The organism is Bradyrhizobium zhengyangense (genome assembly GCF_022012435.1).
GTDB classification, from domain to species: Bacteria; Pseudomonadota; Alphaproteobacteria; order Rhizobiales; family Xanthobacteraceae; genus Bradyrhizobium; species Bradyrhizobium zhengyangense.
Genome location: NZ_JAKLUA010000007.1, coordinates 389,266 through 443,563 on the forward strand (window position 1 = coordinate 389,266; position 54,298 = coordinate 443,563).

Genomic DNA, 54,298 nt, shown 5'->3' on the forward strand with positions numbered 1-54,298 from the left:
ACCAGAGCGATGCGCTGTCAATCTCGCGCCTGTTAGAGCCCGAGCGGAACGCGACTGTTCCCCTGACCAGCGACCAGCTGTTCGCGTCGCTGCCGCAGCTCAAGGAGATTCTCCCCGCAATCGATACGGAGTTCGATCGCTACATCGCGCAGCACAAGCAGTCGGTGCCGAGCGAGACCATCGGCGTCGGCGACGGTTTCGACGTCCAGCTGTTCGATCGTTTCAGTCTGAAATCCGCCAGCACGCGCTTCGTGCTGGCCGGCATCGTTAACCGCATGGACCGCGCCTACGTGTCTGAGGAGTCCTGCGGCGAGATTCGGCTGATCTATCGTCTGGCGCGGTTCGGTCCCGGGCCGGATGGCGGCAGCACCGCGACGCGCCTGCCGATGACGTTCAACCTGGTGATGAAGGCGCGCGATGCGCGCCAGGCCGACGCGAGCGGCAAGGCCATCACCTGCGCCGAGGTGGCGCGGCGCTGGCTCGACAATGGCGACTGGCAAGGACTGATCGGCAGCCGCACTGGGCCTTACGATGCGATGGTCGACCGCATCGAGACCAATATCCAGATCTCGATCGCGCCGAAATCAGCGCTGCACGATTTCCGCTCCGACTATCTGCTCAAGGTGTTCAAATACGACGCCGCCACGAAGACCTTCGTGGAATCGACACTGGAGAACCAGATCGACCGCGACCGCATCCTGGCTGATGACGCGCTCCGGCGCGACTTCAAGGCGTGGCTGCTCGAGCCCGCGAATCTGCGCGAGTTCGATCGCGGCACGGTGCTGATTCCGGAGAAATATCTCGCCAAGGCGGCCGTGGCACTGACACCTGCGGGGCTCGATGCCTCGACGTTGCAGCCTGAGTTCGGCTTGGTTGAAGGCGAGGGCAACAGCGACCCTGTATTCACCGACAACGACGTCGTCGGCGCGCTGAAGCAGGCGGCCGCGCGCGGCATCGCGATGGAGAACATCCGCTCGGTCGCGGGCTTCCAGCGCCGCCTCAACGATGTCACCTGCTCCGGCTGCCACCAGACTCGCGGCATCGGCGGCTTCCATTTTCCCGGCGTGGATTGGCTGACGGAGGGGGCATCGAACGCCACCATCGTGCCGGCCTCGCCGCATTTCTTTGGTGACCAGCTCCGCCGCCGTGACATCCTGACCGCCTTTGCTAGCGGCAAACGTCCTGATTTTTCACGCGGATTTGCCAGCCGGCCGCAGACACGCGGCAGCGCGGAGCTTGCCGGCACCGAATATCAGGACGGCTGGGGCGCGCATTGTTCCCTGCAAAACGAGGGATCGGGAACGGCCGACAAGAGTTTTACGTCATGGACCTGTGCTAAAGGTCTCACCTGTCAGGCTGCGGCGGCTTCGAGCCGCATTGGCATGTGCTTCATCAAGACGCGTTAGCGCATGATCCCGAGGTCATGCGTCAGCCAACAAGCGATTTGGATGATTCATGACGGATACCAGCGACGCCAACAAGGAGCGCAATCGCGAGATCGCGCAGAATGAGGAAGCCAAGCAAGTCGCCGGCAGCATCCGCGTCAGCACCACGGCGGTCGCGGTGGTCGTCATCATCGGCGGCATCCTGTTCACGCTCGGCTGGCTGGCGCTGAGATAAGCGGCGCCCTCACTTCGCGTAATTCGTCATCCGTTTGCCGGGCAAGAGCTCATACGCCGGCTTCCAGCCGGGCAGCGTGGCCATTCGCCCGAGCCAGGCGTGGATGGCGGGATGGCTCGCGGCGAAATCGAAGCCGTGCTCGTCGCTGGGATAGTGCAGATAGGCCATCATCGAGATGTCGGCGACGGTTGGCTTGGTGCCGATCGCAAACGCGTTGTGTTGCAGATGACCGTCGAGAATGCCGAGGAAGTCGTCGAGCCGCCGGCGAAAATGCTTCAGCACGTGCGGATCGTTCTTTTCGGTGAAGGCCCGCATGAAGCGGTAGGTTGCCATGTAGCCGGTGAGCTTGTGGTTGTCCCAGAACAGCCAACGCAGCAGCTCGAATTTTTCGGCTTCGGTCTCGGCACCGAAACGCCCATACTGTTCGGCAAGCTTGAGCAGGAGAGGGGCGGTCTGCGTCATCTTCACGCCGTCGACCTCGAGCACGGGAATTTCGCCCATCTCGTTGACGGTCTTGCGCCAATCCGCCGTGCGCGTGACGCCGCCGCCGAAATCGGTCCAGACCGGCTCGAACGTCTCGCCGCAAAGCGTCAGCATCAGCGCCAGCTTGTAGCTATTGCCGGATTCAGGGAAGTGGTGCAGGCGATAAGTGGGCATGGGACCTCGCGCGCGAATGTGGTCGTGAGATTATATCGAGATCGTCGGATCGTTACCCCACAGCCCCGTTCGCCCGCAGCTCTTTGATCGCGGCTTCGTCGTATCCCGCGCCACGCAAAATCTCGTCACTGTGCTCGCCGACGCCGGGCGGCTTGCGCGGCTGCACCTTTTTGGTGCCGTCGATCCAGATCGGAGAGTTGATGGTGAGCATGGTATCGTTCTCGAACGGCACCAGCACCTCGTTGTCGAGCATCTGCTTGTCGTTCGGGATGTCGTCCAAAATGCCGACGATGCCGAACACCAGTCCGTTGCCATCGAGGATCTTGCGCCATTCGGCGAGGTCCCTGGTGGCGAAGGTTTCGTCAAAAATCTTGATGAGCTCGACCGAGCGGGCGTGACGGTCGGGCTTGGTGGCGAAGCGCGGATCGTTGATCAGGTCCTCGCGTCCGAGGCATTTGGCCAGCGTCGGCCACTGCTTCTCCTCGCTGAGCAGCGACAGGATCAGCCAGCGGCCGTCCTTGCACTGATAATGGTTGGCGACCGCATTGAGCGCACGCTCGCGCGGGCGCCGCTCGCCGAACTTGGCGCCGCAGAGTTTTGCCTGCGCCAGCACGCTCGCGGCCCACACGCCATTGGCCATCAGATTGGAGGCGACATGCGAGCCCTTGCCGGTCTTCTCGCGCTGATAGAGCGCGGTGACGATCGCGCTGTACAGCGCCATGGCGCAGGGATGGTCGCCCATGCCGGCGACCGAACGGGCCGGCGTCGTGTCGGTGTCGGCGCGGACAAGATCCATCAGGCCGGAGCGCGCCCAATAGGCGTTGCTGTCGAAACCGGGCTTGTTGGCCTCCTCGCCCTTCTCGCCATAGCCGGTGAAGGAGGCATAGATCAGCCGGTCGTTGAGATGGGCGAGATGGTCATAGGTGATGCCGAGCTTGGTCCGTACCGGCGGCGGCATGTTGGTGATGAAGACGTCGGCCTCTTCAACCAGCTTGTAAAGCACGGCCTGCGCCTCGGGCTTGGAGAGGTCGAGCGCCAGGCTCTTCTTGTTGCGGGCCTCGAGCAGCCAGGCGAAATTGTGCTCGCCGGTGGGATAGCCGGGCAGGTTGGGCAGATTGCGGTAGGGATCGCCGGCGCCGGGCGGCTCTATCTTGATGACATCGGCGCCGAAATCGGACAGCACGGTGGCCGCCGCGGGCGCTGCGATGAAGCTCGCGCAGTCCAGAACCTTGAGCCCTGCAAAAATGCCTTTTTCCATCGCGGCGTTGCTCCCTCGCTCTTGTTGTTTCCCGCCGGCTGGAATTGGCGCGGGCAAGTCTGGGAGCCATTAGACCGATGTCTTGCCCGGATGCAACGGCGCCCGGTGCAAGGCCTTACTCCTCTCCCGCAAGCAACGCGGCGTTGCCGCCGGCCGCGGCCGTGTTGATCGTCACGGTCTGCTCGGTGGCGAAGCGCGTCAGATAATGCGGACCCCCGGCCTTGGGGCCGGTTCCGGACAGGCCGTTGCCGCCAAAGGGCTGCACGCCGACCACGGCGCCGATCATGTTGCGGTTGACGTAGATGTTGCCGACCTGAACGCGGTCGATGATGGCCTCGACCGTGTCGTCGATGCGGGAGTGGATGCCGAGCGTCAGCCCGAAGCCGGTGCGCGCGATCGCCTGCAGCACGCGTTCGAGGGTTTCGGCCCGGTAGCGCACCACATGCAGGATCGGGCCGAACACCTCCTCAGTGAGCTGGCTGGCATCCCGGAGCTCAAAGATGTGCGGCGCGACGAAGCAGCCCTCTGGCGCTGTGCCTGCAAAATGCGGCCGCGCCTCCGTCTTCATCCGTGCGATGTGGGTGTCGAGGCGTTGCTTGGCTTCGGCATCGATGACAGGACCGACATGAGTCGCGATATCTGCGGGATCGCCGATCCTAAGTTCGCGCGCCGCGCCCGCGATCATCTCGATCATGCGGTCGGCGACGTCCTCCTGTACGAACATCAGCCGCAGCGCCGAGCAACGCTGGCCGGCTGAGCGGAACGCCGAGGTGACGACATCGTCGGCGACCTGCTCGGGCAGCGCAGTCGCATCCGCAATCATGGCATTGATGCCGCCGGTCTCCGCGATCAGCGGCACGATCGGCCCGTCCTTGGCGGCGAGCGTCCGGTTGATGTGACGTGCGACTTCGGTCGAGCCGGTGAAGACGACGCCGGCAATATCAGCGTGCGCGGTCAGCGCTGCGCCGATGCGGCCGTCGCCGGTGACGAGATGCAGTGCGTTTGCGGGGATGCCAGCCTCGTGCAGCAAGGCGACGGCCTCGCGCGCGATACGTGGCGTCTGCTCGGCGGGCTTTGCCACGACGCTGTTGCCGGCCATCAAGGCCGCGGTGACCTGGCCAAGGAAGACCGCCAGCGGAAAATTCCACGGCGAGATCGCGACGAACACGCCACGGCCGCGCATGGCCAGCGCGTTGCTCTCGCCGGTCGGTCCCGGCATCGCCGTCTCGCAGCCGAACAGTTTTCGGCCCTGCGCGGCGTAGTAGCGGCAGAAATCGGCGGCCTCGCGCAGCTCGGAGAGCGCGTCATCGAGCGTCTTGCCGCCTTCCGCTTGCAGCAGCGCGATAAAATGCGCACCGCGGCTCTCCAGCAGATGGGCAGCCTGCTCCAGCGCCGCCGCGCGTGTCGCCGCCGGCGTCCGGCTCCATCCGGCAAAGCCCGTGCTGGCAGTGGCGATTGCGGCGCCCGCCTGCTCGGGCGTTGCGTCAGCGACAGGCTTGAGATCAGGCGTCACGTCCTTGACGTCCGCGACCAGCCGATCGAGCGCCGCGCGCTCGCCGAATTCGATGCCCCTTGAATTACGCCGCTCCGGCGCAAACAGGTCGCCCGGCAGCGGGATTTTAGCATGGCGGGCGTGATCGGGCCGCATGATGAGATCGACCGGACGCTTCAACAGCGCCGGGACTGGCACGCGATAGTCGGCGGCCTGCGCCACGAAGGACGAGTTGGCGCCGTTCTCCAAAAGACGCCGCACCAGATAGGCGAGCAAATCGCGATGGCTGCCGACCGGCGCATAGGTGCGGTAGGCGATCTCGGGGTGATCCTTGGCGAGCTGCTCGTAGAGCGCTTCGCCCATGCCGTGCAGGCGCTGGAATTCGAAGCCGGAGCTAGCGCCGGCGAGCTCCAGCACGGTCGCGACGGTGAGGGCGTTATGGGTCGCAAATTGCGGGAAGATGCGTGGCCGCAAGGCAAGAAGCTTTGCTGCACAGGCGACGTAGTTCAGATCCGTCATCGCCTTGCGTGTGAATACCGGATAGCCGTCGAGCCCGCGCTCCTGCGCGCGCTTGATCTCGGTGTCCCAATAGGCGCCCTTGACCAGCCGCACCATCAGCATGCGGTCATGGGCGCGCGCGAGCTCGTGGATGTAGTCGATCATCGCGCTGGCGCGCTTCTGGTAGGCCTGGATCGCGAGCCCGAAGCCGTCCCAGCCAGCCAGCGACGGATCGGCGAGCGTGGCCGCGGTTACGTCGAGCGACAGCTCCAGCCGGTCGGCCTCCTCGGCATCGACGGTGAAGTTGAGGTCATACGCCTTGGCGCGCCGGGCCAGATCCAGCAGTTGCGGCACCAGTTCGCGCATCACACGGTCGCGGCTGATCGCCTCGAAGCGCGGATGCAGCGCCGAGAGCTTGACGGAGATGCCGGGCCGGTCGGGCAGAGGATGGTTGCCTGCCGCCTTGCCGATGGTCTCGATGGCGCTCGCATAGGCGTCGAAATAGCGCTTGGCGTCTTCAGCCGTGCGTGCCCCTTCGCCGAGCATGTCGAATGAATAGCGGGGCTTCTGGCCGGAGCGCGGCTTGCCGCGTTCAAGCGCCTGCTCGATGGTCTCGCCCAGTACAAAGTGATTGCCCATCAGTCGCATCGCCTGGCGCGTCGCGGTGCGCACCGCAGGCGCACCGAGCCGCTTCACGAGGCGGCCGATGGTGCCGTCGGGCGTCTCGCCAGGCTGGATCACGCGCGCCGACAGGCCGAGCGCCCAGGCCGAGGCGTTGACCAGGAACGCCGTGGACTTGGTCTCGTGGTGGATGAAGTCGCCCTCGCCGAGCTTGTCCTCGATGAACTGGTCGGCGGTGCGGGCATCCGGCACGCGCAGCAACGCCTCGGCCAGCACCATCAGCGCGAGACCTTCCTTGGTCGAGAGCGCGAACTCCCGCAGCATGTCCTCGACGCCGCCGATCCGGTCGTCGCGCTTGCGGATCGCCTCGATCAGCCTTGTCGCCGTGCGGTCGACCCGCGCTTCCTGCGGCGGGGCGAGATGCGCCGATGGAAACAGCCGCGCGGCGATGTCGGCATCATCAGGGGCGTAGGGCGCGGAAAAGGGCGGCGGGATATTCGGCATGGCGTGTCCTGTGGCTGAAGTTCAGGATAAGGCCCACATGACCGTAGTTCGATAGACAAGATAGCCATTTTGCCTTAGGAAATGAAGAGTATGGATATGTTGGCCGTATAAAATATGGAACTTGATCGGATCGACCGGAAAATCCTCTCAATTTTGCAGGAGGATGGACGAATCGCCAATGTCGAGCTCGCCGAGCGCATCGGCCTGTCGCCGACCTCGGTCGGCGAACGGCTGAAGCGTCTGCAGCGCGAGGGGTTTGTCGAGGGCTATGGGGCGCGGCTCAATCCGCACCGGCTTGGGCTGGGCTTGCTCGTGTTCGTCGAGGTGCTGCTCGACAAGACCACGCCCGACAATTTCGAGCGCTTTGCGCGCGCGGTCAAACTCGCGCCCGAAGTGCTGGAGTGTCACATGGTTGCAGGCGGCTTCGACTATCTGGTGAAAGCGCGGCTCGCGGACATGACCGCGTATCGGCGTTTCCTCGGCGAGACCTTGCTGTCGATGCCGGGCGTGCGCGAGACGCGCACCTATGCGGTGATGGAAGAGATCAAGCGCGACGCACCGTTGCCGGTGGGCTGACCACATGCGGTCGCGATTGTCATTGCTGCGGCGTCGATCAGCGATCTCTCAAGGCAAATAGCCTATCGTGTGCAGTCGCAACGCCTGTCGTCGAATGCACTGATCGTCTTCTGAAATTTTCTTGGCCTCACTCCCGGACAAATCCGGGAGGCAGCAAAAGCTGGCGGCTTATACTTTGAGGTTCTCTGCGGAGGTCTTGCCCCGGTTTGCGATCTCTTCGTATTCCACCGTCTGTCCTTCATTGAGCGAGGACAGGCCGGCTTTCTGCACTGCCGAGATATGCACGAACACATCCTTGCCGCCCGACGCAGGCTGGATAAATCCATAACCCTTGGTCGGGTTGAACCACTTGACCGTACCTTTAGCCATCACGACTTCTCCGCGGGTCTTCCTCCGAGATCACGAACCGCCAGTCCCCGCCAACCGGCCGGTTCGGTCCTACAGGATACGCGGAATGTGGCGGGCTTGGTAGATCAAACCACATCCGCATTTCGCCGAAATTCGCTCAACTTCGCAGCGTTTTTGCCGGTTTTGCCCGTTTCGCGGTCAATTGCGCCTGAGGCCGTCAATAAGTCGCGGCCAGATAGTCGACGATCTTGCCCACGTCGGCATCGTCAATCGGTGCGCCATAGACCTTGATCATCTTGGTCACCTCGGCCTGCCAGAAGCCTTTCTTGTCCTTCATCGGCGGCTGCGTGGCGATGTAGTCGGACGAGTGGCAGGCGGCGCAATTGCCCTGAACCACCTCGAGATTGGGCCCCGGCTTGAAGGCCGCCACCTCGTCCGGCGTCTTGTAACTGACCGGCGCGGCAAGCGCCGAACCCGCCACAGTGATAACGGCAAGCGTGGCGGCGAGGAGAACGGTGCGCTGCATGATCATGCTCCTCAGGCCACGGTGACGCGGGTGGTTTCGACGACGTTGCGCAAATAACCCGCCGGGTTCCAGCGCGGCGTGTCCGGCTGCGTCTCGCCGGAATTGCTGGTGGCGCGCACCTTGAGCTCGACTTGCCCGGCCGCGAGCTTCACGGGCAGCTTCCATTCGCGGAACGAGTAATTGCCCAAATCCTTGCCGAGCTTGGCGGAGGTCCAGGTCTTGCCGCCATCGGTGGAGACTTGGACGTCCTTGATGCCCTTGCCGCTGTCGAAGGCGATGCCGCGCAGCGTCGTGCGTCCCGCCTTCAGCTTGGCGCCATCGGTCACGCTGGTGATGAAGGAGCGGATGGTGAAGCGGTTGATCGGGATCGTCGCCTTCGGCGTCGTGCCAGGCTCGATCGAATTGTCAGGCGTATCGGGAATGCGATAGGCGCCCTTCATCCAGAAACCGTCGAAGACGTTGTCGATGACGGTGATCTCGTTGAGGTGCTTGACCCAGTAGGTGCCGTAATAGCCGGGCACCACCAGGCGCAGCGGGAAGCCGTTGAGGAACGGCAGATCGTCGCCGTTCATGCCGTAGGCCAGCATCACCTCGCCATTGGTGGCATGATCGAGGTCGAGCGCCTTGGCGAAGTCGGGCGTCTTGTCGCTGACCGGTCCGTCCATGCCGGCGAACACGACCTGCTTGGCGCCGGCCTGCACGCCCGCCATCTCGAGCACGGTCTTCAGCGGCACGCCGCGCCAGCGCGCATTGCCCATCGCGCCATTGGCGAGCTGGCCGCCGGCGACGCGCGGCTCCGAGAAGCCGCGGCTGTTGCCGGAGCACTGGTTGACGGCGACGATCTCCGTCGCCTTCATTTTGCGGATGTCCTTCAGCGACAGCTTGAGCGGCTTGTCGACCTTGCCCTTGACCTCGAGCGTGAACTTGTCAGGGTCGAGATCGTAGGGCAGGCCGGCGAGGTGGTAGCGTACGAAGAACGCGTTATTCGGCGTGATCGGGCCGTCGTTGAATATGGCGAACGGCGTCTCGAGCTGCGGCGGCCGGCTGGTCAAGCCGATCATTGGCCGCTTCTGCGGATACTTCACCAGCGGCCGCTCGCCATTGGCGAAGGGCAGGGTAACGGTGTCGAGGGCCAGCGCCTTGGTGGAATTCAGTGTGGCCGCCATGGCGGCAAGGCCCGCTCCTTTGAGCAGGTCGCGTCGGTCGAACATTCAGGTCTCCTCCCGGAGCTTTTCGTTGGTTCGCGGTCATCACCGCAACACCTGCGCTCATCTGTCTCAACCGCCAGGTTGAAGTCAATTCGTGCTTTCGCAGCAAGCCCATGCCGTTGCGCTGCAACAGGGCGGTGTTACACGTTGATGAGAAGCCGCGCTGTGGCGGCGTCGGACGGTGTGCTCCCTCGCCCTGCATGCGGGAGAGGTGAAGAATCAGGCGGCGGCGCGCTCGCCGCCGGCAATGATCGCGGACAATGTCCTGGTGTCGGCAACCACCCGCACCACCATCGGCTCGTCGCGACCGCGGATCGCGACCTCCTGCTTCGGCAGCGTATCCTCGTGAAGACCAGCGGTGCGGCGGACCTCGTCCGAGACGATGGCCTCGCACTGAAGCGTCTTCGTCATGTCCTGGAGCCGGGCGGCGACGTTCACGGCATCGCCGAGCGCGGTGAACACGATGTGGTCGCGATAGCCGATGTCGCCGATGATGACCTCGCCGCCATGGACGCCGATGCCGAAGCGAATCGGCTGGCGCAGATCGTGGCTCAGGAGCTCGTTCAGCTCGTCCACATGGGTCGCAATGCCGGCAACGGCCTTGAGCGCCTGGCGGGAGGCGGTTTGCGGATCGCTGGTCAGGCCGAACAGCGCCAGCATGCCGTCGCCGACGAACTGGTTCGGCTGGCCGCCATTCTCGATCACGGCCTGCGATACCGCACCTAAGAAGCGGTTGACGATGAACACGGTGTCGAACGGCAGCCGCTTCTCGGCAAGCTGCGTCGAGCCGCGCATGTCGACGAAGAGGCTGACGAGATAGCGCTCCTGGCCGATTCGCGCGGGCGAGGACGCCTGGGCGTTGGCCGCCAGCATTTGCGGCATGAACAGCTGGAAGAAGGAGAGATCGCAGTTCGGCCGCAGCTGGCAGGCAAGCCGGATCGAGGGATCGGCGGTCCCGACGCGGGCCAGCACGAAGGCCTCGCGCTGCGAGGGCTCGGGCAGGGCGCCGTGGTCGCCGATGATGCGGATGCGGCAGGTCGAGCAGCGGGCGCGGCCGCCGCAGACGCTGGCATGCGGCACATTGTGGCGCAGGCTCGCTTCCAGGACGGAGAGACCCTTGGGCACGCGCACCGTCTTGCCGTTGCCGTAGGACAGCGCGATCGTGCCGCCGCGCCGCTCGCGCCAGCCGCGCACCCCGCGTGACAGCATCACCAGCCCGAGCAGGCCGAAGTAACCGATCGTCAGTCCGCCGGTGATGCGGTCGAGCGTATCGGCCTGTGCGAACGTGCCGACCTCGCGCTGCGTGTAATTTTGCCGGCGCCAATCGCTGTCCTCGCTGTCCGCGGCGACACTGCGGCCACCCTGGTAGATGCCGAGCAGCGCCAGCGTCGGGATCAGCACGGCGGCTGCGAGCAAATAGGGTGCCGCGCGCGTGAAGAATGGCTTCAGCCGCAGCCAGAAATAGATGCCGATGCAACCGTGGACCCAGGCAACGATCAGCAGGATCGTCATCGTCCAGAGCCGGCCGGGGGCCACGACAAAGAACAGATAGAGCTCCTGCGGATAGAGCTTCTCGTGATCGTACAGCACCTGGCCCAGCCGGATGCCGATCACATGCGCCATCACCAGCGCGGGGATGCTCAGGCCCAGCACCAGCTGGAGCGGCTCGATCGTCCGCCAGCGGAACTGGCGGCGCTGGTACAGCGCATAGACGCCAAGACCCATATGGGTGAACGCCGCGCCATAGAACACGATCGTAACAGGGAGGAACTGCCAGAACGCGGTGTGGTAATAGACCCCGACCTGCATGGCATCGACCGAGATGTTGCCGAGCGCATGGTTGAGGAAATGGCTGACCACGTAAGCGAACAGGATGACGCCGCAGACCAGCCGCACCTGCCGCGCGCTGGTCGAGCGGACGAGTTCGGGCAATCGTGAAAGCGCGGTCGTGGCCATGATTCGGTTGTACCAGTTCACTGAGGAGAACAGCCAGCGGAGAGTTAAATTCCGCGGGCAGACGGCTTACAGGATCACATAACCGACAAGGTTACGTAACGGTAAGTCTCGTAGGCTTGGCAAAGTCCCGTAGGATGCGCAAAGGCGCTCTTGCGCCGTGCCCACGTCTTTCCATCAAATAGGCAAGACGTGGGCACGCTTCGCTTTGCCCACCCTACGAGACCGTCCGCACATTGACTCCCCCTCCCAAGTCAGGGAAAAGCGCGGCCGTGACGCTGGCTCTCGACATCACCGCAAAGCCCAATGGCGCATCGCGCCGGCCGCTCGTCGCGGCCGCGCTGGTGATCGCCGCGATGACCGTGCTCCGCCTTGTCTATGCCTCTGTTATCGAGCTGCGCACCGACGAGGCCTATTATTGGACCTGGTCGAAGGAGGGGGCGCTCAGCTTCCTCGATCATCCGCCCGGCATCGCCTGGCTCATCCGCTTCGGCACCCTCATTTTCGGTGACAGCGCACTGGGCGTCCGCTTCGGTGGCATCGTCGCGATGCTGGTGACGCAGTGTCTGCTCGCCGACATCGTTCGCCGCCTCACCCACGACGCGCGCGCCATCGCGATTGCAGTGCTGATGCCGGAAGCCGCGCTCTATTATGGTCTGTTGATGGCCAAGGTCGCCCCCGACGTCGCCATGATTCCGTTCGCGGTGGCGATGATGTGGTCGCTGGTGCTGATAGCACAAAGTGGCGACGGCCGCTGGTGGCTCGCGGCCGGCTTGTTCGCCGGCCTGTCGCTGCTGTCGAAATTCACCGTCATCATGTTCGCGCCTGCGGTCGCCGCCTTTCTTCTGGTGCCGGACTGGCGCTGGCGCTGGCTGCGCAGCCCGTATCCTTACCTTGCGCTGCTGATCGCAATCGTCGTGTTCTCGCCGGTCCTGATCTGGAACGCGCAGCACGACTGGGCCTCGTTCCGTTTCCAGGGCGTGCGCGCCACCGCCAATTACGGGATCTCGCTGCGCACCCTCGGCGACTACATCGGCTTGCAATTCGGCCTCGTCGGTTTCGTGATGCTGCCGGTGGTGTTGTCCGGTCTGGTGATGACGGCGTGGCGTGGCTATCGCTCCCGCGAGTCGGTTGCGATCCTGCTGTCGACGGCAGTGCTGGTGCCGTTCGTCTATTTCTTCTTCAAGTCGCTGACACTCAGGGTCGGCGATACCTGGCCGATGTTCATGTGGCCTGTTGGCTTCGCGGCTGCTGCAGTGAATCTTGTGCTGATACGGAGAGAAGGCTGGTCGGCGCGGGCGCTCCGCTCGGGCCTCTTCTGGGTCAACACGGCGCTGGTGTCGGGGATCGCCTTCGTCGTGATCGTGTTCCTCTATTATGTCGCCGCGCCCTGGAATTTCCTCGGCAGGATGGATCCGATCGGCGCCGAGGCCGGCTTTGAGCAGGTCGCCGCGCGCGCGCAGGCCGTGCTGGATGAGACCGGCGCGACCTGGATCGCGACCACGGATTACCGCACCTACGCGATGATGCGCTGGCTGTTCCGCGGCCGGGTGCCCGTGGTCGAAATCAACGAACGTGGCCGCTTCCAGGATTTTCGCGATCCCGGCATGGACAGGATCAAGGGCCATGCGGGACTCTATATTGGTCGTCAGCCCGATGATCGTTTACCGCTGTGGCAGACGATCCCCGCCAAGCGTGAGCAACTTGGCCAGGTTGAGCGCCGCTGGCGTGGCGTCCTGATCGACACTTACACGCTCGACAAGCTCACCGGATGGACCCCGGAGCTCACCCCGCCAAAGGACTCGCCGCTGTTCCAGTGGCGGGTGCTGGCTCTAAGAGCTACTCCTCCTCTTTCCGCCGCAGCAGATCCGTCGCGAGATCCGACAGTTTCGGCGGCGGCAGCGCGGCGAACGGCAGCGGCCTCGTGACGTCGATCGCCGCCAAGCCAAGCCGCGCCGTCAGCAGGCCGTTGAGCATGCCTTCACCAAGCCGCTGCGACAGCTTTGCCGCAATCCCGTGCCCGAGCACCTGCTGCATCAGGCTGTCGCTGGCCGCGAGGCCGCCGGTGATGGCCAGATGGGCGATGACGTGGCGGAGCAAACGGATCATGCCGAGCGTGCCGGGCCGGCCGCCATAAAGGCGGGCAAGCTGGCGGATCAGGCGCAACGAGGCCACGAACACGAACAGCACGTCGAACAGCGCGCGCGGCGACACCGCCGTGACGATCGACACCCGCTGCGCCGCCGACGACACCAGCCGCCGCGCCTCCGCATCCAGCGGCGACATCAATTCGCGCTCGGCGAGCCGGATCATGTCTGCGCCGTCGATGATCTCGCCTGTGTGGCTTTCGAGTGCGGCACGGGCGCGTGCGAGCTGCGGGTTCTGGTGCGCGATCGCGATCAGGTCCTGCACGATGGCGCGGCTCTCCCCGCGATCGTCGCTGGCCAGCACCTCGGCGGCGCGCCGATGCAGTTTTTCGATCGTTGCAAGCCGGGCGAGGCCAAATGCCTCGCGTCCGATCACCACAGCGAGCGCCAGCGTGGTGACGAAGGCCAGCGCAACCCCGACGAAGCCGAGGCTTTCGCTGCGTGCAAACAGATCCTCGATCAGACGGACCACGCCAAGCCCGGTGCCGAGCAGCGTGAGGCCGGCGACGCCGGACCAGAACAGCACGCCCCAGCGAAAGCCACGCCGCGCCGGAAGCGCTGTCTCGATCGGCACCGGCAAGGTCGACGGATCGTGCTCCGGCGTGATCTGGACGGTGGTGCGGCCGAGCCGGCTGGTTTCGTCGGCTTCGGTGACGACGACATCGGGATCGTCGAGCCGGAACGTCGCCGGCCGCCGTGGCTTCGATCGGTCGTTCATACGAGCTTGTCTCCGATCAGGAACTGCAAGGCACGGTCGAGGCGGATGTGAGGCAGCGTCGGCTCTTCCGTCCCCTCGCGTTCGAGCTTGGGCGGGCGGAAGCGCAGGAAGCGGAAATCGCTCTTCTCGGCGGCTTCGGTGGAGAGGCCGCGGAACGCATCGGTGCCGTTGAACATTGGTTCGGGATCCAGCGGTAGGTCGCCCGGAAAGGTCGCGACCTCGGTGTTGCCGTCGAAGAACTCGCCATTCGCGCTCTCGCCCGCGGCCGGCGTGCCCAGGATCGAGGGCAATTTGTCGCGGCCATGCGCAACCTGCGCCTCGCGCGTGGCGCGGACGGCGGAGAGTGCCACGACATCGATCGCAGCGCCGGTGTCTTCGGCGCGTGCCGCAGCGCGAGTGACCGCGCGGCGCAGCACGGCCTCGAGGCGGTCGTGGCTGGAATGATGCAGATGGTCCGCCTTCGTTGCCGCGAACAGGATGCGATCGATGCGCGGCCTGAACATGCTGGAGAGGAAGGTGCTGCGGCCGATGTTGAAGCAATCGAGAATGCCAGATAGCGCCGCTTCGAGATCGTGCAGCGCCTCCGGTCCTGCATTGAATGCGGCGAGCGCATCGGCCAGCACGATCTGGCGGTCGAGCCGGGCGAAATGATCGCGAAAGAACGGCCGCACCACGATGTCCTTGTAGGCTTCAAAGCGGCGCACCATCATCGCCCACAGCGATCCCTCCGGTGCTTGTCCGCCTGAGGGCACTTCGAGCGGGGCGAAGGTCAGCGCCGGCGTATCGGCGAGACTGCCGGGCATCAAAAAGCGGCCGGGCGGCAGCAGGCTCATGGCAAAGCGCTCGTCGCGGCAGGCGCGCAGATATTGGGTGAAGAGCTTTGCAGCGGTGAGCGTCGCCTGCTCGTCCTCGCGCGCCTCGGGTTTCAGCGTCGCCAGATGCGCGTGCCAATCGGCGGCAAGATGCGCGCGCGGCGTCTCGCGCGACAGCGCCAGGCTCTCGGCGGACCATTGCTCGTAGCTTTTCTGAAGCAGCGGCAGATCGAGCAGCCATTCGCCTGGATAATCGACGATGTCGAGCGTCAGCGTGCGGTCGGCGCCGTTCTGGCGCTGGTAGTCGATCACGAGACGGAGCTCGCTGATGTCGACGGTCGAGCTCGGCCAGCGCCGCTCCTCGATCAGCGCGCGCAGATGGCTCTCGTAGGAAAAGCGCGGCACGGCATCATCAGGCTGCGGCGCCAGATGCGCCCGCGCGATCCGGCCCGATGAATAGGCCTCGAATACCGGAAACCGGCCGCCGCGCGTCAGCCCGTGGATCAGCGCGGTGATGAATACGGTCTTACCGGCGCGCGACAGGCCGGTGACACCAAGCCGCACCGTCGGGTTGAAGAAGTGCTCGCCATAGTCGATCAGCGCCCGGGCCGACAGGCGCGCCTCTTCGACCATATCCTGGAAACTGAATGCCATATGAACGTGATTAATCTCGGGCGGGCGGAACAGTGAAGCCGTTCACAAAAGTGGCAATTGCGTGAGGAAAATCAAGCTTCATACTTCCACCGCCTTTGTCGGCAAATCAGCCGATTGAACGACGCGCCGATCCCGAAAGACCCATACAAAAACGGCATTATCTCAGCCTTTGCGGATTGCCATGACCGTCTTCCAATTGAAACAACTTGCATCCACCTCCGTCCACGCCGCAGCCGACGCGATCCGCTGGAATTACGATCGCGCCGAGCTGATCGCCGACGGCATCATCCATGGGATCGGCGTGCTTGCCGGCATCATCGCTGCGACCGTGCTGATGGTGCTGGCAGCGGTCTATGCCGATGGCACCGACATTGTCGGCGTCTCGATCTATGTCGCGGGGCTGCTCTCGATGCTGGTGCTGTCCGCGACCTATAATCTCTGGCCAGTCTCGCCCGCCAAATGGCTGCTGCGCCGCTTCGACCATTCCGCGATTTATCTTTTGATCGCCGCGACCTACACGCCTTTCATTCTGGAGGTGAGGGACAGCGCGTTCGCGCTGGTGCTGCTCGCGGGCGTCTGGTGTGCCGCGATATCAGGCATCGTGCTGAAACTTTTTTATCCCGGCCGGTTTGATCGTGTCTCGGTCGGCATCTATCTCGTCATGGGCTGGAGTGGTGTGATGCTCTACGGACCCGTGGTCCAGGCGCTGCCCGCGCTCGCGCTCGGCTTCATCCTTGCGGGCGGCCTGCTCTACAGTTTTGGCGTGATCTTCCACGCCTGGCGGCGGTTGCGTTTCCAGAACGCGATCTGGCATGGCTTTGTCTTGGCCGGCGCGGCATGCCATTATACCGCGGTGCTCGACCTCGTGCTGAACTGAGCACGTCCCGCGACGCGGGATGAGACCACACAAGGCGAGATCGTACAAGAAAAGAGGAGACGTCGCATGCAGGTGACCGGCAAAGTCGTGGTCGTCACGGGCGGCGCCAATGGCATCGGCAAGGCGCTGTGCGAAGCCTTTCACAAGGCGGGGGCCGCCAAGGTTGTCGTTGCGGACATGGATGCCGCCAACGCGCGGGCCGTCGCCGCCACGGTGGACGGCGCGGCGTTCAGATGCGACGTCGCGCAGGAAAAGGAGGTCGCGCACGTCATCGAGGAGACCGAGCGGCAGTTTGGCCCTATTGGTCTCTTTTGCTCGAACGCCGGCATCGGTGGCGGCTTCGATCCGATGTCGCTGAATGCCGGCGGCGCCTCCGACGAGCCGTGGCAACGCAGCTGGGCGATCCACGTCATGGCGCATGTCTATGCGGCGCGGCATCTGATCCCCCGCATGAAGGCACGCGGCGGCGGCTATTTCCTCAACACCATCTCGGCCGCGGGCCTGCTGTCGCAGGTCGGCAGCCCAGCCTATTCTACCACCAAGCATGCCGCAGTGGGCTTTGCCGAGAACCTCGCGATCTCGCACAAGGCGCACAATATCAAGGTCTCGATCCTCTGCCCGCAGGGTGTCGACACCAACATGCTGCGCTCGATCCCGAAGGGCCCGCAATCCGGCGACGGCGACCTCACGCCCGAGCAGGTGGCGAAGGATGTGCTCGCCGGTCTCGAGCAGGAGACCTTCCTGATCCTGCCGCACCCCCAGGTGCTCGGCTACATGCGCAAGAAGACCGAGAACTACGACCGCTGGATCGGCGGCATGGCCAAGATCCAGGCCAAGATGCGGGAAGAGTTCGGGAAGTAATCTTCTGTAGCCCGGATTGCGCTTCGCTCCATCCGGGCTACGCGCTCCCCTAATGCTTCTGCCCGTACAGCACCGGCACCGCCGAATCCACGACCACCTCCACCAGGCTCGTGCCCTCAAACGCCATGCCGCGCTTCAGCGCCTCGCCGAGCTCCGCCGCCTTGCTCACGCGCACCGCATGGCAGCCCATGCCTTCGGCGAGACGGACGAAGTCGATCCCTGGCAGCTCCAGCCCCGGCACGTTGCGCACCTGCATCACCTGGCTGAACGAGCGCATCGCGCCGTAACCGGAATTATTGATGACGACGATGGTCAGCGGCAGCTTGCGCTGAGCGGCGGTCCACAGCGCCTGGATCGAGTACATCGCCGAGCCGTCGCCGATCAGGCACACGGTGCGCTGCTTCGGCTTGCCCAGTGCCATGCCGACTGCAGCGGGGAGAGAGTAGCCGAGGCCGCCGCTCGACATCGTGTAAAAACTATCCTGGCCGCGCATCGGCAGGAATTTCTGCATCGCGGGCCGATGTGAGGGCACTTCCTCGACCAGTGACGCGCCATCCGGCATCGCCTGCGACAGCGAGTGCAGCAGGAACTCGACCGGCAGCGGATCGGCGGCCTGCGGCGCCGGCGGCAGTGTGCGGCCTCTTGGCGCGGCGCGTTTGCTCTCGGGCAGCAGGTCGAGCAGCGCGCTCAGCGCTGGCTTCATCGTCGCGATGATGCTGGTGCCTGAAGGCGTCACCGCGGCTGCATCCGCATCATCCGTGATCTGGAAGATGGTGGCGCCGCCATCGAAGATCGCGGCATGGCCCTCGACATGGAAGGTGAAGACAGGCGCGCCGATCACGACGACCAGGTCGTGCTCGCGCAGCGCGTCGGACAGCTGCGCGGGCGAAGCGTGCAGGAAGCCGGCAAATTGCGGATGGCGCTCGGGGAACGAGCAGCGCGCCGAGAACGGGCTGACCCAGACGCTCGCCTTCGCCTTCTCGGCGACGCGCACCATCAAATCGACCGCGCCGGCGCGGTCGACGCCGGGGCCGACGACGAGGGCAGGGTGCTTTGCCGAACCGAGTGCGGCGACCAGCGCCTTCATCGCCTCGGGCTCAGGGCCGATCTCGCGGCTGACCTTGCGCGCATCGACCGGCGCGGTCGCGTGCGTCCAGTCGTCGATCGGGATCGACACGAAGGTCGGCCCGCAGGGCGGCTGCATCGCGGTGTAATAGGCCCGCGCGATTGCGGCGGGCACGTCTTCGGGCCGCGCCGGCTCGACGCTGTATTTCACATAGGGCCGCGGAAACTCCGAGGCGCGCTCGGCATAGAGGAACGCCTGCAGCGGCAGGATCGAGCGCGCCTGCTGGCCCGCGGTGATGACCAGCGGCGTCTGGTTGCGATGCGCGGTGTAGATGTTGCCGAGCGCGTTGCCGACGCCGGCGGCCGAATGCAGATTGACGAAGCCCGCATTGCGCGTCGCCTGCGCATAACCGTCGGCCATGCCGACGGCGGAGGCTTCCTGCAGTGCCAGAACATAGTCGATGTCGTCAGGCCAGTCGGAAAGGAACGGCAGCTCGGTCGAGCCAGGGTTGCCGAACACGCGTCTGATGCCGAAGGCGCGCAGCAGGTCGAGCGTCGCCTGCTTGACGGTGACGGACTTGCTGCCGGTCTTGCCGTTCTTGGACATTGGTTTCCGTCCCTATCAACTCTTCGGGGTGAACATCTAACAGATCACCACACCGCCGTCCCCTTCATCGTCGGCTGCCCCTCCGCATTCGCGGTCCACAGCTCCATGCCGTCGGCCGTCTCGTTGGCGTTGACGGAGAACTCCGTGCCCTCGAACAACGGCTGCACCCCGCGATAGGTGAACTTCTTCGGCGCCTTGCCGCTGCGAAGTTTCGCCGCCATCTCGATGATGAGCGCCGCCTGCAACGGGCCGTGGAAGATCAGGCCCGGATAGCCCTCCACTTTGGTGACATAGTCACGGTCGTAATGAATGCGGTGGCCGTTGAAGGTCAGCGCCGAGTAGCGAAACAGCAGCACGGGATCGGACACATGTGTCTCGCGGTGCTGCGCCTTCGGCGGCGGAGGCGGAGATTTCGCGGCTGCGGGCGCGCTGCTCGTCACCTCGCGATAGACGATGTCCTGCCGCTCGCGGATGGCGATGCCGCGCGGCGAGGAGACGCTATGTTCGACCGAGACGAAGCACAGTGTGCCGGTCGAACCCGTCTTCACCTGCACGTCGGCAATGCGCGAGGTCCGGGTCGATTCGTCGCCGACGCGCAGCGGCTGCAGGAATTCGATCTCGCCGCCGGCCCACATCCGGCGCGGCAGCGGCACCGGCGGCAGGAAGCCGCCGCGGGTCGGATGGCCGTCGGGCCCGAGCATCGACATCGGAAATACCGGCTGAGCCAGGCACCAATGCACCGTGAACGGCGCGGCATCGCCCGCCTTGGGTGCACCGACGTCCTGGAACAGCGTCGCGCGCAGGCCCATGACGAGCTGCGCAGTGACGATGTCGCTGGCCTCGGTGCTGCGGCCGATCCATTGCCTGAGGTGATCGATGTCGAGCTTCTCGGTCATGATGCCTCGCTCTTGTTACGTCTTGGGCTTTTCGCCGATGGCGGGCACGGCGCCGTAGGTGCGCGTCTCGCCGACGATGATCGGCGCCGGCGCGGGATAGCTGACGCGGCCGTTCGGCGTATCCACCTCGATGCGGCGTAGATGCGGATGGTTGGTGAGGTCGGCCATCGTGTTGACCTCGGCGAAGGCGATGTCGGCATCGGACAGCCGCTTCAAGAGCTCATCGCGCGTCATCCTGCCGAAGATATCTGCCACCGTCTGGTCGGTGAAGTCGCGGTTGCGCACGCGCTCCACCATGTTGGCGACGCGGGGGTCCTTGGGCAGATCCGGCCGGTCCAGCACCTCGGCGCAGAGCGTCTTCCATTCGCGCTCGCTCTGGATCGAGATCAGGATATCCTTGCCGTCTTTCGACGTGAACACGCCGTAGGGCGCGATCGAGGGATGGCGCAGCCCCATGCGCTTCGGCGGATTGCCGGCCTCGGCGTTGAGCAGCGGCACGGTGCACCAGTCGGCCATCACGTCGAACATGGAGATGCGGATGTCACAGCCCTTGCCGGTGCGCCCGCGCGCGATCAGCGCTTCCAAAATCGCCGCATGCGCAGTCGCGCCGGTCGCGACGTCGACGATCGACATGCCGACGCGCGAAGCGCCGTCAGGATTGCCGGTGATCGAGGCCAGCCCGCTCTCGGCCTGGATCAGCAAATCATAGGCCTTGCGGTGCGCGTAGGGGCCCTCGTCGCCATAACCGGTAATCGTGCAGGAGATCAGCCTGGGATAATCCTTCAGCAGGCGCTCGCGCGAAAAACCGAGCTTGTCCATCGAGCCGGGCTTGAGGTTCTGCACCAGCACGTCAGCGCTCGCGATCAGCTTTTCCAACTCGGCGCGCCCCTCCTTGGTGGCGAGGTCGACCACGGCCGATTGCTTGCCGCGATTGAGCCAGACGAAATAGCTGCTCTGGCCCTTCGCCGCCGCGTCATAGCCGCGGGCGAAATCGCCTTCCGGCCGCTCGATCTTGATGACCTCCGCCCCGGCATCCGCCAGCCGCGACGAGCAGAACGGCGCCGCCACGGCCTGCTCAACCGCAATCACCCTTATCCCGTCAAGAGCTCCCATGGTGCGACCTCAGTACGAGCGGGGCATGCCGAGCACATGCTCGGCGATGAAGGACAGCACGAGATTGGTCGAGATCGGCGCGACCTGATAGAGCCGCGTCTCGCGGAATTTGCGCTCGACGTCGTATTCCTCGGCAAAGCCAAAACCGCCATGGGTCTGGATGCAGGCATTCGCCGCTTCCCATGACGCATCGGCTGCCAGCATCTTGGCCATGTTGGCCTCCGCGCCGCAATCGAGCCCGGCCTCGTACTTGCGCGTCGCTTCCTTCACCATCAGCTCGGCCGCACGCATCGAGGCATAGGCCTTGGCGATGGGAAACTGGATGCCCTGGTTCTGGCCTATGGGACGGCCGAACACCGCGCGCTCCTTGGCGTAATTCGTCGCCTTGGCGATGAACCACTTCGCATCGCCGATGCATTCGGCCGCGATCAAGATGCGCTCGGCGTTCATGCCGGAGAGGATGTAGCGGAAGCCCTTGCCTTCCTCGCCGATCAGATTCTCCGCCGGCACCTTCATGTCGGTAAAGAACACTTCGGTCGTGGCGTGGTTCATCATGGTGCGGATCGGGCGGATCTCGAGCCCATTGTTCTTGGCCTCGCGCATGTCGACGATGAACACGGAGAGCCCGTCGGTGCGCTTCTTGACCTGCTCCTTCGGCGTGGTGCGCGCCAGCAGCACCATCAAATCGGAATGCTCGGCGCGGCTGGTCCAGATCTTCTGGCCGTTGACGATGTAGCTGTCGTTGCCTTCCTTGCGCGCGAAAGTCTTCAGCGAGGACGTATCAGTGCCGCTGGTCGGCTCGGTGACGCCGAACGCCTGCAGGCGCAACTCGCCGCTGGCGATCTTCGGCAGATATTTGGCCTTCTGTTCGGCATTGCCGTGCCGCAGCACCGTGCCCATCGTGTACATCTGCGCATGGCAGCCGCCGCCGTTGCAGCCCGCGCGCTGGATCTCCTCCAGGATCGCCGCCGCCGCGGACAGCTTCAGACCCGCGCCACCATATTCCTCCGGGATCAGCACCGAGAGATAGCCGGCCTCCGTCAGCGCGTCGACGAAGGCCTTGGGATAGGCCATCTCGCGATCCAGCTTGCGCCAGTATTCGCCGGGAAACTGCGCGCACAGCTTTGCGACGGCATCGCGGATATCGGCGTAATCTTCGCTGTGGTGTTGTTCGCTCATGGCGTTTCCTGTTTGGTGCGGCAGTCAAGATAACGCCGGCCGATCCTCTGGCGTTGTGAAAACATCGCCAGCCCCCTATGCTCATTTGCTATAGCGTATGGAGTAGCCTTCCAGGATTGGCAAGTATGGATTTCCGGCAGCTCAGGACCTTCAGTTGCGTGGCGGAGCTCGGCAGCCTGAGCAAGGCCTCCGACACGCTGCGTGTGGCGCAGCCTGCGCTCTCCCGGCAGATCAAGCTGCTGGAGCACGAGCTGCGCACGGAACTGTTCACCCGCAACGGTCGCGGCATGGTGCTGACGGAAGCGGGTCGGCTGCTGCTGGCGCGCACCTCCGGCATCGTCCGGCAGATCGACCAGATCCGCGATGACATCCAGTCGGCCAAGGGGCCGCCGTCCGGACAGGTCGTGCTCGGCCTGGTTCCGACCGTGAGCTGCGTGCTGTCGGCGCGCTTTGCGCGGCGCTGCGTCGAAAAATTTCCCGGCATCTCGCTGCGCATCGTCGAGAGCTACAGCGGCCATATCGTCGAATGGCTGCATCGCGGCGAGATGGATCTCGCCATCCTCTACGGCCGTTCCGCCGATCTGCATCTCAATGTGCAGAGCCTGGGGCGCGACAACATCGTCGCGGTCGGCCCGCGCGGCTGCGGCCTCGCGCGCAAGAAGAGCGTCGATATCGGCTGGCTGCTGCGGCAGCGGCTGGTGCTCCCAAGTCATTCCCACGGCCTCCGCGCGCTGATCGAGCACGCCGCCGCCCAGCGCAAAATCAAGCTCAACGTCCAGCTCGAGGCGGATTCGTTCCGCGTGCTGACGAGCCTCGTCGAGGAAGGGCTCGGCTTTGCGCTGCTGCCGCCATCGTCGGTCCACGCCGAGGTCGCCGACGGCAGGCTGGAAACGGCAATGGTGTCCAAGCCGATGACGCGCGAGCTCATTTTCGCTTCTCCGATCGACCGCCCGGCCTCGACGGCCTCGCTCGCCGTGACTGCACTGCTGCGCGAGGAAGTCGCCGCCTGCCGCAAGGAAGGCGTGTGGGATATCAAGCTGAGTTAGATGTGCTGGTGTCGTAGACCAGCCGGGCGCTGCGTTGTCTTCGCATCTGGCGCGACCTGTCATGCCGAAATTTTATAGCTGGGGGCTCCGCACTCCGCTGTCATTGCCCGCGAAAGCGGGCAATCCAGTATTCCAGAGACGGCGCGGCGAGAGCCGAGAAGCCGCGGCCTACTGGATGCCCCGCTTTCGCGGAGCATGACGGCGGAGATTGAGGATGCGGATTGCCTTAACGGCGAAGCTCCGGAGGATCGAGCTCAGCCCGGAATCCTCACCGGCAGCGTCTCGTATCCCTTGATGAAGCTGGAATAGATCCGTTTCGGTTCGCCGACCACCTCGATCCGGTCGAACCGCTTCAGCATCTCTTCCCAGACGATGCGCAGCTGCAGCTCGGCGAGCCGCATGCCGACGCAGCGGTGAATGCCGAAGCCGAAGGAGAGGTGCGTGCGCGGCCGGGCGCGGTCGATGATGAAGTCGTTCGGCCGCTCGATCATCTCCTCGTCGCGGTTGCCCGAGACGTACCACATCACGACGCGGTCGCCCTTCTTGATGTGCTTGCCGTTGATCTCGGTATCCTGGAGCGCGGTGCGGCGCATATGCGCCAGCGGCGTCTGCCAGCGGATCACCTCGGGCACCATGGTGTCGATCAGGCCAGGGTTGGCGCGCAGCTTGTCGTATTGTTCAGGGTTTTCATTCAGCGCCAGGACCGAGCCGGTCATGGTGTTGCGCGTGGTGTCGTTGCCGCCGACGATGAGCAGGATGATGTTGCCCATCAGATTGTCGGGGTCCATGAAGCGCGTGGCGTCGTTATGAGCCATCAGCGACAGCAAGTCGTTGCGCGGCGCGGAGTTGACGCGCTCGTTCCACAGCTTCGACATGTAGGCGTAGCATTCGTCCATCTCGCGGCGGCGCTCTTCGGCCGAAGCGACGATGCCGCTCTTGGGCAGCGCGGTCGAGACGTCGGACCAGCGCGTCAGTTTGCGCCGCTCCTCCCAGGGGAAGTCGAACAGCGTTGCCAGCATCTGCGTCGTCAGCTCGATCGAGACGCGCTCGACGAAATTGAAGGTCTCGTTGCGCGGCAGATTGTCCAGCACGGTCTGCGAGCGCTGTCGGATCAGTTTTGCGAGCTCGTCAAGATGCGTCGGCGTGAACATCGGCGACACGGTCTTGCGCTGCGACGAGTGTTTGGGCTGGTCCATCGCAATGAAGCTCGGCCAGTCGTAGCCCTCAGGCACGTCGCGGATCGAGATGCCGCCGAGCGTCGAGTCCGACGAGAAGATGCCGTGGTTGGTGTCGACATGCATGATGTCGTTGTATTTCACCACCGACCAATACGGCTCGATCGGCGCATTGGTGCAGTAATGCACCGGCTCCTCCTTGCGCAACCGCTCGAACCACGGCCACAGCGTGTCGTCCTGGAACAGCCTGGGCGCGCCCGGATGAAAATTCTTCAGCGGCGTTGCATAGGCTTCCTCGCGCGCGCGCCGCATGCGTTCGGCCTTGTCGGCCTTGACCGGGGTCTGAATGTTCATGGGCAGTCGCTCCAGTAGGTTCGTTCACGCCGTCGCAGTGGCGCGTCGTCGCAAGTGCCAATGTTATACACTATAATTCGGAGGTCACGCCGCAATCTTGACCGGCAACGTTTCCAAACCCTTCACGAAGCTCGAATACACCCGCTTCGGCTCGCCGACCACGTCGATGTGGTCGAAACGCTTCAGGATCTCCTCCCAGATAATCTTCAGCTGGAGTTCGGCAAGTCGCAATCCAACGCAACGGTGGATGCCGAAGCCGAAGGAGAGATGCGTACGCGGGCGGGCGCGGTCAATGATGAAGTCGTAGGGCTTCTCGATCGCCTCTTCGTCGCGGTTGCCCGAGACGTACCACATCACGACCTTGTCACCTTTCTTGATCTGCTTGCCGCGGAACTCGAAATCGGACAGCGCGGTGCGGCGCATATGCGCCAGCGGCGTCTGCCAGCGGATCACCTCGGGCACGAAGCTGTCGAGCAGATCAGGGTTTTCGCGCAGCTTGCGATATTGGTCCGGATACTGGCTCAGCGCGTAAATCGAGCCCGACATGGTGTTCCGCGTGGTGTCGTTGCCGCCGACGATCAAAAGGATGAGATTGCCGAGAAAGTTCTTGGCATCCATGTCGCGCGTCGCCGCGCCGTGAACCATCATCGAGAGCAGGTCGCTCTTCGGCGGCTGCTCGGCGCGTTCCTTCCAGAGGCGCGAGAAATAGGCCGCGCATTCGCCAAGCTCGGCCATCCGTTCCTCGTCGGTGGCGACGAGTCCATCGGGGCCGGGAATGGTGGTGGCGATGTCAGACCAGCGCGTCAGCTTGCGGCGGTCCTCCCAGGGGAAGTCGAACAGCACCGCGAGCATCTGGGTGGTCAGCTCGATCGAGACCTGGTCGACCCAGTCGAACACCTCGCCCACCGGCAGATTGTCCAGGCACTCGGCCGAGCGCTTGCGGATGTTGAGCGCGAGATTGTCCAGATGCGTCGGCGTGAACATCGGCGCCACGGTCTTGCGCTGCGCGGCATGACGCGGCGGGTCCATGGAGATGAAGCTCTCGCGGCGCAGATCGGGATCGACGTCGCGGATGGTGATGCCGCCGAGCGAGGATGCCGAAGAGAACACCGAATGATTGGTCTCGATCTCCATGATGTCGTTGTAGCGCGTCACCGACCAATACGGCCCGAACATCGAGTCCTTGCAATAGTGCACGGGATCTTCGCGCCGCAGCCGGTCGAAATACGGCCAGAACGTATCGGTCCGGAACAGCTCGGGGTCACCGGGGTCGAACTGCGCCAGCGGAAGCGATGACGCGCGCTCGCGCAATGCGTCGAGATTTGCCGCGCTTTCCATGGTCCCATGCATGACCGTTCTCCCTGACATGACCGCTCGATTTTTGTGAATTCTGCGTCGCGGTATTTGAGCTACAATTACAACGCGTTACGTGCTTGGGAGCAAGCGGCAGTTTTGTCGCAACAGAGGTGTCATCACGAACGTGACCTGCCGCACGCCGTTCGTCATGAAATCCTGTCAGAAATCGCTCCAAACCGAGGCAAATCGAACCCGCTCATGTTGGGGATCGACTAACCTCTGATCTATAGTTTGAGAGAAAACGATCCGCATCCCGAGGTTGTTGCCGTGAACGATATGCAATGGACCCCCATGGGCCCCTCTGAACCGGTCCCGCCGCCGTTGCCGCCCACGCGGGTCGATTTCACCGGCAATCGGACCGAGTTCCGCAAGATGGTCACCAAGGGTGCCATGCTGGAGCTCGTCACCTTCGGCTTCTATCGGTTCTGGCTCGTCACTGACATCCGCCGCCATCTGTGGTCGAACACGTCCATCGACGGCGACGCCGCCGAATACACCGGCCGCGGCAAAGAACTCTTGATCGGCTTCCTGTTCGCGCTCGCGATACTGGTGCCGATCTATCTCGCCTATTTCCTCGTCGGCATCGAATTCGAGCGCTGGCAGGGCTTTGCCTCGACGCCGCTGTTCATCTCCTTTTATGCCTTCGGCCAGTTCGCGATCTTTCGCGCCCGTCGGTATCGTTTGACGCGCACGGTCTGGCGCGGCGTACGCTTCTGGATGGACGGCTCCGGCTGGGCCTATTCCTTCCGCGCGATGCTGTGGGGTCTCCTGGTGTTCCTGACGCTCGGCCTGGCGCTGCCATGGCGCGAGGCCTCGCTCGAGCGCTACAAGATGCAGCACACGCATTTCGGCGATCTGCAGGGCGACTTCGAAGGCAACGGATGGGAGTTCTTCAAGCGCGGCTGGTGGCTGTGGTTGCTCAGCCCGATCGCGGTATTGATCTTCCCGCTTGCGCCGTTCCTCTATGCCGAGTTCAAGGCGCGCGAATGGCGCTGGTGGCTGAACGGCATCCGCGTCGGCGGCGTCGGCCTGTCCTCGGACCTGCCGCATAATGCTTTTTACGGCCTCTACTGGAAGATGGTCGGCTGGTGGCTGCTGCTCTCGACCCTGTTCGGCTTCTATCTTGGCGGTGCCACCATGCTCGCCGTCAAGCTGAGCGGTGTGCCGGCCGAGCAGCTGTTCGGGCCGGGCCATGCGGCCAAGAGCATTCCGATGCTGGTGATGATGGTGATCGGTTACTTCGCGCTGGCCCTCGCCATGAACATCATCATGCGCGTCTATCTCCAGCGCGATCTCTGGGCCATGGTGCTGGAGACCGTCGCGGTGCATGATATCGGAGCTGCAGCCGACGTCCGCGCCAGCGGCGAGCTCGCCAGCGCGCTCGGCGAAGGGTTTGCCGATGGTCTCGATGTCGCAGGATTTTGAACCGTGAGTGATGTGACTGCCGAGCCCGGCGCCGAACCGAAGCCCGGACAGACGGCGATCTTCTTCGACGGCCTGTCGAGCCGCCGTCGGCAAGTCACGCTGACTCTGGGAAATGCGCTTGAGATCGCTGAGCTCAGCGACGTCCAGGCGAGCTCGGCCGTTACGCATTGGGCGTATGACGACATCCGTCGCGCCGACAGTCCGGCCGGCATCCTGCGCCTGACCTCGACGTCTGCGCCGGCGCTGGCGCGGCTCGAGATTCGCGATGCCGCTTTCGGCGCTGGTCTGATCGCACGCTGTCCTCGCATCGACGAGCACCAGACCACCGGTCGCGGTGTCGCAAAGATCGTGGGCTGGTCGGTCGCGGCCGCCGTCTCCATCGTCTGCGTCGTGCTGTTCGGCGTGCCGCTGGCCGCGGACCGCCTCGCGCCGCTGGTGCCGAAGCCGATCGAGCGGCGCATCGGCGATGCGTCCGAGGTGCAGGTGAAAACGATCTTCCGCGGTCAGGCTTGCGATGACACGGCCGGTCAGGCGGCGTTCCGCAAGCTCGTCAACAGCCTGCGCGACGCCGCCGGCCTCGACGACGATTCCATGACGGCAGGCGTGCTGCGAACCTCAGTGCCGAATGCGTTTGCGCTGCCGGGCGGCAAGGTCTATGTGCTCAGTGCCTTGCTCGACAAGGCCGAAAATCCCGACGAGCTTGCCGGCATCCTTGCCCACGAGCTTGGGCATCTGAAGCATCACGACAACATGCGCGGCCTGATCTACAACGGCGGCACCTCGTTCCTGATCGGTCTGTTGTTCGGCGACGTCACCGGCTCCTCCGCCGTGATCTTCGCCTCGCGCAGCGTGGTCGAAGCCTCCTATTCGCGCGAGGCCGAGACGGGCGCCGATACGTTCGCGATCGAGATCATGCACAAGCTCGGCCGCTCGCCGAAGCCCGCGGCCGAGTTGATGTTCCGCATCACCGGCAAGGAGGGCGGCTCGGGCTTGTCGACAATCCTGGCGAGCCATCCGCTCACCGAGGACCGCCTCGCGCGCATGACCAGGGAGGACCGCCCCGCCAGCGGCCCGCCGCTGCTGACCGACAAGGAATGGCAGGCGCTGAAGGGCATCTGCGGCAGCGGGAGGATCTAGTTCGCGACTATCGCGTCCCGTAGGCGCGGTCGCCGGCATCGCCGAGGCCCGGCAGGATAAAGCCGTTCTCGTCGAGGCCTTCATCCACTGCCGCCGTCCAGATGTGCACGTCGGGATGCAAGCCGCGCAGGCGCTCGAGGCCTTCGGGTGCTGCGATCAGGCAGGCGAGGCGAATGTCCTTGGCGCCGCGCTCCTTCAGCCGGTCGACTGCGGCCACGGCCGTGTTGGCGGTGGCGACGACAGGCGTCACCACGATGGCGAGGCGCTCGCTGAGATCCGACGGCGATTTGAAGAAATACTCGACTGCGGCAAAGCTCTCGGGTTCGCGATAGAGCCCGATATGGGCGACGCGCGCGGTCGGCACCAGGTCCATCATGCCGTCGACGAAGGTGGTGCCGGCGCGCAGCATCGGCACGAACACCAGCTTCTTGCCGGCGATCTTGGCCGAGTGCATCGTCGCCAGCGGCGTCTCGATCATGGTGTCGGTGAGCGGCAAGTCGCGCGTCACCTCGTAGCAGAGCAGCATGCCGATCTCCTTGATCAGCTCGCGGAACGACTTTGTCGAGATCGATTTGTCCCGCACCAGGGTCAGCTTGTGCTGCACCAGCGGATGATCGACGATCGTGACGCCTTCCATGATCGGATGCTCCTGAAATTCATCAAGTCAGTTCGGCAGGGCAACTATGGTGGTTTAAAACACAGTGCCGTCGCTGATCACCTTGAGCGGCGGGGAGCCATCGGGACGGCGCGCAAAGGCGATGGCCCGGCCGGCGGCCCAGGTGCCGCCTTCCAGGATGCTGGCGAGCGGCAGCGACTGCGGCGTGCGGCCGAGCTTGGCGCGAACGAGATCTGCAGCGCGGTCGAGCAGCGCGACGGTGAGCGCGCGCCACTCGACGACGAGCAGCGAATCCACCGCATGTGGACGCTCGGCGTCCGCGGTATTGCGCAGGCGCAGCACCCCGTGATCGACGAACAGGCCGCCATTGCGATATTCGGCAAGGCCGGTGAGGCCATCGATATCGGTGACATCGAAGCCTGCGCGCTGTAGCGGCTCGATCAGCGAATAGCTCAGCCATTGCGACAGCTTGTGCAGCGGCACGAGGCCGGCGGTCGCATCGTCGGCCCTGATCGCCGGATGTCGCCAGCAATCGCCGAGCGGGACGCCGGCGAGTTCGAGCCGCGACGGCCAGATCGGTCCAAGCTGGTTCAGCACCGCGGACAGGATCGCAGGCGCGGGGATGGTGCCATCCACAGCCCGCGCGGCGATGTGGTCGAACAACCCGCCCGGCCGCGGCGTGTCGTGCATGCCAAAAATCTCGGCGCGTGCGGCCACCAGCCGGCCCAGACGTTGCAGCAGGTCGGTGCGTCCCTCCAGGCCGAGCAGCGGATTGGCATCGCTTGCCTGGAAGGCCGACGTCAGTGCCGGGAGCGGTAGCTTTGCCAGGACATCGGCATCGACCCTGAACGGCGCGCGCGCATCGCGCGAAAACAGCCCGCCCGCAAACATGTCGAGGCTTGCGAGTGCCAGCCCCTCGGAGCGACCGATACCTTGTCCCGTCACCGCATCACGGTATCGCCACGTTGCGCCAGCGCCGGCATCGAGCAGCACGCTGACGATGGCAAGGTCGAACTCCGCGCGCGCCCGCGCGGCGCGATCAGGCCACACGGCTGCGTCGGCCAATTGCGCCCAGCGGTCGACACCGCCGAACACAAAATGCCGCCAGCGCGCGTGGAAGGGAATGTCGAGCGTCGGGTAGGTCTTTCGCGTCACCGCCAGCACGGCCTCCGCAACGCCATCCATCCGATCGAGGTCGACGGTGAAATGCCTGAGCCCGCCCCGCAGGCCAATGTCGAGCATTTGGACGGCACGCGCGCGAACCGCCTTTGCGGACAGCAAGGCGCGTGCTTCTTGTTCTGAGGCCTCCGCCATCACGAGATCAGTATTTTTCCAGCGAACGTCCGACCACGCCATCGACGTCCTTCTCCGGCGCGATGTCGGTCGAGTAATAGCCGGCGGCCTTCTTGGCGGCGATCTCGACATAGGCGTCGGCCGGGATCAGCTCCGGCGGGATCGGCACGCGCTCGACGATGTCGATGCCTTGCGAGGTCAGCGCGTCGTATTTCATGTCGCTCATCGACAGGAAGCGGTCGATGCGCTTGAGGCCGAGCCAGTGGATCGTATCCGGCATCAATTGCTGGAAGCGCGCGTCCTGGACACCGGCGACGCATTCGGTGCGTTCGAAATAGGCGGCGGCTGCGTCGCCATCCTCCTGGCGCTTGCGCGCATTGTAGACCAGGAATTTGGTGACTTCGCCGAGCGCGCGGCCTTCCTTGCGGTTGTAGACGACGAGCCCGAGCCCGCCCTCCTGCGCGCCGCGCGCGGATTCCTCGATGCCGTGGATGAGATAAGGCCGGCAGGTGCAGATGTCGGAGCCGAACACGTCGGAGCCGTTGCACTCGTCATGCACGCGGCAGGTGATCTTGGTGCGATGATCCGGCAGCTTGGTCACATCGCCGAACATGTACACCGTGGTGCCGCCGATCGGCGGCAGGAACACTTTCAGGTCCGGGCGCGTCACCAGCTCGGGGAACATGCCGGCGGTCTGCTCGAACAGCGTGCGGCGCAGCTCGGTCTCGTTGGTCTTGAAACGCTCGGCAAGGCCGGGCAGGTACCAGACCGGATCGATCGCGATCTTCACCACCGAGACGCTGCCATTGGCATGCACGACCTCGCCATCGGCGCGCAGGCGCTTGGCGGCCAACGCCTCGCGAATCTCGGGCAGGTCGAGCCGTGCGCGCGTCACTGCGATGCTGGGGCGGATGTCGACACCCTCGGCAATGTCCTTGCCGAAGTTCTCGGCGACCAGATGGCCCCAGGGATCGAGCGCGACGATCTTTGCGGGATCGCGCCATTGCTCGAACGGTCCGATGGTCGCGGCGGGGAACGTGTTGGTGAGATCGGGGCGCCTGATCGGATCGAGCGCGCCGGCGGAGACCGCGAGCGCACGGTACATGGCATAGGAGCCACCGTGGCTGCCGATCACGTTGCGATCCCCGGCGCGCGACACCGTGCCGATGATCGGCCCGCGGGCGCGCGCATCGCCTGCGCCCCAGTGAATCGGGTACGCGGCTTTCTTGCCCGGCTCCGGATGAGAGGTGAGGCGGATATGCTCAGTACGATTCGCGCGGCTCATGGCCAAACTCCCAAAAAGCCAACGGCCCGCCGCTCGGACGGGCCTGGCTTATCAGCGCTGCCGGAGCAGAGCCCGGCGACGCAATCCATCATATTGTAGCGGCCCTTGGCGACAGACAAGTTAATCGTGCGGAGCGGCTGGTCGCGCCGCCGGTCCGTACCGGCGGAGGGCGTCAGAACACGCCCTATATCTATGTAATTGTTCAAATTTTTGAAGGGGCGCGTCCGGCGACTGGATAAAACCTGCATATTCGGACATATCGACCGGATCGGCTCTGCCCCCCGGAGAACACCATGTCCGCCGCCAGCTACATCGATCCCCGCAATGGAAAGCTCTATCCGCTTCTCGAGCCGCGCTGGTGCTCCGACGAGCAAACGCCGCTGCTGGTGACACCGGGGGCAGGGATCTCGCGCGCCGACATCGACAGCGGCACGCGCTCGCTGTGGCGCTACCGGGCGGCGTTGCCGGTGGAGATCAAGGATCCGATTTCGCTCGGCACCGGCTGCACGCCGCTGGTGCAGCAGGGCTGGGGCGATTTGCGGCCTCTCTTCAAGCTCGAATGGTTCAACCCGACCGGCAGCTTCAAGGACCGCGGCTCGGCGGTGATGCTGTCCTTCCTCCGGCAGATCGGCATCAATGCCATTCTGGAGGATTCCTCCGGCAATGGCGGTTCGTCGATGGCGGGGCTTGGCGCCGCCGGCGGCATGCGCGTGAAGATCCTGGCGCCGGCTTCGACCTCGCCGGCCAAGATCGCGCAGGTGCGCGCTTATGGCGCCGAGGTGCAGCTGGTCGAGGGTCCGCGCGAGGAGTCGGAGGCCGAAGCCATCAGGCAATCGCGCCAGACCTTTTACGCCAGCCACAATTGGCAGCCGTTCTTTCTCGAAGGCACGAAATCGCTCGCCTATGAGATCTGGGAAGATCTCGGCTTTCGTGCGCCCGACAATGTCATCGTTCCCGTCGGTGCGGGCAGCAGCCTGCTTGGCTGTGCTTTCGGCTTCCGCGAGCTCTTGAAGGCGGGGCAGATCGCAAAGCTGCCGCGCCTGTTCGCGGCCCAGCCGCTCAACTGCTCGCCGATCGATGCCAGCTTCAAGGCCGGCGTCGATACATCAGTTGCGCGCGAGGTGAGCAAGACCATCGCCGAGGGCACGGCGATCAAGCATCCGTTGCGGTTGCGCGAAATCATCGCCGCCTTGCGCGAGAGCGGCGGCGGCACGGTGGCGCTCACCGAGGACGAGATCGTCGCCGCCCTGCGCCGCCTCGCGCGGCAGGGCCTGTTCGCCGAACCCACCAGCGCCAGCGCGGCCGCGGCACTGGAGAAACTCGCCGCCACCGGCGCCATCAAGGCGAATGAGACAACGGTTGCGGTCCTCACCGGCACCGGGCTGAAGGCCGCGACCACAGTGGCCGATCTGGTGCAGTAGGACGCTGCAACTTGCTCCGTCATTGCGAGCGGGCTCACCTCACTCCTTCAGATCATTCACCTGCTTCACCCAGGCCCGCACGTCCGCGAGCACCTCGGGCAGCGCCGCTCTCACCTCCGGCACGGTCATGCCGGCCTTGATGCGGGGATCGTAGAGCACATTGAGGATGTACTGGTCGTAGACGTCGAAATAGCCCATCGACACATTGTCGTTGAACATGGTCCACGGCACGCTCGCAGTGTCGTTGATGGGACCGAGCGATTGCAGCACCTCCTCATAGGCGCAGTCGAGGAAGGTGAAGTCGCTGACGTCGACGGTGAGGATGACGTCGGAATGCTCGATCTCGAATTGCTCGTTCTTGCGGAAGCCGGACAGGCATTGCGGATCGAGCGAGGTGCGGATCTCGCGCGCCTTCTCCGCGCCGTAGAAGCTCGTAATGGTGCGGTAGAGGTCGCGGTCGCGCACCAGCTTTACCCGCACATTGGCCGCCTCGCTGGTATCGGTCATGGCGATGTCGAGATGCTGCACGCGCTTGCCGATGTCGGCCACGACCTTTGCGAGCTGCGCCTTGCGGTCGGCGCGATCGGTCTCGGCGAATACGCGCACTGGCCCGTCGAACTTGCGGATACGATCGACGCGGCCGGCGAGGTGATATTCGGCGCCGAACGCGGTCTTGAAAAAGCCGTCGACGATTTCGGCGTCGGTAAAGCTCTTCTTCTCGCTGCGCTGGCGTGAGGCGATCGCCGGCAATTCGCCGGCCGCCGCCTTGGGGACGATGTCGGGCACACATGCGAGCGCTGCGAGCGTCAGCAGGGCGAAGCGTAGGGCAGGCGCGGGCAGGACCAATGCGCTCATCGTCGCGCAACGCTGCCGTATTCGCGTCGTGCGCACAAGTCCGCAAATTCACGCGGCCGGGCAGGTTCCGGTCGCTTTCAGCCACGGTGCCGTAGGGTGGGCAAGCGAAGCGTGCCCCACGCATTTTCGCGATCGAGGGTGATGGTGGGCACGGCGCAAGTGCGCCTTTGCCCGCCCTACGAGAGCTACGGGAGCCCGCCTGGGCGCTAGTTGTTCAGCACAACCACGGTGGTGCCGACGCCAACGCGGCCGTAGAGGTCGGTGACGTCGTCATTGGTCATGCGGAAGCAGCCCGAGGACACCGCCTGACCGATCGTCTCCGGCTCGTTGGAGCCGTGGATGCGGTAGAGGGTCGATCCCAGATACATCGCGCGCGCGCCGAGCGGGTTCTCGATGCCACCCTTCATGTGGCGCGGCAGGTCCGGCCGGCGGGCGATCATCTGCGACGGGGGCGTCCACTCCGGCCATTCCTTCTTGGCGGTGATCTTGTGCACCCCGCCCCAGCGGAAGCCGTCGCGGCCGACGCCGATGCCATAGCGCAGGGCCTGGCCGTTCTCGAGGACGAGATACAACCGGCGCTCGGCGGTGTTCACCACGATCGTGCCGGGGGCATAATTGCCGTTATACATGACGGTGGCGCGGGGGATCGGGCTCGCGCCGCCACCGAGATAGCCGGTGGAGCTGGTGCCCGTGAAGTCCACCATCCCCGCGGCGGATGCGCTGCTCGCTCCGATCGTCACGGCCACCATGGTGGCGACAGTTGCGGCAAGAAACCGGATCATTCATTCCCCCAGCAAAAAAATCGATTCAATGACGAACACAGGCCATATTTGCCGGCATTTCGCAAGCCACGGCCGCGTGAGGCCCGGTGGTTGCCGTTAGCAAATCGGAAACCGCCTCAAAACACTATTAGCCAAACCCGCACATCGCGGCGCGGGACAGGGCCGCAATGGCCGCTATTGCTTTGACGGGCCGAGCGAACAATGATGATCCGACGGAACGTCGGAAATGGCCTGCGGGAGTGTTGGGATGAACGGTGCGGAAAGCCTGGTGCGGACGATGGTCAAGGGCGGGGTGGACGTCTGCTTCACCAACCCGGGCACCTCCGAGATGCATTTTGTCGCGGCGCTCGACCGCGTGCCCGGCATGCGTTGCGTGCTCGGCCTGTTCGAAGGCGTGGTGACGGGTGCCGCCGACGGTTATTTCCGCATGAAGGGCACGCCGGCCTCGACCCTGCTGCATCTCGGCCCCGGCCTCGCCAACGGCCTTGCCAATCTGCACAACGCCAAGAAGGCGAATTCCGGCATCGTCAACATCGTCGGCCAGCATGCCGTCTACCACATCGACTACAACGCGCCGCTGACCTCCGACATCGAGGGCCTGGCCCGGCCGATGTCGTCCTGGGTCCGGACCTCGCCGAATTCCAAAGCGGTCGCCGCCGACGGCGCCGCCGCGATTGCCGCCGCCAAAAGCGCCCCGCCGCAGATCGCGACTTTGATCCTGCCGGCCGACACCGCCTGGAACGAGGCCGACGGCATCGCCGAGGTGCCGGCGGAGCAGCAGCGCGCCAGCTATTCGCCGCAGGCGGTCGATCGGGCCGCAAAAATCCTGCACGGCGACGGCGAGGGCACATTGCTGCTGATGACCGGCAGCGCGCTCAGCGAGCACGGCCTGGCGCTGGCCGAGCGCATCGCCGGCAAGACCGGCTGCACCGTGATGGGCCCGACCTTCCGCCCCAAGATGGCGCGTGGCCGCGGCCGCTATTCGATCGACCGCATCCATTATGTGATCGAGAACGCGCTGCCGATGCTGGCAAAGTTCCGTCACATCGTACTGGTCGAGTCCGACGATCCCGTGGCGTTCTTCGCCTATCCGAACAAGCCGAGCATGCTCAAGCCGGAGGGCTGCGAGGTCCACCGCATGACCTCCTGGGGCGAGAATTCGGTGGCGGCGCTGGAGGCGCTCGCCGGCGCCGTGAAGGCCAGCGCCAGGGACGTCAAGCCCCAGGCGCTGCAGGAACTGGTCAAGCCGACTGGCCCGCTCACCTTCGCCTCGATCGCGCAGGCGATTGCCTGTGCGATCCCCGAGAACGCGATCATGGTCGACGAGTCCCTCACCACCGGCCGCGGCTTCTTCCCGCCGACGGCCGCCGCCGCGCCGCACGACTGGCTGCAGAACATGGGCGGCTCGATCGGCTTCTCGACCCCGCTGTCGATCGGCGCCGCGATCGCCTGCCCGGACCGCAAGGTCATCACCATGGTCGGCGACGGCAGCGCGATGTACACGATCCAGTCGCTGTGGACCCAGGCCCGCGAGAACCTCAACATCGTCACCATCGTGTTCGCGAACCGCATCTACCAGATCCTGCGCGGCGAGTTCGACAATGTCGGCGCCGGCGAGCCCGGTCAGCGCGCCAACGACATGCTCCGCCTCGACCGTCCGACGCTCGATTTCGTCGCGCTGGCCAAGGGCATGGGCGTGCCCGGCCGCGCCGTCACCAATGCCGACGAGTTCAACAAGGCGCTGGCGGAGGCCGTCGCCGAGCCCGGGCCGCGGCTGATCGAAGTGCAGATGTAGGGCATACCAACCCAGAGCGCCGAGGGCCCGGAGGCACGATGCAGACCGAGCTGAACAAGGTGATCGCGGCGCTCAGGGAGTTCTATGCCCACGAGAAATTCCTGTTCGAGAAGGACGTCGGCGAACGTGCCATCACGCACCGCTTCGCCGTCTATCTCGAGCAGCATTTTTCAGGCTGGGCCGTCGACTGCAACTACGACCGCCTCGGCGAGCGCACGCTGCATCTGCCGCACGGCAGCATCATCTCGACTGACGATCATCTCGGCAAGTCGATCTATCCTGACGTCGTCGTGCACCAGCGCGAGATCCCGAACAATCTGCTGACCGTCGAGATCCGCAAGGCCAGCAATCACACGCCACTGGACCACGACCAGCACAAGCTGATGGCGCTGACCGATCCGCACATCTGGTTCGCCTATTGGATCGGCGTGCTCCTGGTGTTGGACAAGCACGGCGTGACGACGTCGGAGGTCTATGTCAGCGGCGGTGTTGACCAGCCGCAGACGCTCTGGTTCGCAGGCCGGCTTGCGGAGAGCGGCCTTGGGGCTATGCATTAGCGGCTTGCCCGTAAGCGTCGGATTTTGGGGATAAGCGGAAGTCGTCCCGCCTGGCCTTGCACAATGGAAATATGAAAGCGGCGATTCGTTCGGGGTACATGCAGCGATGGATTTCCGACAGCTCGAATATTTCCTGCGCGTCGCGCAGCGCAAGAACATATCGCTTGCCGCAGCCGATCTGAACATTGCCCAGCCGACCCTGACCAAAAGCATCAGGCTGCTCGAGGAGCAACTCGGGGTCAAATTGTTCGAGCGATTGCCACGTGGCGTAGCGCTGACATCGTTCGGGACCACGCTGCTGCGACACGCCGAGGCCGTGCACGTCCAGATGAAGGATGCGGGGCAGGAGATTGCCGCGCAGCGTTCCGGCGCCGTCGGAACAGTCTTGATCGGCGCCGGCCCGACTTGGCTGCGACGATATCTCCCGGCGGCACTCGCGCGCACGTTCTCGGCGCATCCGCTGATCCGCGTTCGCGTCGACGCCGGTTTCGACGAGTCGTTGCTCCGTGCGCTGAGGCAAGGCGAGCTCGACTTCGTCGTCGCCGAGATTCCCTCGCCCGAGGACCAGCGCGAGTTCGAGACGCTGACACTGACATCCGATCGGCTCGGCGTCTGTTGCCGCCGCGGTCATCCGCTGACCCAGCGAAGGCGGGTCAGCATGAGCGATCTGTTGCAATATCCCTGGATCAAGCCACCGCATGCGACGCGGGCCCATCGCCGGCTCGACTCGCTGTTCGTCGCCAATGATCTGGCGCCGCCGAAAAGCATGCTCGAAAGCGGGTCGGTCGCGCTTCAACTCAACGTCCTCCGGCACTCCGATGCGCTCGCCACCACCGTGTCGAAGACGCTGCAGACGCCGGAGGGCGACGGCCTCGTCATGCTCAATGTTCCCGAGCTTGCGCTGACGCGCGATGCCGGAATCATCACGCGCAAGGACGGCTGGGTCTCGCCGGCGGCCGCGGGGATCATCGATGCGCTCAAGGCCGTTTGCGCCGCCGAGACGGCCGGCCGCAAGGGTAAGCCATAGCTTTTGTCTATACCTACGACACGATTATCTCTTTGTAAGAATACCTGAATCCTGTTTTGCTTGGCCCCTGAGAGAGCCGGAATCGGCCGAAACGCGGGGAGGATTGAGATGCCGGGACAGAGCGGGAAGCGTGGCCTGACGCGCCGTCAGGTCGTGGGTGCGGGTGGCGCGGCTGCGCTGGGGTTCGCTGCGCCGTGGCGATACGCGGCGGCGGCCAAGGTCGCGCCGATGACCATCGTGATCAACCAGTCGCCCTGGTTCGACAGCTTCCGCAAGACGGTCGAGCTCTACGAGAAGGAAACCGGCAACCACGTCGAGCTCGACGTCAATCCCTTTGCGGGATCGCTGGAGAAGCAGCGCAACTCCGTGCGTGCCGCGAACGGCCAGTACGACCTGCTGATCATGAATTCCGGATGGGTCGCCGAAATGTATTTCGGCGGTTTCGTCGAGCCGATCGCAGCGATCGATCCGTCCTTCAAGCTCGATCCCGACGTCTACACGCTCGACAACACCGTCTATTTCGATGCCGACAAGAAGACGATGTCGGCCTCCGGCAAGCTGATGTCGGTGCCGATCTCGCCGCTGATCCCGCTGCTCTATTATCGCGGCGATCTCTACAAGGAGGCGGGCCTGAAGGCGCCCGAGACGTTCGCCGAGCTCGAAGCCAACGCAAAGAAGCTGCACAAGCCGCCGAGCCGCTACGGCATCGTCCAGCGCGGCGCCCGCGGCCCGGCGACCGTCAGCTACGATTTCTATCCCTATCTCTACGGCTTCGGTGGCGGCATCTTCAAGAACCAGGCCGCCGGCGACTACACGGTCACGCTCAACAACGAGGCCGGCCGTACCGCGCTCGACTATTATTTGCGGATCGCCAAGGAAGCCGGTCATCCGCAGACCGCCTCGCTGGAGCAGGCCGAGGTGATCCAGAACATGCTGACCGGCAAGGCCGCGCACATCATGGTGGTGGTGTCGGCATGGTCGCAGATGGACGATCCTGACAAATCCGCCGTGGTCGACAAGGTGGAGTTCGCGGTCACACCGCATGCGGAGGGCTTCTCGACCGGTCCCGGCCTTGGTCATTGGCTGGGCGGCATCGCACGCAACGTGCCTGATGATCGCAAGCGCAGCGCGCTGGAATTCCTGCGCTGGTTCCAGACCAGGGAGGCCCAGCTCGCCTATACCAAGGTCGGCGGCATTCCGGTCAGCGCCGCAAGCTATCGCGATCCGATCGCCCAGGAACGCCGCTATCGCTGGATGAAGCCACTCGGCGAGGCCCTGCCGCACGCGGTCAACATCTATCAGTTCCCGGAAGCGAGCGAGGTGATCTCGATCCTCGAGCTTGGCCTCAACCAGGCTGTCGCCGGCAACTCGACCTCGGTCCAGGCACTCAACAGCATGGCCGAGCAGATCTTTGGCGTGATGTCGAAGCGCAGCTACAATACCGGCAAACTGCCCGCATTGCTCTGAGGCTAGAGATGAAGCCATCGGCGAGCGCCGCCGCGCAAATGGCTGCGGTGGTGGCAGAACCATCCGCCCCGGCAGGCCAGCCGGCTGCGGCCGACTTCCAGCGCGGCCTCGATGAGCGGGTGTGGCGCTGGCTGACGCTGTCGCCGGCACTCCTTCTGTTGCTGGCGCTCAGCGTGCTGCCGCTGGTCAATCTGTTCGCGACCAGCTTCTTCACCGTGAGCTGGAGCGGCGGACATTCGAGCTTCGCCGCCGCAGGCCTGAACAACTATCGCGCGCTTGCCGGTGACACGCTGTTCCGCGCCGGCATTCTCAACACGATCCTGTTCGCGCTGTTTGCCGTCGGCGGCCAGATGCTGTGCGGCTTCGTGCTTGCGCTGCTTTGCACCGGCGTCACGCGCGGCCGGCTGCTCTATCGCACCATCTTCATCCTGCCGATCCTGGTTCCCGGCATCGTCGTCGGCGCGATCTGGAAGCTCCTGCTCAATTTCGATTTCGGCCTGGTCAATCAGGCGATCGCGCTGGTCGGGATCGATCCGCTCAACTGGCTCGGCTCGGCCAACACGGCGCTGGCTTCGGTGATTTTCGTCGACATCTGGCACTGGACGCCGTTCTGCTTCCTGCTGTTCCTCGCCGGCCTGCAGTCGCTGCCGCAGGATGTCTACGAGGCCGCCAAGATCGATGGCGCCTCCGGCTGGCAGGAGCTGACATATGTCACGCTGCCGATGATGCTGCCGACCATCATGGTCACGTTCGCGTTCCGCCTCGTGCTCGCCTTCAAGGTCTTCGACGAAGTCTATCTGCTCACCGGCGGCGGGCCGGGCACGTCGACCCAGGTCATGAGCTTCACGCTCTATCAGCGCTTCTTCCGCGAGGACCAGACCGGATACGGCTCGGCGATGTCGGTCGCGATCATCTTCATGACCTGCATTCTGCTGTCGGCCGCTCTTGCGGCGCGCGGACGGATGGGAGCCGCGAAATGACGACGTCTCCGAGAGCACGCTCGTTGATCGTTCATGCCCTGCTGATCGCGGCGGCCCTGCTTGTGCTCATCCCCGTGGTCTGGGTCGTCGCCGCCGGATTCCGCACCCAGATCTCGCTGCTGTCAGGCGCGTTCTGGTTCTCGCCGGTCCTGAAGAATTTCAATGAGGTGCTGTTCTCCAAGACCTCGGACTTTCTCGTCAACTACCGCAACTCGCTCGTCGTCGGCACGCTGAGCACGCTGATCTGCCTCGTCGCCGCCACGCTCGCCGCATGGTCGCTCAACCGGATGTCCTGGCCGCGCTGGTTCGTGCACATCTTCCTCGGCTGGGCGCTGGTGTTTCACATGTTCCCGGCGCTGGCGCTGGCGAGCGCCTGGTTCACCATCATGCGCACGGTCGGCCTCGACAACACGCTGACCGCCGTGGTGCTCGCGCACACCGTGCTCAATTTGCCGATGGCGCTGTGGCTGATGGGGGTGTTCGTGCGCGACGTGCCGGTCGAGCTCGAGGAAGCCGCCCGGCTGGACGGCGCCACGACGCCGGTCCTGCTGTGGCGGATCGTCCTGCCGATCATCGCGCCGGGCCTCGCCGCGACCGGCATCCTGACGTTCGTGTTCAGCTGGAACGATTTCGGCGTCGCCCTGACGCTGACCATGAAACAGACCGCAACCGTGCCGGTCGCGATCGCCAAATTCGCCCAGGACTACGAGATTCTCTACACGCAGATGGCGGCCGCCGCCGCGCTGTCGATCCTGCCCGCACTCGTGCTGCTCATCATCGGCCAGCGCTACATCGTGGCGGGTCTCACCCAAGGCGCCGTGAAATAAGACGCGATCAACGAAGGAAATGCCATGAAGACGGTCTTCGTTCTTTTTGATTCCCTCAACCGCCATCTGCTCGGCGCCTATGGCGGCAAGCGAATTCCGACACCGAACTTCGATCGCCTTGCCGCGAAGACGCTGACCTTCGATCGCCATTATGTCGGCAGCCTGCCCTGCATGCCGGCGCGGCGCGATCTCCTCACCGGCCGGCTGAGCTTCCTGCACCGAAGCTGGGGCCCGCTCGAGCCGTTCGACAACGCGATGCCGGAGCTCCTGCATCACGCCGGCGTCTACAGCCACCTCATCACCGATCACTTCCACTATTGGGAGGACGGCGGCGCGACCTATCACAATCGCTACGACAGTTACGAGTTCGTGCGCGGCCAGGAGGGCGACCCCTGGAAGGCGATGGTCCAGCCGCATTGGGAGCGGCTGCGCGAGATGTATCACGCGCGCCAGTTCACCACCGACCGGCGCAAGTACCACTCGCAGAACATCATCAACCGCGAGTTCATCAAGGAGGAGAAGGACTTCCCGTCGGTGCAATGCTTCGCGCACGCCTTCGACTTCCTCGACCGCAATTACGACGCCGACAACTGGTTGCTCCAGCTCGAGACCTTCGATCCGCATGAGCCGTTCCACGCGCCTGTCAGGTTCAAGGCGCCGTTCGACAGCGGCTGGAACGGGCCGATCCGCGACTGGCCGCGTTATGGCCGGGTCGACGAGCTCCCGGCCGAATGCGAGGAATTGCGCGCAAACTATTATGCTGTCGTGTCGATGTGCGACTTCCTGCTCGGGCAGTTGCTCGACGATTTCGACCGCCGCGACATGTGGAAGGACACCGCCCTCGTCGTCACCACCGACCACGGTTTCCTGCTCGGCGAACACGATTTCTGGGCCAAGAACCGCATGAACCTCTATGAAGAGATCGTGCACATTCCGTTGTTCGTGCACGATCCACGACGCCCGCAACCCGGCGCGCGAAGCGGAGTCCTCACCCAGTCCATCGATCTCGCGCCGACATTCCTCGATCTCTTCGACGTGGCGCCACCGCCCGAGATGGAGGGGCACTCGATCCTGAAGGCTGCGCATTCCGCCAGGCCATTACGGGAGGCGGCGCTGTTCGGCTATTTCGGCGGCGCCGTGAACATCACCGATGGCCACTACACTTATCATCGCTTTCCCGCCGACCTGAAGACGCAGGAGATCTTCCAGTACACGGTGATGCCGACTCATATCCGCTCGCCGTTCCTGCCGGAGGAGCTCGCCGGCGCATCGCTGTCGGACGGCTTCCCGTTCACCAAGGGTGCAAAGCTGCTCAAGGTCCCTGTGATCGAGCGCTCGCCGATGTATTTCAATTACGGCCCGGGCGCGCTGCTCGAGAACGACACGCGGCTGTATGACCTTGCGAAGGATCCAGGCCAACAGCAGCCCGTGACGAACGCGGCGCAGGAGGCGCGCCTTGTGGCACTGATGGCGCGTCTGATGGCGGCCAACGAGGCTCCGCCCGAAGCCTTCGGCAGGCTCGACTTGCCGGAACCGGCAGCCCAACGCGAGATGTCCTCGTGATGGCCGGGGATCTGCGCGCCAAGGTCGGCGATCTCAGGCAATTCGCGAGCGTCCGGCGCGTCGTGCTCGATGACGGCGTGGAGCGCGGTGTCGCCGCGCTTGCCTTCTCGAATGGTGGCGGCCTCGACTTCTGGGCGCTTGCCGATCGCTCGCTCGACATCGGGCCGCTCTGGTGGAGGGGCATGCCGGTCGCCTGGCAGAGCATGGCGGGATTTCGCAGTCCGCATCTGCACCATCCGGAGGAGGAGGGCGGGCGCGGCTACAGCCGCACCAATTCAGGATTCCTCGTCACTTGCGGCCTCGATCATTTTCGCCAACCGGTGCCCGGTCATCCCATGCACGGCCGCCTGCCGTTCACGCCGGCGCGCGTGACTGCGCATGGCGAAGACTGGAACCGAAGTGAGCCCGTGCTGTTCTGCGAGGGCGAGGTGATACAGTTCCGGTTTGGCGGAGAGGCGCTGCGTCTCAGGCGCCGGCTCGAGGCGCCGATCGGCGGCAATCTGCTGCGAATTCGCGACGAGGTGACCAACCTTTCGAACGAGCCCACGCCGCAGGCAAGCCTTTATCACTTCAATTTCGGCTACCCGGCGCTCGCGCCGGGATCATCCGTGACCCTTGGTTCACGACAGTTGCTCGAGGTCGCGGCGCTGCCTGATGTCTCGCTGTTGTCCGAATCCGTCAGCTTTCCCGCCGATGGAGACGGCGCCTCCGCCGTCTGCAGGCTCGCGACACCGACGCAACAGGGAACGCTGGAGATTGCCGTCAGATTCGATGTCAGGACTCTTCCGCATCTTCAGCTCTGGCACGATCTGCGGCCGCATGCCTGCGTGCTGGCGATCGAGCCCTGCACAAGCGCCAAGGTGAATGGAACCGAAGCGGTGCTGATGCCAGGCGAGAGCCGCGCTTACGCGTTGGACATCGCGTTCGAGATGAAGGTCTAACGGCGGCGTTTGCTTCAACGGGACTCGGGTGGGGGATTTAGGCTTCACTGTGTGCCGCAGCTCCCACCCGAATGCCCTCTAGACCGGTCTGCTCCGTCGGGCGATAGGTGAGCAACAGAGCCGCCCGCTTGGCGCGAGCGGCCCTTTGCGTCCTCAACCCCTGCCAGCTCAATGCAGCGGAGCGCCGCCACCGAGCGCGTAGGTCACGAGATCCTTCAGCTTGAAATCGGGACCTGTCACCGGCGCCCAGTTCGGGTCGAGCGACAGCACCGAGGAGGCATCGCCGAACATCATGCCGAGGAAGACTTCGGCGACGATGCGGCCGCCGACCGGGCCGAGCTGTGGCGTCGTGATTCCAGCCGCCGGTGCGCCGGTGGCGGGGGGCGCGACCTTTGTGGCGAACTGGCGCGCTTCCGCGAGGATGTAGGTCCAGAGCGGGCAATTGCCTTTGAATGCGCCGTTCGCGATCGACGCGATCGGAACCTGCGGGTCGCCATCACCGGGAGTGTCGACGGCGCGGCCGACGATGATCTGCTCGTCGGTCAGCGGCGTCTGGTGCATCGCTTTGGCGACGGCCTGGCCCGAGGGCAGGCCAAGCCGCCAGCCGCGTTCGAGATTGCGCAGCGCCAGCGATGCCGGGTTGGAGGCGATTTCCGGCGGCAGTTTGCGCAGCGGATCGACCAGCGAGGTGTCGATGCGGTAGGCAAGCTGGAGCCGCCGCTTGTTATCAGGATTGGTGCCGTCGCCCTCGACGCCATAGGCGCGCGTGTCGACGTCGATGAAACGGCCCCAGTCGATGGCGCGTCCCGGGCCCATCGAACGGAAGCCGGTCAGCGCGTTGTTGTCGGGGTTGTTGGGGTCGGGGAAGATCTGCAACAGCATGTTGTCGGCGTCATTGAGCCGATAGCCGGGCCGGATCATGGAATGACCGAGCCGGTAGGCCGCGACCGAAAACTCGACCGGCATGTAGGGATAATTCTTCCAGTGATAATAGGCGAGCTTGCTGTGATCGTAGCGGCCGCCGGACTTGAGATCGTTCAGCACGGCGGCATTGACGATGCGCGGCATGAAGTCGTTGAGCACGACATATTGGTAGTGGAAGCGGACACGCTGTTGCACGTCCTGGAAGGAGAGGCTGTCGTTGTCGTCGACCATGCGGTTGTGGAAGCGCAGCATCAGCCCCTGGAACTGCGAGACGATGCTGTTCTCGTCGTTGCGGGGATCGCCGATCAGTGCGCGGCCCTTGAAACGCGGCAGGTCGAGGGCGTTGGAAACGCCGGTGCCGGTCAAGGGATCGCCGAGGAGAAATTTGCCGTTGCTGTCGTACATGTAGGGCTGGTCGTTCGGCCCGCGCCCGTAAAGATTGTCCAGATCAAACGACGGCGTGCGGAAATCGATGAGCCCGTCGGGATCCTGCTGCTTGGCCAGCGAGCTCACCGGATCGAAGGTAATGTCGTGATCGACGAACTGGCCGAAATAAGTGTAGAGCGCAGGAATTGCGCTCTCCTCGGCGTCGGGGCCGTCCTTGGGTGGATCAAAATCGCCGACCATGTTGTCGGCGAGGGCGGAGAGATTGGCAATGTTGTCGGCCTCGTTCGGGCCGAACGTTGCCGGCGTCAGGGTGCGAAACATGCGGCCAAAACGGCCTTGTGACAGTGGCGAACGGGTGGCGTTGAGACCGCGGGGCGGAGTGGCGTGACGACTGCTCATAAAGTACCTCCATGAAAAGTTACGACGGCAAGTAACTAAAGTTAAGGTTGTTCGTCATGAAATATGCAGGCGAGGCTAGATCGCGGAATTTGACGTCGCAATGCGCTGCTTCACACATTGCGCAGCGTCGATGCGGTTCCGGCGGCGAGCATTGCGAGCAAGCTGCGGATGTGCTTTGCAAATTTTTCCGACGCAGATGCCGAATAACATTCTCGTCATCGCCATCGGCGGTTCGAAGCAATGTCAGCTTCGACGACCTATCAGGCAAAGCGATTGACGAAGCGAACTCTGTGTTCGCGTAAAAATTGTATTTGTGTGGATGTGCTGCCGCGTCGACGGTCACGGTTTCCCGGGCTGTTCCGACACATTGTCGTTTGTGTCCTGGTGCCGGAGCGTGCGTCGCCTTCGCCAAGGGTTCATGATGCGGCGAGGCATCTTGGTCAAACCGTCTTGGCCAAACCGTCTTGGCCAAACCATCCTGGCAATGTGATCCCGGCCACAGTTTGCAGCCGTGGTCCCGCCTATCTTCGGAGCACTTGCACGCGTCGATCCTGCGGGACTACGCTTCCCATATTGGGGATCAGACATTTTGGAGGTTGTGATGCAAAGATCATATCTGCTGGCTGCGACCGCTGCGCTGGCGCTCATCATCCAAACACCACTCGCGCTGGCGCAGAGCGCGCCCGCCGCGGGGACCACACCGCCGGCGGCTGCGGCCACCACGCCGCCGGCCGCCAACACGGCACCGACTGCGACCACTGCGCCGGCTGCGACGTCCACGCCGGCTGCCACCGACACGTCAACCCCGCCGGCCGGCGCAAAGAAGAGTGCCGAGAAGAAGCCGGCCAAGAAGAAGATGACGCGGCAGCAGGAGATCGATCATTCGGTCGACAGCGGCACCGTTCCGGCGCGCTATCGCAACTCGGTACCGAAGGAGTACCAGCAATATATTCCGTTCGATAAGCAGTGACGGATTGCACTGCGGCGCGATGTGCACCCGCCTCGCGCCGCGGTGGAACCGGACGGGAGCCATGCAGGCGTGATGGCGTGATCTGATCCGCGGCCCCAGTGGCGGCCTCCTGTACCGGTGTTACAGTAGGCCAGGGCGAGGGGGGATGATCAGATGAGTGACGACGCGAAGGATGCTGGCCTTGTGGCGATGATCAGCAGCATCCTGGGCGGCAACAAGCGCGCAGAGGCGGCGAGCCCGCCTCCGCTTGCCGACTTCCTTCCGGCCGCGCCGGCACCGGGGCCAGCCGCTGGGGTCCCCGAGATTCCCGAAGCGGAGTCGCCGAAGCTCCAGAACGTATCCAATGGCACATCCAACGGCGCCTCCGATGAGGCGGCGGCGCCCGCGAAGCCGGTCGCGCCTGCGACTCAGTCCCTGACGCCTGACGGCAAGCGGCTTTTGCCGGCCGAAGCGATCGCCGATCTCGTGCTCGGCGAGCTCAGGAAGATCGAGGGGTTTCCCTCCTCAGGCGTCTCGGTCACGGTCTATGGTTACAGGCACTGGAACGCGATGATTACCTTCGCCCCGTTCTCGACCAATTTCCAGAACGCGACGCGGTTCCGCCAGGCCCTGCCCGACCTCGTCTTCAAGCTCCGTCGTTTCGTCGAACTTGAGATATAGTCGGGACGATCGCGGCCGGCCGGGCGCGGTTCGCTTCGGTGGACCGTGGCGTCAAGGCGCGGTGTCACTGCAAAACTGTTCGACAGGATTTTCGAATTGAGCGTTGCCTTTACCAAGGAAGAAAGCGCTGAAACCGCCTCCGAGACGTTGCTGCCGGATCGCCCGATCTCGCCGCATCCGAACCTCGTGACGGAGGCAGGCCTGCAGGCCTTGCAGTCGCAGCTCCATCAAGCGCGCGAAGCCTATGAGGCCGCGCAGGCCATCGACGATGTCAACGAAAAGCGCCGGCAGTCGGCGGTGCCGTTGCGCGATATCAGATATTTCGGCGAACGGTTGCGCACCGCGCAACTCATCGGCCGTCCAGCGTCGAACGACACGGTCGCCTTCGGCAGCACCGTGACCTTCAGCCGCGCCGACGGCCGCGTGCAGACCTACCGCATCGTCGGCGAGGACGAAGCCGATCCGAAGGCGGGCTCGATCTCGTTCGTCGCGCCGGTCGCGAAGTCGCTGATGGGGAAGGCGGTCGGTGACGTCGTGGGAGCGGGCGCGCAGGAGATCGAGATTTTGGCGATCGCGTAGGTCCATCCCCGCTTGAACCGCAACCGTTCGACGCTAAGCTTCGGCCAACGATCGCGCTGGACCGGTCGGGTACAAGGAGGAGGGGCAGGACATGCAGGCATCGCCGCTGTTTGGTATTCTCGCCACTGTTGTCTTCGGCAGCTCTGCGCTCGCTCAATCGAATATGCTTGTGACCGAAGAGGCCATGGTCAAGGCGAGCGATCCCGGCATCGAGATCTACGTCCGCAACAAGCGGCCTGCCAACATGACGACCTTCAGGCCCGAGCAGACGATCATCTATGTCCACGGGGCCACCTACCCGTCCGAGACGGCCTTCGATCTCAAGCTCGATGGTCAGTCATGGATGGAGTACATCGCATCGCGCGGCTATGACGTTTGGCTGCTGGACCTGCGCGGTTACGGCAAGTCGACGCGTCCTGCGGAGATGGCGGACAAGCCCGAAGCCAACTCGCCGATCGTGACGGGAGAGACCGCCGTCAAGGACATCGGTTCGGTGGTGGATTACGTCTTGCAGCGCCGCAACATTGCGCGTGTCAATCTGCTGGGCTGGTCGTGGGGCACGACGCTCATGGCGACCTACACGGTTCGAAACGCATCGAAGGTCGAACGCCTGGTGCTGTACGCGCCAGCGTGGATACGGCAGACCGCATCCTTGGTGCAGGCGGGTCCAGGCAAGCTCGGCGCCTACCGCACGGTCACGAGAGCGCAAGCCAAGGAGAGGTGGTACACTGGGGTAGCCGACGACAAGAAGGCAGACCTCATCCCGGCGGGATGGTTCGATGCCTGGGCCGACGCAACCTTTGCCACTGATCCCGTCGGCGCCGCAATGACGCCTCCCGTCCTGCGTGCGCCGAACGGTGTGGTCCAGGACAGCCAGCAATATTTTGGCGACGGCAAAGCCTATTACGATCCGGCGAAGATCACAGTGCCGACGCTGCTGGTCCATGCCGAATGGGACAAGGATACGCCGCCTACATGGCGCAAACGCTCTTCCCGCTTCTGGTGAACTCGCCCGGCAAGCGCTACGTCCAGCTCGCCGAGGGAACGCATTCCATCCTCATGGAGAAGAACCGCCTCAAATTGTTCGAGGCTGTTCAGGCTTTTTTCGATGAAGGCCGGAAGGATTAGGGCTCGGCTATCCAACGTCGAATTGCGAGGATGCCGGCCTGAGAAGGGCGGGCCCGATCGCCAGGCAGTTCAACACGCGGCAGGCATGGTGCCATCATGCTTCTGTTTTGCCCGACGGAGCAAGTGGATTTCGGAAAATTCGCAGGCCTCGTTAAGCCGACCGAGGCCGGCTACTGTGCATGGGGTTGTTTTGACGTTTTGACGGAGCGGGAGCAAAGACGCCCCAGTCCGTCTACGCTCTTCGCGCTACGCCGGACACGCTTCGCCATCATTGGGCCTGGCTGCGCCACGCGGAGCCTTTTGGCGAAGCGTGGTGGGCGCACAAGGGATCGAACCTTGGACCTCTCCCGTGTGAAGGGAACGCTCTCCCGCTGAGCTATGCGCCCGGGACCATCATGCAGGCGGCCGGACTTTTCGGCCGGCCGGCGCATCGGAGCCCGCGATTTAGAAGTGCGGGCTATCAGTGTCAAGTTTTCAGGCGGCTTGGGGCCGGAAAACCTTATCTCGGTTGCTCAAATCGGCGGCGGGGCCGGATTTCAGGCCGCTTACGCGCCCTGCTGGCGGGCACGGGAGGCGTGGGCCTGGAGCGCGCGGATGCGCTCGGCCAGCGTTCCGCCGCCCTCGGGGAGGGGGCTTGCTGCGCCATTGCTGGCGACGCCGTTGGCCGGGCGCGGCGCGGGCTTCGGCGGCTGGCCGGCCTCGGCCGCAAGCAGCGCCTCGATCGGCGAGTTCGGGCCCTCGAGCTGCATCGCGAGTTTTGCCACTTCGGCGGCGATGTCGTTGATGCGCTCGCGCAACAGCGCGTTCTCCATGCGCTCGGTCGCCCAGGAGCTCTCGGCCTGCTGCTGGATCGCATTGATGTCGCGCTGGAGCTTTGCGCGCTCGTCGCGGGCGGTGCGCAGCTGTTCTTCCAGCGCGGCCTTCTCGTTGCGCAGCGTCTCCATCGCGGCCGACGATTTGCCGCCGCTCAATGCGGCGATCTCGACACGCAGCTCCTTGATGGTGCGCTCGGAGCCCTCGTTGGTCTGGCGCAGCTGGTTGTTCTCATAGTCGCGCTCGGCGAGCAGCTTGCCCTGGGTGGCGAGGCGGCCTTCGAGGTCGGCGACGCGCCCCGACAGCATCTCGGCTTCCTTGACCTGCACGATCAGCTGGCGATCGAGGTCGGTGACGCGCTGGCTCAGGCTCTCGACGCGGCCACGCGCGTCGCCGAGCTCGCGCGAGACGGTCTCCGATTCCGAGCGCTCCTGCGTCAGGCGGGCCTGCGTCGCGGCAAATTCCTTCTCGGCATCGCCGACGCGGTTCTTCAATTCCTCGATCTGAGCCCGCACCGCGACCAGCTCGACCTGGCGGGTCTCCGCCATCATCGAGCGGTCCGACAGTTCGGAGTTGATCTTGGCGAGCTCGCCCTGCTTGTTGCTCAGCGCGATCTCGGCCTCGCGCAGCGCCTCGGTCTTGGCGTTGAACTCCTCCTCGGTGGCGCGCAGCTGTTCCTTCACCGCTTTCTCGCGCGCCTCGAGCGCGAAGATCGTCGCGTTCTTCTCACCGAGCTCGATCTTCATGCGGTTGATGGCGTCGCTTTTTTTGCCGAGCTCGGCAAGCTGGCTCGTGGTCTTGTTCTTGAGCTGGTCGACGCTCATCTCCAGCCGGCGCGCCGACATGGCGAACTCGGCGCGGAGCTGGTCCTTGTCGGCCTGGATCTCCGCCATCGACAAGGGCGTCGCCGCCTCGAGCCGTCGCGTGGTCAGGCGCACCGCGCGGTTATGCACCAGCGGCACGATGGCAAGCCCGCACAGCATCGACAGCAGGAAACCGATCGCCAGGTACATGATCGGTTCGACCATGGTTCAGAGCTCCGACAGACAAGGAAAAATTTACCAAAGACAATGCATGGCGGGCCGGCAAAAAGCCAGCCCCGCCCTGTTGTTAACGTGAATCCTCAACTGGATCGGAGGAGAGAACCCTAGAACGGGTTCCAGGTCGCCCGCGGCGTATATTTGAGATAGCCGATATTGGCGCCGAGGCGTAAGCCCAGGCCGGAGCGGATCGGCACCAGCACGATGTTGTTGGCGGTGAGCGCCGTCATGCCGAAGCCGCCGATGATGTAGGCCGAGCCGTCGATGCCGGCGAAGCGCTGGTAGATCGCGTTGGTGGCGGGCAGGTTGTAGACCAGCGTCATGGTGCGCGCGCCGTCACCGCCCCAGTCGAAACCGAGCGAGGGGCCCTGCCAGTAGACGCGCAGGTCGCCGGCGTTCTTGGTGTAGAGCGTGCCTTCGCCGTAGCGCAGGCCAGCGACGAAGGCGCCGGAGCCTTCCTCGCCGAGGATGTAGCCGTTCGGCAGGCCCCATTGGCTGACCGCCTTCTCGATGATCGAGGCGAGCCCGCGCGAGACATTGCCGAAGAAGCGATGGCCGGCGGTGACAAGCTCGTCCGGACCGTAGGTATTGGGAGTCGGGGTCCGCTGCGGCGGCGGCAGGTCCGGCGGCGGCGCGGCCGTCTGGGCGGAGACCGGCACGGTCCAGCCAGCCAGCGCGATGAGCGCCACTGCGGCAAGGCGTGATGCGAAAGTCATAAAAGAACCCCTGGTATCGATCCCGGTCCGCTTCCCTTAACCTGATGCTATTAGGCACGGCTCTAGGTTGCGCCGGATGTCCCCTCGACTCGGATGTTATCCGCAGCAACTATGACGGCACAACGGCAGGAAGATAGCCCTTTGCGCCCCGGAATTGCCTTGATCGGCCGTCTGGTCTGCCTGTTGGCGGGCATTTGGCTCGGCCTGTCCTGGTTGCCTGCACGGGCTGCCACCACCGAGCGCATCGTCGTCAATCGCTTCTCCGGCGTCGCCATCGAGGGCTTCGACCCCGTGGCCTATTTCGTCGATGGCGGAGCCGAGCAGGGGACGGCGGAGTTCGAGGCCAATCTCTGGGGCGCGGTCTGGCGCTTCCGCAATGAGGGCAACCGGGCGGAGTTCCTGTCCCATCCCGAGATCTATGGACCGCAGTTCGGCGGCTATGATCCCGTCGACATCGCCCGCGGCGTCACCGTCGCCGGCAATCCCCGCTTCTTCGTGATCTCGGCACAGCGGCTTTATCTGTTCAGCCGGGAACATAATCGCGACGCCTTCGCCGCCGACCCCGAACGCTTCCTGTATGAGGTGGGCAAGCGCTGGCCGGCGCTGCAGGACAAGCTCAGTCAGTAGGTCGCTACCGCTTCGGCGTCGCCCCAGGCGATGAAATCAGGGATGATGAAACCGGTGTCGCCCCGTTCGCCGAACCTGATTTCGCCGCCTTTGCCGTCGGTGACCTTGCCGCCGGCCGCGGTCACCACCGCGCAGCCCGCTCCCACGTCCCATTCACAAGTCGGCCCGAAGCGGGGGTAGATGTCGGCACTGCCCTCCGCGATCCGACCGAACTTCACGGCCGAGCCACAGGTCTTTCTGACGGCGTTGGGCCTGTTGTCGATGAAAGCTTCGCTTTTGGGGTCGCCGTGCGAACGGCTCACCGCCGCGATCCAGGGCTCGCCATGCCCGGGCAGCTTGCGGGTCCGGATCGGCTCGGCGGCGCCGATGGTGGTGCCGGCAAATGTCACGCGCTGGGCGCCGCGGCCGACGATGCCGCGCCAGAGCACCCCGAGCGCGGGCGCGCTGACGATTCCGAGCAGCGGCACGCCCTCAGTGATCAGAGCGAGGTTGACGGTGAATTCGTCGCGGCCGGCGACGAATTCCTTGGTGCCGTCGAGTGGATCGATCAGGAAGAAGCTGCCGCGAAATGGCGGCGAGGCGAGATGGGTCCGCTCTTCCGACAGCGTCGGCACGTCGTTCGCGAGCCGGGCGAGGCCCTCGGCAATGATCCGGTCGGCGGCAAGGTCGGCCTCGGTAACAGGCGAGCCGTCCTGCTTGCCATCGACCCGCATCGCAGAGCGATTGACGCCAAGGATCGCCTCGCCGGCCTGCACCACCAGCGCGGTCAGGGGCTCCATCAGCCGGTCAGCGGCCTCGCCGTCGATGATCCTCACCTGCATGCCTCATTCATCGGCAAGTCCTGTTCATCGGCAAGTCTTGTGGCAAGTCTTGTGGCAAGTCTTGCCCCTCTTCACGTGATTCGCCCGTGTCCCTTATGGCCGCTTCGAGCCTATCGCAAGCTTCCTGCCACGGGCTGGCGAATGATAGAACCCGCAGCGACAGTCCAAGCCATGCGTGATTCGCCGCGTCCGCGCCGTGCAATTCCAGGAACCCTTTATGTCTGACGCTCCGTCACCCGCTACCGCTTCTGCTCCCGATATGCTCGAACTCGCGGCCCTTTTGTGCTCGCGGGTCTGTCATGATCTCATCAGCCCGGTCGGCGCCATCGTCAATGGGCTTGAAGTGCTCGATGACGATCCCAAGCCCGAGGATCGCGAATTCGCGCTCGACCTGATCCGCAAGAGTGCCAAGACCGCCTCCGCCCGCCTGCAATTCTGTCGTCTCGCCTTCGGCGCGGCCGGCTCCTCCGGCGCGCAGATCGACCTCGGCGATGCCCAGACCATGGCCAAGGGCCACATCGAGGACGGCAAGTGCACGATCACGTGGAATCTGCCGCGACTGCTGCTGCCGAAGAATCGCGTCAAGCTGCTGCTCAATATGCTGGTCGTCTCCCAGCACACGATCCCGCGCGGCGGCATGCTGACAGTCGATGCGATCGGCGAAGGCGAGACGATGAGCTTCCGCATCACCGCGACCGGACACAACGCGCGCCTGCCGCAGAACATCTCCGAGCTGCTGAGCGGCGAGCGTGGCCCGGCAGCCGACGCTCACGCGATCCAGCCTTATTACACGCGGCTACTGGCGCAGGCCTGCGGGCTCACCGTGACGCTCAAGCTGGAGGGCGAAGCCGTCATCGTTACCGCTTCGTAAACGCGCGTATCGCCCTTAGACGTTAATCTATCCTTTACGAGGCGCTTCGGCTTGTCCGGAGCGCCTTATCTCTTTGTTGGTTCCGTTCTTTTGCACATACTCAACCAATATTAAACGCTTTGCGGTGAAGCTGGCCCCATTCCGATCTGGCGCATCACGTCTCGTGCGCGCCCTCCCTGTATGAAGGCCTGTTTTCATGGATGATCTGTTGCGGGAGTTTCTGACGGAGACCAGCGAGAGCCTGGACACCGTCGACAATCAGCTGGTGAAG

At 64.5% G+C, this 54,298-nt stretch carries 49 protein-coding genes and 1 tRNA gene (1 of these 50 cut by a window edge); 25 read left to right on the top strand and 25 right to left on the bottom strand.

The features are described 5' to 3' along the window. Together L6637_RS23475 and L6637_RS23480 are read left to right on the top strand one after the other, a co-directional pair. Positions 1-1,406: the 3' portion of a hypothetical protein gene (locus tag L6637_RS23475; RefSeq protein WP_237872092.1), read on the top strand. The gene continues 133 nt to the left of window position 1, outside the view; the window shows 1,406 of its 1,539 coding nt (coding positions 134-1,539); its start codon lies beyond the left edge, outside the window; the stop codon is at positions 1,404-1,406. Positions 1,407-1,455: 49 nt separating this feature from the next. Further along, positions 1,456-1,620, top strand: coding sequence for a hypothetical protein (locus L6637_RS23480; RefSeq protein ID WP_237866011.1), 165 nt, complete (start codon positions 1,456-1,458; stop codon positions 1,618-1,620). A 9-nt stretch (positions 1,621-1,629) separates the two neighbouring features. On the opposite strand, the gene L6637_RS23485 is transcribed toward L6637_RS23480, so the two are convergent. From L6637_RS23485 to putA, 3 genes are all read right to left on the bottom strand, one after another. Continuing rightward, positions 1,630-2,277 carry a glutathione S-transferase family protein gene (locus L6637_RS23485; protein WP_237872093.1) on the bottom strand — a complete coding sequence of 216 codons (648 nt, stop codon included), beginning with the start codon at positions 2,275-2,277 and terminating at the stop codon, positions 1,630-1,632. 52 nt (positions 2,278-2,329) lie between these two features. Beyond that, complete coding sequence (locus tag L6637_RS23490) at positions 2,330-3,535, bottom strand: CaiB/BaiF CoA transferase family protein (RefSeq protein ID WP_237872095.1); 1,206 nt, start codon at positions 3,533-3,535, stop codon at positions 2,330-2,332. Between the two features lie 115 nt (positions 3,536-3,650). Further along, positions 3,651-6,650 (bottom strand): bifunctional proline dehydrogenase/L-glutamate gamma-semialdehyde dehydrogenase PutA, encoded by a 3,000-nt coding sequence (putA, locus tag L6637_RS23495; protein ID WP_237872097.1) that lies wholly within the window; start codon positions 6,648-6,650, stop codon positions 3,651-3,653. A gap of 114 nt (positions 6,651-6,764) precedes the next feature. Here putA and L6637_RS23500 point away from each other — a divergent pair, with 114 nt between their 5' ends. Beyond that, positions 6,765-7,226, top strand: a complete 462-nt coding sequence (locus L6637_RS23500; protein ID WP_194464197.1) for an Lrp/AsnC ligand binding domain-containing protein — start codon at positions 6,765-6,767, stop codon at positions 7,224-7,226. Positions 7,227-7,394: 168 nt separating this feature from the next. Here the strand turns inward: L6637_RS23500 and L6637_RS23505 are convergent, their stop codons facing one another. The 4 genes from L6637_RS23505 to L6637_RS23520 all read right to left on the bottom strand — a co-directional run bounded on the left by L6637_RS23505 (position 7,395) and on the right by L6637_RS23520 (position 11,264). Then, positions 7,395-7,595 (bottom strand): cold-shock protein, encoded by a 201-nt coding sequence (locus tag L6637_RS23505; protein WP_008134691.1) that lies wholly within the window; start codon positions 7,593-7,595, stop codon positions 7,395-7,397. Positions 7,596-7,791: 196 nt separating this feature from the next. Then, on the bottom strand, positions 7,792-8,100 hold the full coding sequence (sorB, locus tag L6637_RS23510; RefSeq protein ID WP_237866015.1) for a SorB family sulfite dehydrogenase c-type cytochrome subunit: 309 nt from the start codon (positions 8,098-8,100) through the stop codon (positions 7,792-7,794). 11 nt (positions 8,101-8,111) lie between these two features. Then, positions 8,112-9,311 (bottom strand): SorA family sulfite dehydrogenase catalytic subunit, encoded by a 1,200-nt coding sequence (gene sorA, locus L6637_RS23515; RefSeq protein ID WP_237866016.1) that lies wholly within the window; start codon positions 9,309-9,311, stop codon positions 8,112-8,114. Positions 9,312-9,527: 216 nt separating this feature from the next. Further along, positions 9,528-11,264: an adenylate/guanylate cyclase domain-containing protein gene (locus tag L6637_RS23520; protein WP_237866017.1), complete on the bottom strand. Its 1,737-nt coding sequence runs from the start codon at positions 11,262-11,264 to the stop codon at positions 9,528-9,530. A 353-nt stretch (positions 11,265-11,617) separates the two neighbouring features. Here L6637_RS23520 and L6637_RS23525 point away from each other — a divergent pair, with 353 nt between their 5' ends. Continuing rightward, positions 11,618-13,189 carry a glycosyltransferase family 39 protein gene (locus L6637_RS23525; protein ID WP_237866060.1) on the top strand — a complete coding sequence of 524 codons (1,572 nt, stop codon included), beginning with the start codon at positions 11,618-11,620 and terminating at the stop codon, positions 13,187-13,189. Here the strand turns inward: L6637_RS23525 and L6637_RS23530 are convergent. Beyond that, positions 13,101-14,126: a YcjF family protein gene (locus L6637_RS23530; protein ID WP_237866018.1), complete on the bottom strand. Its 1,026-nt coding sequence runs from the start codon at positions 14,124-14,126 to the stop codon at positions 13,101-13,103. The two genes, L6637_RS23525 and L6637_RS23530, sit on opposite strands and share 89 nt — an antisense overlap. Next, positions 14,123-15,592 (bottom strand): YcjX family GTP-binding protein, encoded by a 1,470-nt coding sequence (locus tag L6637_RS23535; RefSeq protein ID WP_237866019.1) that lies wholly within the window; start codon positions 15,590-15,592, stop codon positions 14,123-14,125. The genes L6637_RS23530 and L6637_RS23535 overlap by 4 nt, the downstream gene beginning before the upstream one ends. Positions 15,593-15,773: 181 nt before the next feature. On the opposite strand from L6637_RS23535, the gene trhA reads away from it, so the two are divergent. Then, positions 15,774-16,469 (top strand): PAQR family membrane homeostasis protein TrhA, encoded by a 696-nt coding sequence (trhA, locus tag L6637_RS23540; RefSeq protein WP_237866020.1) that lies wholly within the window; start codon positions 15,774-15,776, stop codon positions 16,467-16,469. 66 nt (positions 16,470-16,535) lie between these two features. Further along, positions 16,536-17,330 carry an SDR family oxidoreductase gene (locus L6637_RS23545; protein WP_237866021.1) on the top strand — a complete coding sequence of 265 codons (795 nt, stop codon included), beginning with the start codon at positions 16,536-16,538 and terminating at the stop codon, positions 17,328-17,330. Between the two features lie 49 nt (positions 17,331-17,379). Here L6637_RS23545 and mdlC read toward each other — a convergent pair whose 3' ends face one another. From mdlC to L6637_RS23565, 4 genes are read right to left on the bottom strand one after another with little or no spacing between them, the layout of a single operon-like run. Then, complete coding sequence (gene mdlC / locus L6637_RS23550) at positions 17,380-19,002, bottom strand: benzoylformate decarboxylase (RefSeq protein ID WP_237866022.1); 1,623 nt, start codon at positions 19,000-19,002, stop codon at positions 17,380-17,382. Positions 19,003-19,046: 44 nt separating this feature from the next. After that, positions 19,047-19,898 (bottom strand): HTD2 family dehydratase, encoded by an 852-nt coding sequence (locus tag L6637_RS23555; RefSeq protein ID WP_237866023.1) that lies wholly within the window; start codon positions 19,896-19,898, stop codon positions 19,047-19,049. 15 nt (positions 19,899-19,913) lie between these two features. Beyond that, the gene (locus L6637_RS23560) at positions 19,914-21,011 is read right to left on the bottom strand and encodes a CaiB/BaiF CoA transferase family protein (protein WP_237866024.1); all 1,098 of its coding nucleotides are present in this window, start codon (positions 21,009-21,011) and stop codon (positions 19,914-19,916) included. 9 nt (positions 21,012-21,020) lie between these two features. Continuing rightward, the gene (locus L6637_RS23565) at positions 21,021-22,190 is read right to left on the bottom strand and encodes an acyl-CoA dehydrogenase family protein (RefSeq protein ID WP_237866025.1); all 1,170 of its coding nucleotides are present in this window, start codon (positions 22,188-22,190) and stop codon (positions 21,021-21,023) included. Between the two features lie 125 nt (positions 22,191-22,315). On the opposite strand from L6637_RS23565, the gene L6637_RS23570 reads away from it, so the two are divergent. Continuing rightward, positions 22,316-23,236, top strand: a complete 921-nt coding sequence (locus L6637_RS23570; protein ID WP_237866026.1) for a LysR substrate-binding domain-containing protein — start codon at positions 22,316-22,318, stop codon at positions 23,234-23,236. Positions 23,237-23,490: 254 nt separating this feature from the next. On the opposite strand, the gene L6637_RS23575 is transcribed toward L6637_RS23570, so the two are convergent. Further along, positions 23,491-24,765, bottom strand: a complete 1,275-nt coding sequence (locus L6637_RS23575) for a cytochrome P450 (RefSeq protein WP_237866027.1) — start codon at positions 24,763-24,765, stop codon at positions 23,491-23,493. Positions 24,766-24,849: 84 nt separating this feature from the next. After that, positions 24,850-26,115 (bottom strand): cytochrome P450, encoded by a 1,266-nt coding sequence (locus tag L6637_RS23580; RefSeq protein WP_237866028.1) that lies wholly within the window; start codon positions 26,113-26,115, stop codon positions 24,850-24,852. Between the two features lie 282 nt (positions 26,116-26,397). Here L6637_RS23580 and L6637_RS23585 point away from each other — a divergent pair, with 282 nt between their 5' ends. Next, complete coding sequence (locus L6637_RS23585) at positions 26,398-27,546, top strand: YjgN family protein (protein WP_249798472.1); 1,149 nt, start codon at positions 26,398-26,400, stop codon at positions 27,544-27,546. A 3-nt stretch (positions 27,547-27,549) separates the two neighbouring features. Next, positions 27,550-28,683, top strand: a complete 1,134-nt coding sequence (locus tag L6637_RS23590; protein ID WP_377803104.1) for a M48 family metallopeptidase — start codon at positions 27,550-27,552, stop codon at positions 28,681-28,683. Positions 28,684-28,690: 7 nt separating this feature from the next. Here the strand turns inward: L6637_RS23590 and upp are convergent, their stop codons facing one another. The 3 genes from upp to L6637_RS23605 are packed head-to-tail and all read right to left on the bottom strand — an operon-like array spanning position 28,691 to position 31,877. Next, positions 28,691-29,320, bottom strand: a complete 630-nt coding sequence (upp, locus tag L6637_RS23595; RefSeq protein WP_237866030.1) for a uracil phosphoribosyltransferase — start codon at positions 29,318-29,320, stop codon at positions 28,691-28,693. 54 nt (positions 29,321-29,374) lie between these two features. After that, positions 29,375-30,613 (bottom strand): URC4/urg3 family protein, encoded by a 1,239-nt coding sequence (locus tag L6637_RS23600; RefSeq protein ID WP_237872143.1) that lies wholly within the window; start codon positions 30,611-30,613, stop codon positions 29,375-29,377. A gap of 7 nt (positions 30,614-30,620) precedes the next feature. After that, positions 30,621-31,877, bottom strand: coding sequence for a GTP cyclohydrolase II (locus L6637_RS23605; protein ID WP_237866031.1), 1,257 nt, complete (start codon positions 31,875-31,877; stop codon positions 30,621-30,623). A 293-nt stretch (positions 31,878-32,170) separates the two neighbouring features. On the opposite strand from L6637_RS23605, the gene L6637_RS23610 reads away from it, so the two are divergent. Continuing rightward, complete coding sequence (locus L6637_RS23610; protein WP_237872099.1) at positions 32,171-33,298, top strand: threonine synthase; 1,128 nt, start codon at positions 32,171-32,173, stop codon at positions 33,296-33,298. Positions 33,299-33,337: 39 nt separating this feature from the next. Here the strand turns inward: L6637_RS23610 and L6637_RS23615 are convergent, their stop codons facing one another. Together L6637_RS23615 and L6637_RS23620 are read right to left on the bottom strand one after the other, a co-directional pair. After that, positions 33,338-34,153: a DUF2927 domain-containing protein gene (locus L6637_RS23615; protein ID WP_237872101.1), complete on the bottom strand. Its 816-nt coding sequence runs from the start codon at positions 34,151-34,153 to the stop codon at positions 33,338-33,340. A gap of 206 nt (positions 34,154-34,359) precedes the next feature. After that, positions 34,360-34,857 carry a L,D-transpeptidase gene (locus tag L6637_RS23620; protein WP_377803112.1) on the bottom strand — a complete coding sequence of 166 codons (498 nt, stop codon included), beginning with the start codon at positions 34,855-34,857 and terminating at the stop codon, positions 34,360-34,362. Between the two features lie 325 nt (positions 34,858-35,182). Between L6637_RS23620 and L6637_RS23625 the strand changes: the two genes are divergently transcribed. From L6637_RS23625 to L6637_RS23660, 8 genes are all read left to right on the top strand, one after another. After that, entirely contained in the window at positions 35,183-36,730 is a 1,548-nt protein-coding gene (locus L6637_RS23625) for an acetolactate synthase large subunit (protein WP_237872103.1), read from the top strand. 38 nt (positions 36,731-36,768) lie between these two features. After that, positions 36,769-37,287, top strand: coding sequence for a hypothetical protein (locus L6637_RS23630; protein WP_237872105.1), 519 nt, complete (start codon positions 36,769-36,771; stop codon positions 37,285-37,287). A gap of 106 nt (positions 37,288-37,393) precedes the next feature. Next, a complete protein-coding gene (locus L6637_RS23635) occupies positions 37,394-38,314 on the top strand; it encodes a LysR family transcriptional regulator (RefSeq protein WP_237872107.1) in 921 nt (306 codons plus the stop codon). 108 nt (positions 38,315-38,422) lie between these two features. Continuing rightward, positions 38,423-39,781, top strand: coding sequence for an extracellular solute-binding protein (locus L6637_RS23640; protein ID WP_237872109.1), 1,359 nt, complete (start codon positions 38,423-38,425; stop codon positions 39,779-39,781). 8 nt (positions 39,782-39,789) lie between these two features. Beyond that, positions 39,790-40,761 (top strand): carbohydrate ABC transporter permease, encoded by a 972-nt coding sequence (locus L6637_RS23645; protein WP_237872111.1) that lies wholly within the window; start codon positions 39,790-39,792, stop codon positions 40,759-40,761. Further along, a complete protein-coding gene (locus tag L6637_RS23650) occupies positions 40,758-41,588 on the top strand; it encodes a carbohydrate ABC transporter permease (RefSeq protein ID WP_237872113.1) in 831 nt (276 codons plus the stop codon). The genes L6637_RS23645 and L6637_RS23650 overlap by 4 nt, the downstream gene beginning before the upstream one ends. 24 nt (positions 41,589-41,612) lie before the next feature. Then, on the top strand, positions 41,613-43,151 hold the full coding sequence (locus L6637_RS23655) for a sulfatase (protein WP_237872115.1): 1,539 nt from the start codon (positions 41,613-41,615) through the stop codon (positions 43,149-43,151). Beyond that, positions 43,151-44,092, top strand: a complete 942-nt coding sequence (locus L6637_RS23660) for a DUF4432 family protein (protein ID WP_237872117.1) — start codon at positions 43,151-43,153, stop codon at positions 44,090-44,092. Before L6637_RS23655 ends, L6637_RS23660 begins: the two co-directional genes overlap by 1 nt. Before the next feature lie 168 nt (positions 44,093-44,260). Here the strand turns inward: L6637_RS23660 and L6637_RS23665 are convergent, their stop codons facing one another. Beyond that, positions 44,261-45,802: a peroxidase family protein gene (locus L6637_RS23665; RefSeq protein WP_237872119.1), complete on the bottom strand. Its 1,542-nt coding sequence runs from the start codon at positions 45,800-45,802 to the stop codon at positions 44,261-44,263. A gap of 601 nt (positions 45,803-46,403) precedes the next feature. On the opposite strand from L6637_RS23665, the gene L6637_RS23670 reads away from it, so the two are divergent. The 5 genes from L6637_RS23670 to L6637_RS23690 all read left to right on the top strand — a co-directional run bounded on the left by L6637_RS23670 (position 46,404) and on the right by L6637_RS23690 (position 49,139). Then, a complete protein-coding gene (locus L6637_RS23670; RefSeq protein ID WP_237872121.1) occupies positions 46,404-46,772 on the top strand; it encodes a hypothetical protein in 369 nt (122 codons plus the stop codon). A gap of 153 nt (positions 46,773-46,925) precedes the next feature. Further along, the gene (locus tag L6637_RS23675) at positions 46,926-47,432 is read left to right on the top strand and encodes a hypothetical protein (protein WP_237872122.1); all 507 of its coding nucleotides are present in this window, start codon (positions 46,926-46,928) and stop codon (positions 47,430-47,432) included. A 96-nt stretch (positions 47,433-47,528) separates the two neighbouring features. Then, positions 47,529-48,011, top strand: a complete 483-nt coding sequence (gene greA, locus L6637_RS23680) for a transcription elongation factor GreA (protein ID WP_237872124.1) — start codon at positions 47,529-47,531, stop codon at positions 48,009-48,011. A gap of 91 nt (positions 48,012-48,102) precedes the next feature. Continuing rightward, entirely contained in the window at positions 48,103-49,017 is a 915-nt protein-coding gene (locus L6637_RS23685; protein WP_237872126.1) for an alpha/beta hydrolase, read from the top strand. Beyond that, the gene (locus L6637_RS23690) at positions 48,987-49,139 is read left to right on the top strand and encodes a hypothetical protein (protein ID WP_237872128.1); all 153 of its coding nucleotides are present in this window, start codon (positions 48,987-48,989) and stop codon (positions 49,137-49,139) included. The genes L6637_RS23685 and L6637_RS23690 overlap by 31 nt, the downstream gene beginning before the upstream one ends. A 311-nt stretch (positions 49,140-49,450) precedes the next feature. Here the strand turns inward: L6637_RS23690 and L6637_RS23695 are convergent. The 3 genes from L6637_RS23695 to L6637_RS23705 form a co-directional block, all read right to left on the bottom strand. Further along, a tRNA-Val gene (locus L6637_RS23695) sits at positions 49,451-49,525 on the bottom strand. Between the two features lie 159 nt (positions 49,526-49,684). After that, complete coding sequence (locus tag L6637_RS23700; RefSeq protein ID WP_237872130.1) at positions 49,685-50,980, bottom strand: coiled-coil domain-containing protein; 1,296 nt, start codon at positions 50,978-50,980, stop codon at positions 49,685-49,687. Positions 50,981-51,099: 119 nt separating this feature from the next. After that, positions 51,100-51,708, bottom strand: coding sequence for a DUF1134 domain-containing protein (locus tag L6637_RS23705; RefSeq protein ID WP_237866055.1), 609 nt, complete (start codon positions 51,706-51,708; stop codon positions 51,100-51,102). 141 nt (positions 51,709-51,849) lie between these two features. Here L6637_RS23705 and L6637_RS23710 point away from each other — a divergent pair, with 141 nt between their 5' ends. Beyond that, positions 51,850-52,335, top strand: coding sequence for a YHS domain-containing (seleno)protein (locus tag L6637_RS23710; RefSeq protein WP_237866056.1), 486 nt, complete (start codon positions 51,850-51,852; stop codon positions 52,333-52,335). Here L6637_RS23710 and L6637_RS23715 read toward each other — a convergent pair. Beyond that, the gene (locus L6637_RS23715; protein ID WP_237872132.1) at positions 52,329-53,156 is read right to left on the bottom strand and encodes a 3'(2'),5'-bisphosphate nucleotidase CysQ family protein; all 828 of its coding nucleotides are present in this window, start codon (positions 53,154-53,156) and stop codon (positions 52,329-52,331) included. The two genes, L6637_RS23710 and L6637_RS23715, sit on opposite strands and share 7 nt — an antisense overlap. A 217-nt stretch (positions 53,157-53,373) precedes the next feature. Here L6637_RS23715 and chpT point away from each other — a divergent pair, with 217 nt between their 5' ends. Beyond that, positions 53,374-54,027: a histidine phosphotransferase ChpT gene (chpT, locus tag L6637_RS23720; protein WP_237866058.1), complete on the top strand. Its 654-nt coding sequence runs from the start codon at positions 53,374-53,376 to the stop codon at positions 54,025-54,027. Positions 54,028-54,298: the final 271 nt, after the last annotated feature.

Excerpts from the sequence above, each read along its gene's own strand:
- L6637_RS23480 (WP_237866011.1), top strand. The coding sequence starts at position 1,456 with ATGACGGATACCAGCGACGCCAACAAGGAGCGCAATCGCGAGATCGCG.
- L6637_RS23485 (WP_237872093.1), bottom strand. The coding sequence starts at position 2,277 with ATGCCCACTTATCGCCTGCACCACTTCCCTGAATCCGGCAATAGCTAC.
- L6637_RS23490 (WP_237872095.1), bottom strand. The coding sequence starts at position 3,535 with ATGGAAAAAGGCATTTTTGCAGGGCTCAAGGTTCTGGACTGCGCGAGC.
- putA (WP_237872097.1), bottom strand. The coding sequence starts at position 6,650 with ATGCCGAATATCCCGCCGCCCTTTTCCGCGCCCTACGCCCCTGATGAT.
- L6637_RS23500 (WP_194464197.1), top strand. The coding sequence starts at position 6,765 with ATGGAACTTGATCGGATCGACCGGAAAATCCTCTCAATTTTGCAGGAG.
- L6637_RS23505 (WP_008134691.1), bottom strand. The coding sequence starts at position 7,595 with ATGGCTAAAGGTACGGTCAAGTGGTTCAACCCGACCAAGGGTTATGGA.
- sorB (WP_237866015.1), bottom strand. The coding sequence starts at position 8,100 with ATGCAGCGCACCGTTCTCCTCGCCGCCACGCTTGCCGTTATCACTGTG.
- sorA (WP_237866016.1), bottom strand. The coding sequence starts at position 9,311 with ATGTTCGACCGACGCGACCTGCTCAAAGGAGCGGGCCTTGCCGCCATG.
- L6637_RS23520 (WP_237866017.1), bottom strand. The coding sequence starts at position 11,264 with ATGGCCACGACCGCGCTTTCACGATTGCCCGAACTCGTCCGCTCGACC.
- L6637_RS23525 (WP_237866060.1), top strand. The coding sequence starts at position 11,618 with ATGACCGTGCTCCGCCTTGTCTATGCCTCTGTTATCGAGCTGCGCACC.
- L6637_RS23530 (WP_237866018.1), bottom strand. The coding sequence starts at position 14,126 with ATGAACGACCGATCGAAGCCACGGCGGCCGGCGACGTTCCGGCTCGAC.
- L6637_RS23535 (WP_237866019.1), bottom strand. The coding sequence starts at position 15,592 with ATGGCATTCAGTTTCCAGGATATGGTCGAAGAGGCGCGCCTGTCGGCC.
- trhA (WP_237866020.1), top strand. The coding sequence starts at position 15,774 with ATGACCGTCTTCCAATTGAAACAACTTGCATCCACCTCCGTCCACGCC.
- L6637_RS23545 (WP_237866021.1), top strand. The coding sequence starts at position 16,536 with ATGCAGGTGACCGGCAAAGTCGTGGTCGTCACGGGCGGCGCCAATGGC.
- mdlC (WP_237866022.1), bottom strand. The coding sequence starts at position 19,002 with ATGTCCAAGAACGGCAAGACCGGCAGCAAGTCCGTCACCGTCAAGCAG.
- L6637_RS23555 (WP_237866023.1), bottom strand. The coding sequence starts at position 19,898 with ATGACCGAGAAGCTCGACATCGATCACCTCAGGCAATGGATCGGCCGC.
- L6637_RS23560 (WP_237866024.1), bottom strand. The coding sequence starts at position 21,011 with ATGGGAGCTCTTGACGGGATAAGGGTGATTGCGGTTGAGCAGGCCGTG.
- L6637_RS23565 (WP_237866025.1), bottom strand. The coding sequence starts at position 22,190 with ATGAGCGAACAACACCACAGCGAAGATTACGCCGATATCCGCGATGCC.
- L6637_RS23570 (WP_237866026.1), top strand. The coding sequence starts at position 22,316 with ATGGATTTCCGGCAGCTCAGGACCTTCAGTTGCGTGGCGGAGCTCGGC.
- L6637_RS23575 (WP_237866027.1), bottom strand. The coding sequence starts at position 24,765 with ATGAACATTCAGACCCCGGTCAAGGCCGACAAGGCCGAACGCATGCGG.
- L6637_RS23580 (WP_237866028.1), bottom strand. The coding sequence starts at position 26,115 with ATGCATGGGACCATGGAAAGCGCGGCAAATCTCGACGCATTGCGCGAG.
- L6637_RS23585 (WP_249798472.1), top strand. The coding sequence starts at position 26,398 with ATGCAATGGACCCCCATGGGCCCCTCTGAACCGGTCCCGCCGCCGTTG.
- upp (WP_237866030.1), bottom strand. The coding sequence starts at position 29,320 with ATGGAAGGCGTCACGATCGTCGATCATCCGCTGGTGCAGCACAAGCTG.
- L6637_RS23600 (WP_237872143.1), bottom strand. The coding sequence starts at position 30,613 with ATGGCGGAGGCCTCAGAACAAGAAGCACGCGCCTTGCTGTCCGCAAAG.
- L6637_RS23605 (WP_237866031.1), bottom strand. The coding sequence starts at position 31,877 with ATGAGCCGCGCGAATCGTACTGAGCATATCCGCCTCACCTCTCATCCG.
- L6637_RS23610 (WP_237872099.1), top strand. The coding sequence starts at position 32,171 with ATGTCCGCCGCCAGCTACATCGATCCCCGCAATGGAAAGCTCTATCCG.
- L6637_RS23615 (WP_237872101.1), bottom strand. The coding sequence starts at position 34,153 with ATGAGCGCATTGGTCCTGCCCGCGCCTGCCCTACGCTTCGCCCTGCTG.
- L6637_RS23620 (WP_377803112.1), bottom strand. The coding sequence starts at position 34,857 with ATGGTGGACTTCACGGGCACCAGCTCCACCGGCTATCTCGGTGGCGGC.
- L6637_RS23625 (WP_237872103.1), top strand. The coding sequence starts at position 35,183 with ATGAACGGTGCGGAAAGCCTGGTGCGGACGATGGTCAAGGGCGGGGTG.
- L6637_RS23630 (WP_237872105.1), top strand. The coding sequence starts at position 36,769 with ATGCAGACCGAGCTGAACAAGGTGATCGCGGCGCTCAGGGAGTTCTAT.
- L6637_RS23635 (WP_237872107.1), top strand. The coding sequence starts at position 37,394 with ATGGATTTCCGACAGCTCGAATATTTCCTGCGCGTCGCGCAGCGCAAG.
- L6637_RS23640 (WP_237872109.1), top strand. The coding sequence starts at position 38,423 with ATGCCGGGACAGAGCGGGAAGCGTGGCCTGACGCGCCGTCAGGTCGTG.
- L6637_RS23645 (WP_237872111.1), top strand. The coding sequence starts at position 39,790 with ATGAAGCCATCGGCGAGCGCCGCCGCGCAAATGGCTGCGGTGGTGGCA.
- L6637_RS23650 (WP_237872113.1), top strand. The coding sequence starts at position 40,758 with ATGACGACGTCTCCGAGAGCACGCTCGTTGATCGTTCATGCCCTGCTG.
- L6637_RS23655 (WP_237872115.1), top strand. The coding sequence starts at position 41,613 with ATGAAGACGGTCTTCGTTCTTTTTGATTCCCTCAACCGCCATCTGCTC.
- L6637_RS23660 (WP_237872117.1), top strand. The coding sequence starts at position 43,151 with ATGGCCGGGGATCTGCGCGCCAAGGTCGGCGATCTCAGGCAATTCGCG.
- L6637_RS23665 (WP_237872119.1), bottom strand. The coding sequence starts at position 45,802 with ATGAGCAGTCGTCACGCCACTCCGCCCCGCGGTCTCAACGCCACCCGT.
- L6637_RS23670 (WP_237872121.1), top strand. The coding sequence starts at position 46,404 with ATGCAAAGATCATATCTGCTGGCTGCGACCGCTGCGCTGGCGCTCATC.
- L6637_RS23675 (WP_237872122.1), top strand. The coding sequence starts at position 46,926 with ATGAGTGACGACGCGAAGGATGCTGGCCTTGTGGCGATGATCAGCAGC.
- L6637_RS23685 (WP_237872126.1), top strand. The coding sequence starts at position 48,103 with ATGCAGGCATCGCCGCTGTTTGGTATTCTCGCCACTGTTGTCTTCGGC.
- L6637_RS23690 (WP_237872128.1), top strand. The coding sequence starts at position 48,987 with ATGGCGCAAACGCTCTTCCCGCTTCTGGTGAACTCGCCCGGCAAGCGC.
- L6637_RS23700 (WP_237872130.1), bottom strand. The coding sequence starts at position 50,980 with ATGGTCGAACCGATCATGTACCTGGCGATCGGTTTCCTGCTGTCGATG.
- L6637_RS23705 (WP_237866055.1), bottom strand. The coding sequence starts at position 51,708 with ATGACTTTCGCATCACGCCTTGCCGCAGTGGCGCTCATCGCGCTGGCT.
- L6637_RS23715 (WP_237872132.1), bottom strand. The coding sequence starts at position 53,156 with ATGCAGGTGAGGATCATCGACGGCGAGGCCGCTGACCGGCTGATGGAG.
- chpT (WP_237866058.1), top strand. The coding sequence starts at position 53,374 with ATGTCTGACGCTCCGTCACCCGCTACCGCTTCTGCTCCCGATATGCTC.